Raw genomic sequence first — 57671 nt, 5'->3', positions numbered from 1 at the left:
ACCAGCTTTTTGATCGTAGTGGACATCGAGCCGTTTTAACCGAGGATGGAGAACGCTTATTAAGCATGGCAAGCAAAGTACTTGAAGCGGTCATAACACTACAAACTACATTTACAAATAAAAATGACCAAAAGGGGTTAAATGGCAGACTAAAGTTTGGTGTGGGAGAATTATCAGCACTGACATGGTTACCAAAATTTATTGCGATTGCTCAAAAAGAACATCCCCTATTACATTTAGAGCCCTATGTTGATGTTGGTGCAGTACTTGAACGAAAATTAGATGCAGGCGAACTCGATTTTGCAATCATGGCAGGCAGATCATCTAAAAGCAGCATTCTGTCTCAGTCTATTATGAAAGCTGATTTTGTATGGATGATCGCCGAACCATTACTCGATCAAACCTCACCTCAAGACTTAATGAGTCTATTAACTCAGCATACGCTCGTCACCCTACCTGCTGGAGCAGGAACAACCCGTATTTTAGATGATTGGCTTTTAACTCAAAATATTCATGAAATTAAGCGTATCACTTGTAATAATTGGAGCGCTGTTGCTGGCATGATTCGAGAAGGTGTCGGTATTGGTTTTTTACCCAAAGGCTGGATGGAAAATGGAGTCGGGACAACACTCATTCAACTTGAAAGTGATCCACCTTTACCATCACTACATTATGCTTTTCAGTGGAGACGTGGGGATATTCGCAATATTATCCCGACCATGCAAACCTTAGTACGTGAACACATCAATTTTTCACTTAGACCTAATGATATTTTATAAAATCTCACCCCCCCATTACGGATAAAAAAGGGATATCTACTACCAGTTGATTAATCTATAAAAATTAAAATTCTGCTTATATTTATGTAATTCTAAGGTTATATACGACACAAGAATTATCAATCTAGATAATGAAGGCTTTTTTCCCCTTTAGACTTTTACAGCGAGACAAACTTTACACACCCACCTTAATGTAATATTATAACATTACATCAAATACAGAGAATCAAAAATGAAAGTATGCTCATCCCTTAAAAGCGCCAAACGCCGTAGTGCTGACTGCCAAATTGTAAAACGTCGCGGCAAGCTATTTGTCATCTGCAAATCAAATCCCCGCTTCAAGGCAAGACAAGGTTAAACTTGTCTTGCTTTACCAAAGGTTAAACAACCCTTACATTCCCTTACTTCCATTTCTTTTTAAAATCTAATAACTTGGATATCAATACTTTCGAATAAGGTTATATCCAAGATGAAAAAATCAATTATTGCCATTTCTCTAGCGTCTATTTTCCTTGTGGCATGTAACAAGGCTGAAACACCAAAAACTGACGAGCAAACTCCGCCAGCAGCGACTACAACAGAAACAACGCATGAAGCTGTTGATAGCGCACACACAGCTGAAAACTCTCTCGACTGGAATGGTACCTACAAAGGCGTACTTCCATGCGCTGACTGTGAAGGCATTGAAACTGAACTTGAACTGAATCAAGACAAGACCTTTGAGTTAAAAGAAAAATATTTAGGTAAAGGCGATGGTAAAGCATTCGAAAGTAAAGGTAGCTTCGCCTTTGATACTAAAGATACATCAGTGATTACATTGGATAAAGCTGGCGATGGCCGTAAATATTTCGTTGCTGAAGGTTATCTAAAAGCTTTAGATACAGAAGGTAAAGAAATTACAGGTGAATTGGCAAGTAAATATGAGCTTAAAAAAGAAGCCGACTAAACCTTAAATAATTTAAAAAAGCCCATTTATGAAGTAGGCTTTTTTAAAACAATAAAAAAACCCAGTCATAATGACTGGGTTTTTTTAGAAGATACGAATTACTTCGCAGCAGCTTGAGCAGCAGCAACTTCTTCTGCAAAGCTCATTTCAGCTTTCTTCTCAATACCTTCACCCACTTCGAAACGAACGAATTGAGCTACAACAGTACCAGTCGCTTTCAATACGTCAGCAACTTTCTTGTCGTTGTCGATAACATACATTTGACGATCAAGAGCAACTTCGTTCAAGTATTTTTCAACTGAACCAGTTACCATTTTCTCAACGATGTTCGCTGGCTTACCAGATTCTAACGCTTTCGCTTCAGCAATTTCTTTCTCTTTAGCGATCAAGTCAGCTGGAACAGCTTCAGCATTTACTGCAACTGGGTTGAACGCAGCAACGTGCATTGCAATACCTTTACCAGTGTCAGCATCACCTGTGTAAGAAACAACAACACCGATTTTTAAACCGTGCTTGTAAATAGCCAAGTTTTCGCCTTCAACGATTTGAGCGCGACGAACTTGAATGTTTTCACCGATTTTTTGAACAAGCGCAACACGAGCTTCTTCTACAGTCGCACCGTCTTCAAGCTTAAGTTCAGCAATTTTCGCAGCATCAGTTTCGTTTGCAGCAAGTGCAGCAGTAGCAACTTTATCAGAGAAGTTTTTGAAGTTTTCGTCTTTAGCAACGAAGTCAGTTTGACAGTTAACTTCAACAAGGATTGCTTTGTTACCGTTTTGGATGATAGTGATCGCACCATCAGCAGCAATGTTACCTGCTTTTTTAGCAGCTTTTGCTTGACCTGATTTACGAAGGTTATCAATCGCAAGTTCGATGTCACCGTCTGCTTCTGTTAATGCTTTTTTGCATTCCATCATTGCAAGACCAGTACGGTCACGTAATTCTTTTACCATGCTCGCAGTAACTGCAGTCATGTTGATCTCCTAAAATCGGTAGAAAATAAATCTGTTCAACAAAAACGGCCCAAAGAATCTCTGGGCCGTTTGCAATCTCGACGCTTTAATCTGCCACCATTACATGTCGCAAAAATGACAAGCTTGCGTCAAAACGCATTAAGCCTCAGAAGCGTCTTTAGCAGCGTCGTCGCCTTTTGCTTGTGCATTTGCTTGTGATTGAGCATATTCTTTACCAGCAAGAATCGCATCAGCCATAGCAGAAGCATACAAAGTTACTGCACGGATCGCATCGTCGTTACCCGGAATAACGTAATCAACGTTGTCTGGGTTAGAGTTTGTATCAACGATACCGATTACAGGAATACCTAAGTTTTTCGCTTCTTTGATTGCAATCGCTTCGTGATCAACGTCGATTACAAATAATGCGTCAGGTAAACCACCCATGTTTTTAACGCCGCCTAAAGCACGTTCAAGTTTTTCCATCTCACGAGTACGCTCTAAAGCTTCACGTTTAGTAAGCTTAGCAAAAGTACCGTCTTGAGATTGAGTTTGAAGATCTTTTAAACGGTTGATAGATTGGCGAAGTGTTTTCCAGTTCGTCAACATACCACCTAACCAACGGTGATCTACATATGGTTGACCAGCGCGTTGAGCTTGTTCACGGATGATGTTAGAAGCAGCTCGTTTTGTACCAACGAATAATACTTTGTTCTTTTTGCTCGCTAGGTTGTTAACGAAGTTCAAAGCATCATTTAACGCAGGAACAGTGTGCTCAAGGTTAATGATGTGAATTTTGTTACGCGCGCCAAAAATGTATTGACGCATTTTTGGGTTCCAGAAACGAGTTTGGTGACCAAAGTGTGCGCCTGCTTGAAGAAGGTCGCGCATGCTTACGTTGTAATCTGCCATTTTCTTTACCTTAAAGTTTGGGTTAGGCCTCCATATATCCGCATTCTCCACCTATTGCTAGGCACCCAGAGTAATGTGTCGATATATGTGCGGATTTTTTTACGACTATTATTATCAGATAATTTCGTAAAATATATTCACGAAAAGCATTTGATAAAATAGGCGGCTATTTATACCATAGACGCTTGCAAATTACCAAAAGTTTTTAGAGATCATGAATACAACTTATACAGCCCCTCGTCGATTAATCAAAACACCTGAAGAAATTGAAAAGATGCGTGTTGCTGGCAAATTGGCGGCTGAAGTTCTAGACATGATTAAACCGCATATTAAAGCGGGTGTGAGCACACTAGAACTCGATACAATCTGTCGCAATCATATTGAAAATGTTCAACAAGCAATTCCTGCTTGTGTAGGTTACGGCGCAGCGCCAGGTCGTCCAGCTTTCCAACATTCTATTTGTACTTCGGTCAACCATGTAGTTTGTCATGGTATTCCTTCTGAAAATAAAATCTTAAAGAACGGTGATATTCTTAACATCGATGTAACAGTCATTAAAGATGGTTATCACGGTGACACCAACATGATGTATATCGTGGGTGGTGAAACCTCTATTCTTGCAAACCGTTTGTGTTCAGTCGCTCAAGAAGCGATGTATCGCGGTATGGCAACTGTAAAAGACGGCTCATACTTGGGTGATGTCGGTTATGCAATTCAACAATATGTTGAATCTGAGCGTTTCAGTGTCGTTCGTGAATATTGCGGGCATGGTATCGGTAATGTCTTCCATGATGAACCACAAGTTTTGCATTATGGGCAAAAAGGTACAGGTATGCGTCTGGAAGCAGGCATGACCTTTACAATTGAACCAATGGTTAACGCAGGTGTTTGGCAAACCAAGCTTTTAGGCGATAAATGGACAGTTGTCACTAAAGATCACAAATTATCTGCTCAATACGAGCATACGATTTTGGTAACAAAAACAGGCATCGAAGTTTTAACTGCACGTCCTGAAGAAGACTTGTCTCGTTTTATGTAATTTATTTTGTTTAATTTTTCAAAAAAAAGCTACTTCGGTAGCTTTTTTTATGTCTTCATAATTCCTTCATTAATTTATTTAAATTAAACAAAAAATTTCATAAGTATAACAATTATTTATTTTAACTAAACAAAGCAGATTTAAAAAAGAGTTATGGTGGGCGCAAGAAAAATCCTTACAAACTTTAGGACATGGAGTCCCGAGATGATGAAGAAGTCATTTGCTTGCCTGCTTACAGGTTTATGTGCCCTACCAACAATTACTTTCGCAAACTCACCTTATTTCAGTTTAAAAGATGGTGATGGGTTTAAGCGTTTTTCAGTTTCCGCTGGTTGGTTGCATGCCATGCCACAAGGAAATGGTAATCCAATTAATATCAATACTAGTGTAGCTGAAGGAACAAAATCTAAAGTTGGCGATATTACTGTGGACTCAGTTCTGGGTGCCATAGATCAATCCACTGCCGATGGTAAGACCAAACACGATAAGCTAGAGGGTTTAGTCAACAATATAATCACAAAACCGATTATCACCCATGAAGGTTCTGATGGAAAAAGATATTTAAACGGTGAGGTTGCTGGTGAAGCGACTATTAATGGCCTATCTAATTGGCAAGCCCAAGGAACGGGATTAACCGCCGATAATGTTGATACGCTAGGCATAATGGCAAATTATTTCTTTACCGATAATATTTCACTTGAAGTTAAAGCAGGCATCCCGCCAAAAGTTGATATCAAAGGCGAAGGACAAATTTACGCGCCTTTAACGGGTACAGATACACCAGGGAAAGTTGCGGGAATCATTGATGCTGGATTAATTATTGGAGGTGATTTACCTCTTAAAAAAGATATTCCTATTACCAATCTATCACAAAGTAAAAAAGCTGCTTCAGCAACTGCATGGTTACCCGCTGCAGAAATTCATTATCAATTTGGTAAATCAGGCGTTAATAAATTTAGACCTTACATTGGTGTAGGGGTTATGTATGCTCATTTCACCCATTTAAAACTCGATGGAAATGTGAGCAACGATCTAGTTGCTGCTGGTCATATGATCCAGAACGTACTCGACAACAAAGCAGGCGCTGCACTTGATGGCAAAACCTCCTCAGCCAATCCTAAAATTAAAGTTGAAGCAGATGATGCATGGGCACCAATGGCGACTCTAGGTGCGACTTATGATTTTAATCCAAACTGGTTTGCTGTAGGTTCTGTCACATATGCACCAATGAGTAGCGATGCAAAAATCACTATTTCAGACTCCAATACAGGTAAAGAGTTGATTCGTGCCAATACCAAAATTGATATCGATCCATTAATCACCTATGTCGGTGTCGGCTATCGCTTCTAAGCGTTTTAGCTCATAAAAAAGCAGCAGTTCAATCAGCTGCTTTTTTATTTCCTGATATTTTTAATGGGAAACAAGTTGTTCAAACAAATAGAACTCTAATCGCTTTTTAGAATCGAAATATAAACAGAAGTATTTTAAAATACTTTTCACTTATTCCATGATCATAACAACAATGTCAAACCAACAATTCTCGAAACAGTTGATTTATATGTTGATCGGAAGTGCACTGATCCTTGCACTTTCCCTCGGCGTACGTCATGGCTTTGGCTTATACCTTGTCCCAATGAGTGATGCATTTGGCTGGGGACATCATATTTTTAGTTTTGCCATCGCCTTACAAAATCTGATTTGGGGTGCAGCACAGCCCTTCACAGGTGCAATTGCAGATAAATATGGCACCAAAAAAGTAGTTGCAGCGGGTGGCTTACTCTATGCCATCGGCTTGATCATGATGGCATTTAGCTCGACAGGATTGTTGCTTAATCTCAGCTTGGGGCTTGTGATTGGATTAGCCTTATCGGCAACATCATTTACCGTGCTGCTTTCAGCCGTTGGTCGTGCGGCCCCGCCAGAAAAACGCAGTATGGTGATGGGGATTGCCAGTGCAGCGGGTTCATTCGGTCAATTTATCATGTTGCCATCAACCTTGCTGTTACTTAAAAGCATTGGCTGGTCCTCCGCACTCCTCGTCAGTGCATTCGCAATTGCATTCATTGTTCCTTTGGCATGGTTATTAAAATCCCCTACTTCGACAGCACCGAAAGCACTGAATCAACCCAGTCTCGGCTTTAAACAGGTTTTAGAAATTGCCAGCAAGCACAAACCTTTTTGGTGGTTATCCTTAGGTTTTCTGGTTTGTGGTTTCCAAGTGGTATTTCTAGGTGTGCATTTACCGGGTTATTTGATCGATCATGGCTTTGATGCCACCACAGGCACTATATTCTTGGCACTAGTGGGTCTATTTAATATTGTTGGGACCTATGGAGCTGGCTGGTTAGGCGATCGTTATTCAAAACCCAAACTGCTGATGTTACTGTACGGGCTACGTGGTATCGCGATCATTGCCTTCCTGTTATTACCGCTCAGTATATTTACAGTTTATAGCTTTGGGATCATCATGGGATTGTTATGGCTTTCAACCGTGCCATTAACCAATGGTATTGTTGCCAATATGTTTGGAGTAAAATATTTATCAATGTTGAGCGGCATTGTGTTTTTTACCCATCAAATTGGTTCATTCTTTGGTGGCTGGTTAGGTGGTGTTAATCATGATCTCGCAGGCAACTACAATATGATCTGGCTTGCCTGTTTGCTGTTAAGTGCTTTTGGTGTAGTGATTCATCTTTTCGTGAATGAAGAGGCTGTTATTCATGACTAATATTGAACGAAATTTTAAAATTTTACTGATTGGATGTGTGCTTTGTTTAATCAGTTTTTCAATCTTGATCTGGTTTCAAACACCTGATCTGTTTGAATATTTCAACCAAGCCTTTTGTGCACACTAAACAAGTATGTCAGTGTTTTACACTTGTCATCTAATGATCAAAAAATTGTCATAAAAAGATAAAAATTAAATGGTTTAATGAAAAATAAAAAACCTACAAAACGCAAAAAGCTTGCTGACCTCATCGTCAGCAAGCTTTTTTATTGTACCTACAAAAAGGGCCGCTTTAAGCGACCCTGATTGGATAGAAACCATTAATTTTATTACTGATGTTTCGGCAACGGAATATATTGAGATTGTGCATTTTGCTGGACTTTACGCTCGCCCACTTTCACCTGTAAGGTTTGCTGCTTCCCTTCACGCTCAACAACCACATCGATCAAGCTTCCTGGGTCTTGCAGAGCCACATAGTTGATTAAATGTGAAGCGGAAGAAATCTGCTCGTTATTGACTTGAATAATCTTGTCACCACGTTTAATTCCAGCTACGTCTGATGGTCCTTCACGCAATACATCAGCAACCGTGACACCAATCGGTTTAGCAGCCAAGACATCTTCATCGAGATTATTTGGAATTAAACTAATGCCTAACCAGCCACGCACTACACGACCATCTTTCAGGATTGAATTAAGGACTTGTTGACAAACCTTCGCAGGAATCGCAAAACCAATCCCCAATGAACCTCCAGACTGAGAGAAGATCGCTGTATTAACACCAATCAGATTCCCTGCCACATCAATCAATGCACCGCCAGAGTTACCTGGGTTAATTGCCGCATCGGTTTGAATAAAGTCTTCATAGGTATTGATTCCCAAGTCAGAACGGCCCGTCGCTGAGATGATCCCTTGAGTTACGGTTTGACCAACACCAAATGGATTACCAATCGCGAGCACTACATCACCCACTTCGTTACCACTCAATTTGAACGGTAAAACTGGCAATTTATCTAACTCGATCTTGATCACAGCCAAATCCGTATCAGGATCTGTACCAATCACTTTCGCTTCAGCACGGCGACCATCATGCAGCGCCACCACAATATGTTCAGCCTGAGCAATCACGTGATTATTTGTGAGGATATAACCATCAGCACGTACAATCACCCCAGAACCCAGACTGTTTTCATTTTGAGGCTGTTGCGGCACTTGATTGCCAAAGAACTCGCGAAATACAGGATCATTCAATAATGGATGATTCATCTGTTTTACTTTCTGCGTGGTAAAAATATTCACCACGGCAGGCGCAGCCACTTTGACCGCAGCACTATAGGAAACCACCCCACCTGCACGTGATGTATCAATGAGAGGCTCAACCTTTTCTGCTGGCATTTTTACCCCGTCAGCCGCAACAGTTGGTTTCGGTTGATGTGATTTCTGCCAAGCCAGAAAACTAAATATAACAAGAATGAGTAATACCCAAGGTAACCATGTAAATGCACGGCGCACGTCTATTATCCTCTAGGCGAAATTATGTTATGAACGTAATTTATTGAAGAACTGGAAGTTTCCACTATTGTAAAGTAAATTGCTTAAAATCAATGCAAAAGTTAAAAAAGTTTTGTCTAGCTTTAGTTACATTTAAAAATATGTTTTTATTGACGTCTATAAAAGCTGTTAATCATTTGAGGAATCGCATGGCAAATTTGCATGATATTGTGCACTGGTGTAATCAAACTTTAAAAGCAAATGAGTTTAAAGACTATGCACCAAATGGCTTACAAATTGAAGGCAAAGCCGAAGTCAATAAAATTTTATGTGCTGTGACCGCTTCTGAAGATGCAATTGATGCAACCATTGCTCAGCAGGCAGATGCCTTACTGGTTCATCACGGCTATTTTTGGAAAGGCGAACCCTACCCGATTACAGGCATGCGTGGCAATCGCATTAAAAAACTGATCCAAAATAATATTTCTTTGATTGCCTATCATCTGCCTTTAGACGCACATCCAAGTCTGGGCAATAACGCAGCGATTGCTGATTTAATCGGTTTGCAAAATCTTGAAGCATTGGATACATCGGAAAAACATCCGATTGGCAATATTGCTTATCTAGACAATGCATTGAGTCCTGAGCAATTCAAGGCAAAATTACAGGCTATTTTTGACTTTGACATTATTCATCTGCCAACTGATAAAACGACGATCCAAAAAGTAGGCTTTTGCACAGGCGCAGCTCAGGATTTTATTGGCAAAGCAGCGCAAGAAAATTGCGATGCCTATATTTCTGGTGAAGTCAGTGAGCGTACTTTCTATGAAGCCAAAGAGTTAGGTGTTCACTATTTCGCTTGTGGTCATCATGCGACTGAACGTTATGGTGTTCAGCGTTTAGCACAAGCAATTGCAACGCAGTTTGCCATTGAATCTGAGTATTTTGAACTCAACAATCCGATCTAAACTTTCTCAAGTTTATGCAATTGAGTGAGACTCTTTTCACTCAATTGTATTTCGCCAATCCTTAAGTAGCATGCAGATCAATTATCTGCTGATCCCAAGTATCTCTATTCAACCTACAGCCAGATTTTAAAGCGTAAATAAGTACGTGCTTTAGACCATTTACTCATCCCCCATCCAACCTATAAATAAAATTTATTTTTAATTCATTTTCACCCATAAAAAAGTAGCGAATAAATGTATTGATTATCATTTGCATTTAAACAAATAATAAAAGCGCTTTAATCCATCGTTATAAAACTACATTGATTACAAAAGGAATCAAACACATGGCCTATTCTTTACCTGCGCTTCCTTATGCTTATGATGCACTCGAGCCCAATATTGATACCAAGACAATGGAAATTCATCATAGTAAACACCATCAGACCTATATCAATAATATTAATGGCGCAATTGAAGGCACAGAATGGGAAAAACTTTCAGTGGAAGAACTGGTTGCTAAAGTCAATGAAGTTCCTGCTGAGCTTAAAAACATGGTCATCAACAATGCTGGCGGACATGCCAATCACTCACTGTTCTGGACGGTCATGAGCCCGCAAGGTGGCGGAACGCCTACAGGTGATATTGCGGAAGCAATTGATCAGCAACTCGGTGGCTTTGATGCATTCAAGGATGCTTTTACCAAAGCGGCGATTAGCCGTTTCGGAAGTGGTTGGGCGTGGTTGAGTGTGACACCTGTAGGTAAAATTGTAGTAGAAAGCAGCGCCAATCAGGACTCTCCACTGATGCATGGTCATACCCCTATTTTAGGACTGGACGTATGGGAACATGCTTATTATCTAAAATATCAAAACCGTCGCCCTGAATATATTGCTGCGTTTTATAATGTGGTGGATTGGGATGAGGTCAATCGCCGCTACCATGAGGCATTAAAAGCAATAAAAAATTGATTTTAAATAATAAAGTTAAAAATTTATTCTTGATCAAGGTAGATTAGAGTCATCAAAAAGATAAACTTAAAGATTCATTGGCTCTAATTCTATCTTGTGTATGGTATATGTCTCAGATGGAAATTTTTTGCATATTTTGTGTATTAAAAGACTGCCCTATTGCATGCAGAATCATTTACAATAAAAGCACTTAATGTAAAACCCAGCAAATTTGCAAGGAATGAAACATGACAACCATTACTTTACCTGCACTTCCATATGGCTATGACGATCTAGCGCCACATATCACTCGCGAAACTTTAGAATACCATCACGACAAACACCACAATACTTATGTTGTTAACTTAAACAACTTAATCAAAGGTACTGACCTTGAAGGCAAAACGTTAGAAGAAATCATCAAAGCTTCTGCTGGTGATGCATCTAAAGCAGGTATCTTCAACAACGCTGCTCAAGTATGGAACCACACGTTCTACTGGAACAGCATGAAGCCAAACGGTGGTGGTAAACCTACAGGTGCGATTGCAGCGAAAATCGACGAAGCTTTTGGTAGCTACGAAAAATTTGCAGAAGAATTCACTGCTGCTGCAACAACTCAATTCGGTTCAGGTTGGGCTTGGTTAGTTGCTGACGAAGTAAACGGTAAATTATCTATTACTAAAACTGCCAATGCAGACACCCCACTTGCTCACGGTCAAATCGCTGTATTGACAATCGACGTTTGGGAACATGCTTACTACATCGACTTCCGTAACTTACGTCCAAAATACATCGCGACTTTCTTAGAAAGCTTAGTAAACTGGGACTATGCAAATGCTAAACTTGCAGGTCAACCAGCAGGTGTTGAGAAATAAGTTTTTATTTCTTCATTAAAAAAACTGCTCTTGATGAGCAGTTTTTTTTATATCTATATTTTTCAACAGTTCACCCCTTTCAATCATTCTATGAGCATCCATTTATCTAATAAATAAAAAGCTCGCTCGCCTATCTTTATTCATCTTCTAAATACAACACTGCTGCTCATTTATAATTATAAAAAACTGTTTCTCACCCTTCCTAAATCAAAGATTTATTTTGAACCATGCATTCTTTAAACCTTTAAACAATAAAAAACCCTGCTTTCGCAGGGTCTTTTTGAATCAGTTCAGTGCTTAGTGAGCAGCGAATTGGTTCATTGTGTTTTTAGCATCATCATGTGCTTTAAGTGCGTTGTCACCAGAGAAGATTTCTTTGTGATCATCACCGATGTCAGAACCCGCCATTGCTTGGTGTTTAACACAAGCGATACCGCCACGGATTTCTTTACGTTGTACGCCAGCAACATAAGCCAACATACCTTCAGTACCGAAGTAACCTTGTGCAAGCTCATGCGTAGAAAGAGCAGCAGTGTGGTAAGTCGGAAGTGTGATCAAGTGATGGAACACACCCGCTTCACGAGAAGCGTCTGCTTGGAAAGTACGGATCTTAGCATCAGCATCAGCAGCTAATTCAGTATTGTCATACTCAGCGCTCATTAATTTAGCACGGTCGTATGCAGAAACGTCTTTACCTTCAGCAACCCAACGGTCGTAAGCTTGTTGACGGAAGTTTAAAGTCCAGTTGAATGATGGGCTGTTGTTATAAACAAGCTTCGCATTTGGAACTGTTTCACGTACACGGTTAACCATGTGAGCGATTTCTTCTACGTTTGGAGTCGCAGTTTCGATCCAAAGAAGATCAGCACCATTTTGAAGGCTAGATACACAGTCAAGTACAACACGGTCAATTTGAGTGTCAGGACGGAACTGATATAAACCAGAAGCTAAACGCTTAGGACGATGTAATTTACCATCACGCTTGATCAGGATTTCATCTTCTTGAGCATCAGCGATGTCAATTTCAGTTGTATCTAAGTAGCTGATATATTGAGAAGCGATGTCGCCTGGCTCTTTAACCACTGGGATTTTTTGAGTCAAGTCAGCGCCTTCAGAGTCAGTACGCGCAACGATGATACCGTCATCAAGACCCATTTCTAAGAATGCATAACGTAATGCATGGATTTTAGCGATGAAGTCTTCGTGTGGAACAGTTACTTTACCAGCTTGGTGACCACATTGTTTTGCGTCAGATACTTGGTTTTCGATTTGAAGTGCACATGCACCAGCTTCGATCATTTTCTTAGCAAGTAAGTAAGTCGCTTCTTCGTTACCGAAACCAGCGTCGATGTCAGCAATAATTGGCACAACGTGAGTTTCAAAGTTGTCGATTTGAGCAGTGATTTCAGCTGCTTTAGCAGTATCACCTGCTTCTTGTGCTTTTTTAAGTGCACGGAATAAATCGTTTAATTCTTTTGCATCAGCTTGACGTAAGAAAGTGTAGATTTCTTCGATCAAAGCAGGAACAGATGTTTTTTCATGCATTGATTGGTCTGGAAGTGGACCAAATTCTGAACGAAGTGCAGCAACCATCCAACCAGAAAGGTAGATATAGCGACGTTCAGTTGTACCGAAGTATTTTTTGTTCGCAATCATTTTTTGTTGTGCGATGAAACCGTGCCAGCAACCTAATGATTGAGTATATTTGCTAGAATCGGCATCATAAGCAGCCATATCACGACGCATAATCGCAGCTGTGTATTTAGCAATGTCTAAACCAGTTTTGAAACGGTTTTGTAGTTGCATACGAGCAGCATCTTCAGGACTAATATCTGCCCAAGTATTGCCAAATTTTGCTTTTAATTCGCGGATTGCATCAATCGCTGTTTGATATGTAGTCATGATCTATTCCTTTGAGGATTGGCATCGAACGGGGGCTAAAAATCCTGATTTTATTTAGTCTAGATTTCAAGCGCCTCATCAACATGAATCAAAGCTTAGTCTTTGGCAAGCGATTTATCCAATATTCTAGCTTAATCTTCGGTATTTTCTTAGAAAATGTATGTATAGGCTTTTATCAAAACCCTCAAAAATACAACATAAGCAATTGTTTTTAATTGATTTTAAAGATACAACAAAATATGTAAAAAGCCTATTTCAGGCCATTTTTCTAGACTGATCAGTTCAAAAAATGCGAAAAAACAGGCGCTCAAATCGTAAAAAGATATAAATTTCCACCCTATTTTATGCCTGCTCTAAAAAAGTAATTGAGCTAAAATTAACCGATCTGAATTTAATAAATTAACTCAATGTGCCAAGTTCCATGACACACCTTATGGCTGTTGCTTTTATGTAGGATTAAGTTACACAAAAGGCTTTAGATATGTCATAATTCAACACAATTTAAGGATTTTATTTTCGGTATTTTTTTTATGAATCTGGAGCGGGTCGATCTTAATTTATTAATTTATCTTGACGTACTTCTTCGTGAAAAAAATGTCACACGCGCCGCAGAGCAACTCGGTGTTACCCAGCCTGCGATGAGTAATATTTTACGTCGTTTACGTAACTTATTTAATGATCCCCTACTGATTCGCTCTTCTGAAGGTATGACGCCTACTGAGCGTGCATTGGAATTACAACCTCGTATTCGCGATGCGCTGTCAGATCTTTCCATGATTTTAGAACCGCGTACCGAATTCCGTCCTTATACCAGTACTCGTGTGTTTCGTATCATGACTTCGGATTATGCCGAAGCAACCTTAGTGCCTCGCCTTGTCAAGGCATTACGTTCGGAAGCGCCAAATGTTGTACTTGATTTCTTAACGCCAAGTGATGTGTCTTATCGAGACATGGAGCAAGGTAAAGTTGATCTCGCCATTAACCGCTTCAATGAAATTCCACAAAGTTTCCATCAGGTTCTGGTCTGGCGCGATAGCTTTAGCTGTATTTTAAATGACAAACACCCTGCTGTGACTCACTTAAACCTGAAAAGCTATTTAGATGCACAGCATATCTGGGTATCAAAAACAGGAATGGGTGTGGGCTTCGGTGTGAATCCGGATAAACAGGCAGGTCTTGGCTGGATTGATCAGGCTTTAGAACGTATTGGTCAACGCCGTAAAATTTCAGTGTTTACCCGTCATTATCAAATGCCAGCACTGTTAGCACAAAATGTAGATTTGATTGCGACCTTGCCAACACGTATGGCACGTTTGCAAACACAGAATCCCAAACTGGTTATAAAGGATCCTCCATTTTATATTCCTGAATTTGAATTAAAAATGGCTTGGTGTCCTTTACTGCATCATCATCCTGCACATCGTTGGTTAAGACAGCTTATCCTGTTTGTTGCACGACAGATGATCGAGGAAGAGAATCGTGAATTTCTCTTAAATAACTCACAGTTTTCACAATACTAGAATATTGCTCTATAATAATATTTAATTCCCTATGGATATGCTTGTTTCTTAAGCGAAATTGTTATAACGAGGTAATGATTTGATTACCTCTGTTCTTTTTTGTGTTACAACATATTCATAATAATATGCACCACAGGTGATGTGTGAGTCTCTTCCAAAATATTATTGTTATCGCCCTGCTTATTTCAGCAGCAGGCTTTTTATCACTCACAGAAATTGCTCTCGCTGGCGCTAGAAAAGTTAAATTAAAAATTTTGGCCGAATCTGGCGAAACCCGCGCACAAAAAGTTTTAGATCTACAAGAACAATCTGCTGACTTCTTCGCAGCCTCGCAAATTGGTTTAAATGCTGTTGCAATCTTAGGTGGTATTCTCGGTGAAGCAGCCTTCCGACCTTTCTTCGTTGACCTGATTGTACGGGTTTATTCAGGCCCTTGGTTAGAGACGATTGGTTTTGCCCTTTCCTTCACCATGGTCACTTCTCTATTCATTTTATTTGCCGATCTTATGCCAAAACGTTTGGCAATGATTGCGCCAGAAAAAATTGCCATTAGCGTGATCGAGCCGATTCAGATTTTTATTAAAATCTGCAAGCCGTTGGCATGGGGCATCAATGCGATTGCCAATCTGCTATTCCGCTTATTTAAGGTCAATACCATTCGTGATGACAATATTACCTTTGATGATATTTCAGCAGTCATGGATGCAGGTGCACAAGCTGGGGTTTTACAAAAGCAAGAACATCATTTTATTGAAAACGTGTTTGAACTCGAAGAACGTACTGTTCCTTCAAGTATGACCACACGTGAAAATGTGGTGTTTTTCACCCTAACAGAACCTGAAGATAGTATTCGTCAAAAACTGGGTGAATATCCTTATTCAAAATTTCTGGTTTGTAATGAACATATTGATCAGGTGATCGGCTATGTCGATGCCAAAGATATTCTGGTTCGCATTCTCAATAAACAGTCTTTTACACAACTGAATGAATCGACTATTCGTAATGTGTTAATGATTCCAGATACCTTAACCCTGTCAGAATTACTAGACCGCTTCCGCTCAACCAAAGAGAAATTTGCGGTCGTCATTAATGAATATGCCTTGGTTGTTGGAGTGATTACCCTGAGTGATATCATGATCACAGTCATGGGTGATTGGGTCACTCCAATGGATGAAGAACAGCAGATTATTAAACGCGACAATCATTCTTGGTTAATTGATGGCGGCACACCAATCGAAGACGTCAAACATGTTTTGGAAATTGAAGAGTTTCCTGAAAATGAGAATTACGAAACTATTGCTGGCTTTATTATGTATCGCCTACGTAAGATCCCGCGTCCTGCTGATGCCGTAGAATATGCTGGATTCAAGTTTGAAGTGGTCGATATTGACCATTATAAAATTGACCAATTACTTGTCACACAAGTTTTACCAAGTCAGGAAAATGAGCCTCTCACCCATTCCGAAGACTAAGCAAAGATGAAAAATAAAAGCCCGATTTACGGGCTTTATTTACTTCATTACAAACCAGATCAGAACAGCCAATATCACAATAATAAAGACAATAACCTTTATTCCACCACGACTTTTCTGCGCCAACTGCTCCTGCACATGGGCCTGTTCATGTGGATGTTCTTGCAAATACTGATCGATTAAATCTTTTGATTCCTTCAAACCCAATCCTGTTTGCTCACGTGTAATCTTGATGGCATCAATCAATTGCCCTTCACGTAACACATTTAATGCTTCAGGTGGAATACGAGGAAATGAACTCATAAACTAACAATCCTTGTTATGTTTGACGATGAGCAGAACGGGCTACTATCCCCGCTTAGTTTCCGCCGAGTTGTGCCAACAATGTATCCAAAGTCGCTTGATAATGGATGGTAATATCTTCTGCTAAAATCTTATACGCATTGTCGAATTGAACCATTGGCCAGCCTTCTTTCCAAAATGGAAAAATATTGTGCAAGTCATGGGTCACCATCGCATCTTCACGATCAATGGCCTGTGCAACCTGAGCAAGCACCTGTGCAGTTTCTGCACCATCAATGGCTAAATAATCAATTCCACGCGCTTTTAAAATGCGAATACGGTCTTTTTTATAACGGATTTTTTTAGCCTGACCAGAATTCAAGCCCAATGCCAATGTCACAGCTTCAACGAACTTGTCTTCAAAACTTGTATTCAGTGCAACCAAAGCTTGTTTATGTGCTTCTTGACGACCAGCTTTCCCCCCATTACGGATAATCTCATTTGCTTCCGTATCCAGCTTATCTTTTTTCATAGACTGTAAAATGTCTAAAACTTCGATATCGCTTAAAGATTCAGGAGATTGCTCAATCATGGGAGACCTTATACACATAAATAAAGAAACATTGTCTCATAAAAGCGTTATCAAAGCAGAATAAAAATGAAAATTGGCATTCTATCTGCATAATTTTTTATATCGGTTTCCAAAATTTACCTCAACGAGCTCAGGTTGCTTTTAGAAGATTGATGAATTAGTTTGCTAATTTACTTTTACCCTGATAATATTATTTTACCCGTATAAAACTATTTAAATAAAATGAATACTCAAAATACCTATACTGCTTTTTCAGGTCACACGCTGATTGCTCAAGCGCAACTTCCTGACATTGCATTAAAGCTCAAACATCTTTCTGAAACTGCCGAGAATATTTTGATTTTCAATGATCAAACTGGCCGACAAATTGATCTTGATCTTTCTGGCTCTGAACAAGAAATCCAACAACGTTATAGCGAGCCTGAGCCAGCAAAGAAAGTTGGGCGACCGAAGCTCGGCGTTATCTCTCGTGAAATTACTTTACAGAAAAAACATTGGGACTGGTTAGACCAACAGAGTGCCAGTGCATCAGCCGTGATTCGAAAGCTGATAGATAAGGAATTGAATGACCCAGCATCTGAAAGCAATATCATGCTTGCCAAGCAAGCCACTGATCGCTTTATGTCGGCGATGTTAGGCAACATGCCCAATTACGAAGAAGCAACTCGTGCTTTGTATCAGGGTGATCAGGCTGTTTTCTTAAAACTAATTAAAAACTATCCTTTAGATCCCCAACAATATATTTGTAGATTATCCATGCATGCCTTTTAAAAAGGCAGCTTTGATTTATTAAGAAGCCCCTATTGCAGGGGCTTTTTTCAGGCCAAGTTTTTCTTTTCTTTATACTCTTTTACCTTTCGATCACTCACATCCTCTGGATAACAATAAGGTGTGTATCCGCCTGCACGGTTATAGGCACTACGTTTTCCACAGCGACTGCCATTACGTGCAGTGTTATAGGGGCATGGGCAATTACCTGGATAGCTCTCGATAGATTCTTGAATAATTTTTCGTTTAATTGCCGCTGTGCTATTCCCTACCTGTTTGGCCTCAACATTAAAAGCCAGACATAAACCCATTAAAAATAATATTTTTTTCATAAATACCTCTCTAAGGCAGGCATTGTATAGAGAAATATTTTATGTGAAATATCATATATATTTTAAATGATTTATTATTAGACGGTTAAAGCCATAAGCATAAAAAAACCCGCTTACGCGGGTTTTTTTCAAATCAATTCAGTCTATTAAAGACGAACCAATTCCACTACTTTCTCAGCGGCTTCTTCAACTGTTTCAGCAGTAATATCTGTATCTGTACCGTCCACAGTCGTTGTAATAACCACCACACCTGTTTCACGTAACAATGCAATTTGCTCAGCCGTTAAATTAGCTTTTGCAATCGCAACCACACCCTGTTGGATCAATAAACTCTCTAAAGCTTGAGCTTTCTCAATCAACTGCGCAGAAACACCAATTACCGCAGGCTTTTGACCTAAACGGGCAGCACGATCTTCCGCAGTCACAGGATTGCTATGTGCAGTCCATTCAACTGCCGCTTCAACCATACCTGCACCAACAGTCACGTTGCTTAAACGGTCAATAAAGATAAATGAACCTGTATAACGGCTGTCTTGATATTGATCAAAGACCACTGGTGCATCAAACTCAACCACTACATCCGCAATTGCATTCAGTTCAAGCTCTTCAACTTGCGTATGCTCTAATGTATTTACATTGACACGGAAGTTAATTGCAGTGACTTTAGCCGGAACAGTTTGCGTACCAATTTTGACGTTGTAAAGCTTACCTTTCACCAATGGATGTTCATTCATCCAGACCACTGAAGCACGTACACTACGTGAAATCAAAGGCTGCTCGCCCGCACGGACTAAAACGTTACCACGAGAAATATCAATTTCATCATTTAAAGTTAAAGTCACGGCCTGACCTGCAACGGCCTGCTCAAGATTGCCATCAAAAGTGACAATCTCTTTCACCGTTGATTTCTTGCCTGATGGCAATGCAACAATCTCATCACCTACATTGATTGCACCTAATGCAATCGTTCCAGCAAAACCACGGAAATCAAGGTTTGGACGGTTTACATACTGAACTGGGAAACGGAATTCATGTTTATTTGATTCGCGCTTAATTTCCACAGACTCAAGAATGCTCATCAAGGTTTGACCCTTGTACCATGGCGTACTTGCAGATGGATTAACAACGTTATCGCCATTCAATGCCGAGATTGGCACGAATAAAATATTCTCAGGACGACGATCGCCGAGTTGGCTTACGAATGCATCATATTCAACCTGAATTTCGTTGAAACGTGCTTCAGAGAATTCAACCAAGTCCATTTTATTGATCGCAACAACGATATTTTTAATACCGAGTAAGCTAGCAATAAATGAATGACGGCGAGTTTGGGTTTGCACACCATAACGCGCATCAATCAGGATAATGGCAAGGTCGGCAGTGGATGCACCTGTTGCCATGTTACGCGTGTATTGTTCATGTCCAGGTGTATCTGCAATGATGAACTTACGCTTTTCAGTAGAAAAATAGCGATAAGCCACGTCAATAGTAATACCCTGCTCACGTTCAGCCTGTAAACCATCAACCAGCAAAGCAAGGTCAGGTGCATCACCTGTTGTTCCCACTTTCTTACTATCGCGTGTTACAGCTTGCAATTGATCTTCATAAATCAATTTTGAATCGTAAAGTAAACGACCAATTAAAGTACTTTTACCATCATCGACGTTACCGCAAGTCAAAAAGCGCAATAAGTCTTTTTGTTCATGTTGTTTTAAATAACCCAAGATATCTTGGCTAATAAGATCTGATTGATGAGACATTGCTCAAAACTCCACATATTCTTTAGAAATCGCTTTTAATCTCCCTAAATCCCTCTTTTAAAAAGAGGGACTTGCTTAAGGAAACTAGAAATAACCTTCTTGCTTTTTCTTTTCCATCGAGCCCGCTTCATCGTGGTCAATCATACGACCCTGACGCTCAGAACTGGTTGCTAAAAGCATTTCCTGAATAATTTCAGGCAAGGTATCTGCTTCAGACTCAACTGCCCCTGTTAACGGATAACAGCCAAGTGTACGGAAACGTACCGATTTCATTTGTGGAACTTCACCCTCTTTTAAGCGCATACGTTCATCATCCACCATGATCAACGTGCCACTGCGTTCAACCACAGGACGAACTGCAGAGAAATAAAGAGGAACAATCTGGATATTTTCCAGATAAATATATTGCCAGATATCCAACTCAGTCCAGTTCGATAATGGGAATACACGAATACTCTCACCCTTGTTCACTTTACCGTTGTAAAGATTCCAAAGTTCTGGACGCTGGTTCTTAGGATCCCAACGATGCTTATTATCACGGAACGAATACACACGTTCTTTGGCACGTGATTTTTCTTCATCACGACGAGCGCCACCAAATGCAGCATCAAACTGATACTTATCCAAGGCTTGCTTTAAACCTTGGGTTTTCATGATGTCGGTATATTTTGAACTACCGTGATCAAATGGATTGATCCCTGCATCACGACCTTCAACATTTTGATGAACGATCAAATCAAAGCCGTGTGTTTTTGCCATATTGTCACGGAAAGCGATCATGTCTTTAAACTTCCAGCCTGTATCTACATGCAGCAGCGGGAATGGAAGTTTTGCTGGATAGAACGCTTTGAGTGCAAGATGTAACATCACTGCTGAGTCTTTACCAATTGAGTAAAGCATCACAGGATTTTCAAATTCGGCTGCAACTTCACGAATAATATGAATACTTTCTGCCTCAAGTTGCTTGAGGTGCGTTAATCTATTTTCAGTCATGTACAATTTCCCCCTTATCCATGCTATCCATAAAATCTATAAGTGGTATCAAACCACCACTTTGAAGACTGTGTGGAGGAACGAGTGCCATAACAACTCCAATTTTTCATAATATCGAGATTCTTACTCGCGCTACTTTCACGATCGAGTAAAGGATATTCATTATAATAATTTAGATTCGATTCTTTAGCTTGTTTTTTCATATCAATATGCAAAATTATGATATGAAAATAAGTTTATGAAATATCAATACAACCACTTTCACATGAATAAATTAAAAAAAGAAGCCCATCTGGACTTCTTTTTTGTCGGCTCAACTTTGTTTAAAAGCGGAACATTTTTGTTTCTAATGGAATTTCAACACCTACAGAAACACCACCATCACTGCCATGTAGGTCAGAATCACTTACCCAACCATTCACTTTCAATGGAATTGTTGGTTTTAGATAATGTGTCCAGGTTACATCTAAACCTTTAATCTTATCTGCTTTAGGAAATGCATCATTATTCAATTCGACACGGCGTGTTTGACTGACATCTGCATAGAGCAAACGTCCACTCAGGCGGTTCATCACATCAAAACGAATATCACCACCAACCGAATACATTTGACCATCGCCACCCATTGCATGACCTAATGGGAACCCATGCTGGTAGTAACCATCTTTATATGTGGTATGGCTATATGAAATGCCTTTTGCTTCGCCGTTGGTACGTGTGTCCGCCCATTCAGCATAGAGTTGGTACGGCATATTTTTATAGCTTGATGAGAAATCAGCACCACCGAGGTACATATATTTTGCAGGTAGACCACCCGCTTCATCTTCACCTACAAATTGTGTATATAAACTGACTGGCACATTAAATAATGGTTGTAAGAATAAGCGACCATCAAAGCCCGCAATCTGGTTAGATGGATCTTCTTTACCTGTACCACCATTGTCTTTAGTGCCTGTCCAAGCATCCCACAATGAGCTAAAGCTTTCAGGCCGTCCTTCTCCACCCCACTGAATCGCACGTGAAGCACCGAGTTCTAAGGCTGGAAATGGTCGTGCAGTTAAGCGCAAACCAATTAATTTTGTGTCTGGAACAGCTTTATAGTCATCTAACTGACCAGCAAAAGCCTGATATTGCCACGGCCCAATCCAAGACAACCATTTGGTTTCAAATGCATCTTGAACTGCACGTTGCATTGTCACGCCATATACTGGACGGCTGGCATCACCACGAATCAAGCTACCATCATGTCCCGGCCCCCAATAAGTCGGAATTTGACCAGCGACAATCCATTGGTTCCAAAGTTTACCTGCGATATACGAACCTTCGACATTGACGTCGTTTCCATTATCAATCAATGGATCTTTCTCTCCATTGACACGCAGTTTGGCATCCCAATTCTCACCACCTGCATTAAACTCAACAGCTGCCTGATATTGAGATTTCTGGTTATCACCAAAAGCCTGAGGAACAGTTTTAAGATCAGTCCCTGCATGCAAACCGACTTTGACTGTTTCATTATCTGCCTGTAATGCATTCAATACAGAGTTAATGACTTTCTGCTGCGTATTATTGCTCACTTTTGCTTGTGACAATGCACGTTGAATTTCATCACCGCTCATTGGCCAAGTCGATGTACTGATTTGAATGACACCTTGCTGGTTTAACCAGTTTAAATCCGTTCTTAAATTTTCATCGTTGAGTACAAGACCCTGAGCAAATACTGGAGAAGAAAGAGCAGCAAATAATGCGATACAAAGCGATTTTTTTAAAAACATGTCCAGACTGTTCTCAAATTTATTTATGGACACATGATCGTTGGTTTATGAGCACATTTCAATCGTCAAACGAAACAATTACATTTTTTAACATGCAGGATAAAATTGACAATAATTGATGCCTGTCAGTAACATTTATTTCACCTATAACACGACTGAAATCAAATAATGAAAATTATTGCGACATTTATTATTGCGGTAGCAATCTCAATTCCTGCGTTTGCTCAGCCAGCGTCAAACCAATCTGTAAAAGAGTTATTAAAGATAACCAAGTCTGAACAATTTCTTGGTCAAATGAGTCAGCAGATGAATAGCATGATGCATTCAAATATGGATAAGATCACTCAAGGCAAAAAATTAACAACAAAACAAGAACTTGCCATGGTAAATTACTCTCAGGAACTTGGCAAAATTATGCAAGAGGAATTGACATGGGCAAAATTAGAACCAGAAATGATTAAAATCTATGCCGAAGAATTTACCCAAGAGGAAATTGATGGCATGATCCAATTCTATAAAACGCCTGTAGGGCAATCCATGATTGATAAAATGCCAATCGTGATGCAAAAAAGCATGCAAGTGGGCTATAAACGAATGGATAGCGTTACACCTAAAATTATGCAGGCCGCAGAAAAGTTAGCAAAAGAAATGCAAGCTGAATAACTCATTCAAGCATAAAAAAAGCCACGCTAAACGTGGCTTTTTTTAAGGTAAAGCGTATTAATCTTTACGGCGCATATGCGGAAATAAGAGTACATCACGAATACTTGGTGCGTTAGCAAATAACATCACCAAACGGTCAATACCAATACCCTGACCTGCTGTAGGCGGTAAACCATATTCTAATGCTTCAATAAAGTCAGCATCGTAATGCATTGCTTCATCATCACCTGCATCTTTTTCAGCAACCTGTGCTTGGAAGCGCTCAGCCTGATCAATCGGGTCATTTAACTCAGAGAAGCCATTGGCTAACTCACGACCACCGATAAAGAATTCGAAACGATCCGTAATATGCGGATTGTCGTCATTACGGCGCGCAAGCGGTGAAGTTTCAGCTGGATATTCAGTAATGAATGTTGGCTGGCGTAACTTGGTTTCTACCGTTTCTTCAAACACGATGGTTTGCAACTTACCTAAACCAAAACCAGGTTTAACTTGCTCTTTTAACACTTCTTGAGTGAATTTCGCCAAGAACTCACGATCATTGACATTTTCAGGAGTGAAATCTGGGTTATGTTCAAGAATCGCATCAAACATTGAGATTTTCTTGAATGGGCCTTTGAAGCTATAAACTTCGTCACCATACGGCACATCAGTAGTACCTAAAATATCAATTGCCAGCTTTTCAAGCATATTCTCAGTCAATACCATCAAGTCTTTATAGTCAGCATAAGCTTGATAGAATTCGATCATGGTGAATTCTGGGTTATGACGTGTTGAAACACCTTCGTTACGGAAGTTACGGTTAATTTCAAACACACGCTCGAAACCACCAACAACCAAACGTTTCAAATAAAGTTCTGGTGCGATACGGAGATAAAGCTCCATATCCAATGCATTATGATGCGTGACGAACGGTTTCGCAGATGCGCCACCTGGAATCACATGCATCATTGGCGTTTCAACTTCCATGAAACGTTCATTGGTTAAGAATGCACGGATACCCGCTACCACTTTGGCACGAATCTCAAAGGTCTTACGCGTTTCTTCGTTTACAATCAGGTCGAGATAACGTTTACGATATTTCGCTTCAGTATCAGTTAAACCATGGAATTTGTCTGGCAGTGGACGTAGTGATTTCGTCAGTAACTCAAAACCTTCAAGGTGTACATATAAGTCACCTTTACCAGAACGGCCGATATAGCCTTCAGCAGCAATAATATCGCCAAGATCCAGACTCTTGATCGTTTCTAAAATGTCTGCTGGTAAACCTTTACGATCGACATAAAGCTGGATACGACCTGTCATGTCCTGAATCACGATAAATGATCCACGGTTAAGCATCACACGACCAGCAACCTTGACATAAACTTTTTCAGCACCTTCGATTTGTGCTTTATCTTGATCTTTAAATTGTTCTTGCAAATCAGCTGTATAGTTTTCACGTTTAAACGTGTTTGGCCACGGGCTCTTACCCGTTTGTTTTGCAGTCTCTTGGATTTGCTTTAACTTGGCATGACGCTGTGCGATTAAATCGTTTTCGGAAAGTGTTTGTTCAGAAGTCGATTGAGCGTTTTGTTGCGTCATCTCTGCCTCGATTAAGTAAAAAATGAAGTGACATAGAATAGCAGATCACAACCCATTTTCGTATTATTTCAATCAGACAATTCAAAAAAATGAATATTTATCAATTTTGAATCGAGATTACGCAACAGTTGGCCTTGTTAAATCAACATTCTCAGGGCTTATTTTTCAGCCAGATGTTTCACCATGGCGAGTCCCTGATCAAAGCCTTTATTCATAAATTCTACATGCTCTGGCTGAATATCCACTTCAACATGCAGTTGCGTTTCGCCATTAAAATCGAACAACATATATTTTTCCAAGGCGCCTACCCAATCTTTGATTTCATCACTGTCCAGATCTTCCTGACCATTCTTGATCATTCCCAGATGTTTGAACACAACCTCTTTCGGTTCATCCAGACTTTCAATGGTAGAGACCATGCCATTGCCTTTACCATCACCAAAATAGGTTCTCCCCCCTATTTTCCAGTCTGTTTTCATGGTGGAGTCACAGGCAAAGAACTTAGTCCATTCTGGATAACTTTCAGGTGACCAAAGCACCTGCCAGACTTTTTCAGGGGTCGCATAAATTTTAATATTATAAGATAAGGTTTCCATGCGTTATTCTCCTTCTATCGTTGTTTTCTTCATCATAACTTGATTTTGAATGTTTGTTTTTTATACATACTATTTTTATACGATTGGCTTTTTTCATTACATAAGTCCTGAACTTTTGATAAAAATTTAGAGCAATTGCTCAAATAACAAGACTTTCAGATAGAATTGCCATATCGCTTTTTGAATAAATGATTAAACTCTTGCATTTACTTTACTTAAATGTCGTTCTGCGTAAAAATCTAATTCCCGATTAACATAAGTTAGTTCCTCTTGCAGCGATCATAGCGACATTACGGAATAGTTTTACTGAAAGGCAACTTGAGCATACCGATCAGTTTGGAGAGTCACATGAAAAAATATCAATGTATCGTTTGTGGTTGGATTTACGACGAAGCAGAAGGTTGGCCACAAGACGGCATTGCAGCAGGAACCAAATGGGAAGATATTCCTGATGACTGGACTTGCCCAGATTGCGGCGTTTCAAAAGCTGATTTTGAAATGGTTGAAATCTAAAGATTAAAGAAAAAAGACTATGAGAATCATGGTCTTTTTTTCTGAGTGTTCATTTTTAAATAAGAAAATACTGGAGAATATAATGCACCCTATCGTCATCATCGGATCAGGTATGGCTGGATATACCGTTGCACGAGAATTTCGCAAATTAAGCCCAGAACAAGAGCTGGTCATGATCTGTGCGGACGATGCGGTAAATTATGCAAAACCAACATTATCAAATGCCTTTGCAGGTAAAAAAGCACCCGAACAAATTGCGTTAGGCGATGCTGCAAAAATGGCGACCCAATTGAATATGCGCATCGAAGCAGAAACCTGGGTAAAAGAAATCCATGCCGAAAAACATGAAATTATTTTAGAAAAAAATGGCGAAAGTATTACCCAGCCTTATTCAAAATTGGTTCTTGCAGTCGGTGCAAATCCAATCCGTTTAGCAATTGCGGGTGACGGTAGCGAAGACATTCACGTGGTGAACTCACTGATTGACTATCGTACTTTCCGTGAAAATCTGTCGAAACGTAAAGACAAACGTGTTGTGATTCTTGGTGCAGGCCTCATTGGCTGTGAATTTGCCAATGATTTACTGCACAGTGATTATGAAGTAACGGTCATTGATCTTGCACCACAGCCTTTAGGTCGTTTATTGCCAAACCATGTGGCAGATGCATTTAGAACCAATTTAGAACAGGCAGGTATTAAATTTGCCCTGTCAACGACCGTTGAAAAAGTCACGAAAATTAATGATGGCGAAGACTATGCAGTCACTTTAGCCAATGGTCAAACCTTAGTTGCAGATATTGTCCTTTCTGCAATTGGTTTACAGCCAAATATTGCTTTAGCTAAGGCAGCAGACATCCAAACTAGTCGTGGCATCATTACCAATACTTTATTAGAAACCAATCAGGCTGATATTTATGCCGTGGGTGACTGTGCTGAAGTGAATGGTACTTTGCTTCCATTCGTCATGCCGATCATGCAACAAGCCCGTGCCTTAGCAAAAACCCTGAGTGGTCAAAGTACTGCTGTTCACTACCCTGCCATGCCAGTCGCAGTGAAAACCCCTGCCGCACCATTAACCGTATTACCAGCACCACTGGATGTTGAGGTGAACTGGGAAACTGAAGAATTTGAAGATGGGATGCTTGCGAAAGCCGCAGATGGCGAAGGTACCTTAAGAGGATTTGTCCTATTAGGTGCAACTGCGGGTAAACAACGTTTAACCTTAACCAAACTGGTTCCGGACTTGATTCCAGCACAGGTTTAGGTTTTAAATACGAGGGTTTGCTGAGAAAAGAATGTCCAGCACGCCCTTAAGCGATAAAAAGAATTCAATTCGGAACGAATATCATGAACAGTGCCCTCCAGTTTAATGTGTCGCCATACGCTTCCTTTATGCAAGAAACCAAAGTGACTTTGGGCAATGGCATTGAATTGCATGTTGAAATGGGCGGTAATCCTGAACACCCAACGATTTTACTGATCATGGGTTTAGGTGCACAAATGTTATTCTGGCCTGATTTTTTCTGTAAGGCGCTGATTGATCAAGGCTTTCGAGTCATCCGTTTTGATAACCGTGACATCGGTCTCTCTTCTAAAATCCGCAATAAAGGCAAACGGCTCAATACCATGAAATTGATGAGCCGCTTTATGTTTGGTCTGGGTAATGAAGGTGCACCCTACACACTTTATGATATGGCAGATGATGTTGCGATGCTGATTGATCAGCTTGGCCTAGAGAAAACCTATATTCTGGGTGCCTCTATGGGCGGCATGATTTCACAAATTGTTGCAGCAAAATATCCAGAAAAAGTAGAAAAGGTCGGCTTATTATTTACCAGCAATAATCAACCGCTTCTACCACCACCTTATCCGAAACAACTTTTTAGCCTACTCGGTAAGCCAGCTGCACATGATGAAGAAACCATTATCAATCACAGCCTGAATGTTTTCCGTATTATTGGTTCGCCAGGTTATGTCAATCCGGTTGAATCAATTCAAACCATTCGCAAATTATATCGTCGTAGTTTTTATCCAGCGGGTGTACTTCAACAGTTTTTAGCAATATTATGTACGGGTTCTCTGTTACCATTGAACAAAACGATGACTCAGCCGACACTGGTTGTACACGGATCAAAAGACCGACTGTTACCACCAAGTCACGGGAAAGCTGTTGCAAAAGCAATTTCTGGTGCTAAGTTTGAATTAATCCAAGGAATGGGGCATGATATTCCTGCACATTTCATTCCACAACTTAGTGGTTTGTTTGCTCACCACTTTAGATCATCACACTAGGACTCTATGGCTGCATTACCCTCATTAAGACAGCTATCATATTTAGTTACGTTGTCAGAAACTTTACATTTTACTGAAGCAGCGCGTCGTTCCTTTGTCACCCAGTCGACTTTGTCTGGCGGCATCATGGAATTAGAGCGCTTATTAGGTGGCGTCTTAGTTGAGCGTGATCGTCAAAACGTCCGTTTAACACCTTTGGGTGAACAGGTTGTGGCACGTGCCCGCGTACTACTTGCCGATGCTCAGGATTTGATGCGCTTAAGCCGTGAAATGAGCGAACCACTCACAGGTGATTTGCATCTTGGTATTATTCCAACGATTGCGCCATTTATCCTGACGCAATTGCTGGAAGAAGTGCATCAACAATTGCCAAAAATCCAGTTGCATCTACATGAAGCGCAAAGTGAGAAGATTGTAGAAAAGCTGGAACACGGCAATCTGGACATGATTGTACTGGCTCTTCCTTTCGACACACGCAGCCTTAAAGTTGCCGAAATTGCGAAAGAACATTTGTTCTTGGTGTACAACAAAAAAGATACCAATGCGGCAAATGCAAACTCTCTCGATGACCTCGATTTATCACGCCTGATGTTGCTTGAAGAAGGACACTGTTTACGTGACCATGCTTTAAGTGCCTGCCCTGTGGGTGAGCGTAAAAATGATCACCGTTTAAAAGCGAGCTCATTGCCAACACTGGTGGAAATGGTATCGTCTGATCTTGGCTTTACCCTGTTACCAGAGATTGCCTTGAAGAACAGCATGATTCACTTTAATGAAGATATTGACGTGAAATCGATTGAAGCTGCCCCAAGCCGTACTCTGGCCCTAGTCACACGTAAAAGTACGCCATTACAAAGTGAATTTGATGTGATTCTGCAAATTCTGCAAAAAATCACTGCTCACTTAGAATAATCAAATAAAAAGCCTGTAATTGATTACAGGCTTTTTTACATCAACAAGACTAATTATTTGATATCCAGCAAATTGACTTGCTCAGCCTGCACATCACTCATGCGCTGCCCTTGATCCAGTAATTGATCAAAGTAACTCTCAACGACTTTTGCCTGATCCGCAGTATTTTCCACTTTGTACATATTTTGACGGAATTCATTACTTGAACGTAATCCTTTGGTGTACCAAGCAATATGCTTACGCGCGATGCGACAGCCAGAATACTCACCGTAGAACTCATACAATTCAGCCAAATGTCCCAATAAAACTGCCTTAACTTCTGCAATATCTGGCGCGGCGAGATGTTCACCCGTTTTCAAATAGTGAGCAATTTCCCGAAAGATCCATGGTCGGCCTTGAGCAGCACGCCCAATCATAATGGCATCTGCGCCTGTATAATCCAGCACATATTTGGCTTTTTCAGGACTATCAATATCACCATTGGCAATCAATGGAATATCAATCAGCTGTTTCACCTGCTTGATTAGCTCATAACGTGCCGTATTTAAATACATATCTTCACGAGTACGACCATGTAAAGCTAAGGCAGCGATGCCTGATTCTTCGGCACGTTTGGCCACACGTAAAATATTTTCATGACCATTTAAAAAGCCCAAACGGGTTTTCAAGGTTACAGGCACATCAACGGCTGCGACCACGGCATCCAGAATACGGGCGACGAGATCTTCATCTTGTAATAACGCCGAACCTGCCAATTTATTGCAGACTTTTTTGGCTGGACAACCCATATTGATATCAACAATTTGTGCCCCATTTGCCACCTGATAACGTGCCGCTTCCGCCAGTTGTTCAGGATCAGAACCTGCGATTTGTGCAGAAATTGGCGCCAGCTCACCATCAAAATTGGCTCGATAAAGGCTCTTCTTGCTCATGCGCAAGGTCTTGTCTGCGGTCATCATTTCACTGACTGCATGTCCGGCACCAAAGTACTTACATAGTGTTCTAAATGGACGGTCTGTTACGCCGGCCATAGGGGCAACGATCAAATTATTTGACAGTTGATACGAACCAATATACATATATTTTCTTACAATTTCTGACCAACATAGTATACTTCATTCGCCCGTTCGGCTCATCTTTTTGTGCGGTGTTGTCTTCATTATGAACAAATCTGTTTCGACTCGTCCTCTACTCAAAACATTTAGCCTGTTGGCAATTAGCATAAGCTTAACTGCTTGTGGCGATAATGCTTGGTGGTCAAATAGTAAAGAACCTGAAATGAAGGCAGAACAGATCAAAAAAGTTCTTCCGCCGCGTGTAAATGATCGTGAATCATGGTCGCAAGATATTTTTGATATCATGCAACAATTGAGTATTCCAAAATCCAAGCAAAATGTGTGTAGTATTGTGGCGGTCGTGGATCAGGAATCTAACTTTGTTGCCGACCCTGCTGTTCCAGGCTTAGGTGAAAAAGCTGTTCAGGAAATCAATACCCGACTCAAGGAAAAGTTCGAAGCCAAGTTAGGTGAAACCATTGGCGGTACTGTTGCAGGTTATTTTGAAGATGTGTTGAAAAATCAGCCATCTCCAGAAAATAATTACATGAGTCAGATGCGCAAAGTAAAAACTGAACGCGAGCTGGATCTCCTCTATCGTGAAATCTTTGATTATATGTCAAAGCATTATCATGTAAGTGCTTTAACTGGTGCTGCTAAATTAATTGGCCAAGATATTGGCGAGAAAATGAATCCGATCACCACGCTGGGTTCGATGCAAGTACATATTAACTATGCCAAAGAGCATAAACGTCAAAGTGGCAATATTGCGGAATTGCGTGATGACCTCTATACCCAATATGGTGGGTTATATTATGGCATTCATCGCCTAATGGAATATTCGACCGATTATGACAAAGCCATTTATCGCTTTGCCGACTATAATTCGGGGATGTATTCAAGCCGTAATGCTGCTTTCCAAAAGATGCTTGAAGTGATACAAGATAAAGATCTTGATTTAGATGGCGATTTATTACTTTATAACAAAGATGGTAATCCACAATCCGCATTGAGCCAGTCAGAAAAAGAAGTTATTGCTGCATTTACCAGTAATAGGATTTTGGTGACGCCACGTCAAATTCGTGCGGATTTAAAGAAAGAAAAAGAGAGAAAATTTGAAGATACACAGACTTACCTAGCGGTTCAAAAACTATATCAAACTAAAACCAATAAAGAACCAATTTATGCAATTATGCCTGAGGTGATTATTTCAGGGCCTAAACTCAGCCGTGATTACAATACCAATTGGTTCGCAAGTCGTGTAAATGGACGATATGAAACATGCATGCAAAGAGCGAAACGTATAAAACTGTAAATCTTGCCTTATTTGATTTTGATGGAACACTTTATCCCAAAGACAGTTTCACGGGATTTATTTTCTTTGCGCTATCAAAACGCCACATTGTTAAAAGAGGTCTGAAAATCCTGCCTTGGATTCAGGCCTACTATTTACGCCTTTACCCTGCGCATGCAATGCGACCACGTCTATTTGAAACCATGTTTAAAGACACGCCAATCGATTTTGTGGAAAAATTAGCACAGGAATATACTCAAAAATTATTAAAAAAATTAGATCCAGATTTACTTAATCAGCTCCGACAACACCAACAACGCGGTGACCATGTAGTTCTGGTCTCGGCTTCGGTTGACCTTTATCTCGCTCCAATCTGTGATGTGCTCAAGATTGATTTAATCTGTACCCAGACCGAAACAAAAGATGGCCTGCTAACAGGAAAATATAGCTCTGAAGACTGTAGTTGCGAACAGAAGAAAGTACGTATTTTAGAAAAGTATCATTTAGACGATTATCATGCGGTTTATGCCTATGGCAATAGTGAAGAAGATTTAGAGATGCTTTCACTTGCAGACTACCCTTATATGATGGGTGAGCAAAAAGGATTACCAGTTCTGGATTCCAAATATGCAAAATCAGTAGACATAAAAAAGCCCGCTTAAAGCGAGCTTTTTTATGGATGACAATTTAATAAATTGCCATATGATCTCGATGAATCATTTCAAGCGAACGTGCTTCACCTAACACCTGATAGACTTTTTCTGATGATAAACCTTTGATCATTTCTGCGGAACGTGAACTAAAATTGACACGACCAACCGCAATACGACCACCGTTTTTATCAACACATTCCACCACATCACCACGATCAAAATGTCCTTCAATCGCTTTCACACCCACAGGTAAAAGACTACGGTGCTTGCGCTTAATCGCTTCAACGGCGCCATCATCAATCACTAAACGCCCTGCCGTTTGCAAATGCGCTGCAAGCCATTGTTGATGTGCTGTGACACGATCATTGTCTGTGGTAAATAACGTGCCCAACATCTCGCCCGCCATCAAACGCGCAAGTACATTGTCACTTTCACCACTGGCAATTAATGTCGGGCAACCTGATCTCGCTGCTAGACGCGCTGCACGAACCTTAGTCACCATACCGCCACGACCCAGCACACCACCGCCACCTGCCATCTCGAACAGGCTATCATCAAGTGCGCGAACGGCTGAAAACAGTTTCGCATCTGGATTGCTGCGTGGATCAGAATCAAACATCCCCTGCTGATCTGTCAGGATAATGAGTAATTCTGCATGCACCTGACCCGCAACCATGGCAGCCAAGGTGTCATTATCACCAAAACGGATTTCGTCAGTAGATACGGTGTCATTTTCATTAATGACTGGAATCACATGCCAATCAATCAGGTTCTGCAATGCATCACATGAGTTGAGGTAACGACGACGATCAGCAAGATCATCATGCGTGAGTAAAACCTGTGCGGTCTGGATGCCATGCTGATCAAGCACACTTGACCAAGTATGGATCAGGCCCATTTGGCCAATGGCCGCACAAGCTTGCAAACTGGGTAGATCGGTGGGTCGACTCGCAAGTTTCATGCGTACCATCCCTTCTGCAACTGCACCTGAAGACACCAGAATAATCTCATGTCCGGCATTGTGTAGATCTGCAATCTGTTTCGCCCAGTGCGAAATTGCATTTAAATCTAGACCTTGCCCATTTGCAGTGAGTAAAGATGATCCGATTTTAACAACGATTCGTTTACACGCATTGAGCTGACGTTGCCCATCGACCACTTCTATCATTTTTCCCTCGGTTTACTAGTCACGAATGTAGATACTTTCTACATCGCCTTCATCCTCATCGTCATCAAAGTCTTCGTCATCGTCCAGACCAGCTTCACGCTGAGCTTTACGCATAGCACGATAGGCTTCTTTAGCTGCGATGGTTTGTTCACGTGTTTCAGCTTCAAGCTGCTCACGGAATGCTTTAACTTCTGCTGCGTACTCTGGATCTTCAACTTCGCGTTCACGTTGTTGTTCGATCTGATCCATTAAATAGTACACAACCTCTTTGGTGCCTTCAGACATCAAACCAGAAGTTTTAAATACAGGCCCTTTCCATTGCAATTCATCAAGAATGTGCTGACACCACTCTTCTTTAGACTCTTCAGGAAGCTGGTCAAGTTTGTTTAGAACCAGTACCACTGGAAGTTTTGCTAAAGTTGGTGAGAATTTAACCAATTCACCCAAAATCGCTTTTGCATTATGCGCTGGATCTGAACCATCAATCGGTTGAACATCAACGATATGCAACAGGATACGCGTACGTGCCAAATGCTTAAGGAAGCGAATCCCTAGACCTGCACCTTCTGCTGCGCCTTCGATCAGTCCAGGAATATCCGCCATCACAAATGAACGGTGACGATCGGCATCGACCACACCTAAGTTAGGGACCATCGTCGTAAACGGATAATCAGCAACTTTTGGTTTTGCCGCACTGACTGCACGGATAAATGTCGATTTACCTGCATTCGGCATACCCAATAAGCCAACGTCTGCGAGTACTTTTAACTCTAGACGGACTTCACGATATTCGCCTTTAATCCCGTGTGTACATTTACGAGGTGAACGGTTGGTTGACGATTTAAAGTGAGTATTCCCTAAACCACCATCACCGCCTTGGGCAACTTTGACACGTTGACCATCAGCGACCAAGTCACCAATAATATCGCCCGACTCAGTATCAACAATCGTTGTACCGACTGGCACTTTTAAAATAACGTCTTCACCGCCACGGCCTGAACAGTTTGCACCCGAACCATTTTTACCGCGTTCTGCGCGATAACGACGGGTATAACGGTAATCTACAAGTGTGCTGGTATCATCATCCGCCTGGATGTAAATACTTCCGCCACGTCCCCCATCACCGCCATCCGGGCCACCAAAAGGGACAAATTTTTCACGGCGAAAACTGGCTACGCCATTGCCACCGTCGCCAGCCTCTACGGTAATGACTGCTTCATCAACAAAGCGCATGTGCCAATCCTCTGAATTCTTTAAAACGGGGTATTTTGCCACATTTTAAGAAAATTCTCGAATAGAAAAATCAGCAAATTGATTTTTTTAAATTTATTCTGGGTTGAATATTCAAATTAAACAATTCAACACCGAAAAATATCAATTTGGGCAGAATATTTGCCGTCTCATTTTTTAACAATTGGAAAATATCGATTACGGTTTTACATTTTTTAAAGGTAACGCCATTTGCATATCCAGATTGGCTTTGGTCTGCTGCACCGAGTTATACATGATTGCATCAAAAGACGAGATTTTGCTCATATTAATCGCATCATTCATATAAAAGCTGGGTTTAAACTGATGTTTTACAGGCAGATTAATCGACTCATCAAAGGCAAAATGCACTGGCCCATCAAATACGATTTTTACAGGAACGGTATAGGTTCGCTTCAATTGAAATGGGATATCCAGTTTCACTGGAATATTTAGGCTCAACGGAAATTTCGGCAATAATTTATTTTGATAGATCAGATCGGTATTGGTCTCAATCGGCACTACATCATCGACTTTAAGTACAGTTTCATAATTAATATCAACCGTAATCGGGGTTTCGACCTCAAAGCTTAGATCAGCCAGATATTTGCCTTTTAAAGGCAAGGCCAAACTACGGTCAATATCCAGTACAGTATTTAATTGACCTTCCGACTTAACGCGCAGATGCTCTCCGACCTGAATCTTGGTACCTAATGATTCAGGTAAACGAATATCTGCCTGCTGTGCAGAAACGATTAATGAGGCCTGAATATTCAGATAAAACCAAAATAAGATCGCAACCAGCGTTGTGACGATCACAAAACTGATCAACAGGCTTTTCAGTGATTTGGTTATATCCATCACTCACCTACTTTGACATCGGTTGGTGTTGCAGGTTCATCTACAGCCTGTGTTTTTACCCGTCCCAAATACATACTGGATAAAGGAATTTTGAGTTCACCCTGCGCAATTTTGACAGGTAAAGTATTCTTTACATCGACAGAAGCATTCAGTTCAGAGGTAATCGGCACATTTAAATTGCCTTGAATCGGAATATTGGCATTCAACTGTGCTTTCAACGGAATATTTAAGTTTTCCTTGAGGACGGTACGAACTGGCGCATCAAACTTCAAATGTACTTTTTGTTGTAATGGCACCTGAATATCAATCGGTACATCCAGTTGCAAAGGAACCGAGCCTTTTAAAGGCAGCGTCACATCCTTGCCTAAAATTTTAACCTGTACCTTGGTATCGATCGGGAGGCTTTGATTGACCTTAATGATTTCTTTGACAGGAATGGTGGTACTGATCGGAACCTGACTATCAAAGTACACGCGCGGCGTCAGGGTTTGCGTCAGAGGAACATTTAACTGCTCATTGATTGGAATCTTGGCATCAACACGTCCATTCACATCAACATTGAGCGCATCTTTTACTTTTACCCGCACCTGCAATGGCTCTTGCAAGTCAATCGCAACATCTTGATTCTTCAATGGGATATAAATATTAAAATGCTTAAACACCCACATTGCGATATACACACCACACAAGTTGGCCACAACAATTAAAGCAAATACCACGAATAAACGTCTGAACTGCAACAATGATCTATCCCTTGTTTAATTATTTCCCTTTTCCTGCATTCTCATCGATTTTTATGTTTTATTCAGCATATATTCTGTACAGTCATTAAAAAAGCCCAGTTTCAAACTGGGCTTTTTTTATTGCTCTGTGAACAAATTATGCATTTGTTTCAGCAGGAACTTTGGTATAGCTTACGCCACACATTTGTTCAGCAATACGTAATACCTGACAGCTATAACCAACTTCGTTATCGTACCAAACATAAGCAGTTAAACGTGTACCAGAAGCGATTGTTGCTTGTGCATCAAATACGCCTGCTGTACGTGAACCGATAAAGTCACTTGATACAACTTCAGTCGAGTTGGTATAACCGATTTGACCTTGTAACTTAGAGTTGATCGAGATTTGACGAATGTATTCGTTCACTTCTTCACGATCAATTTCTTTCTCTAAGTTTAAGTTCAAGATTGCAAGAGAAACGTTTGGTGTTGGAACGCGCACAGAGTTACCTGTTAACTTGCCTTTTAAGCCCGGTAAAGCTTTAGCAACAGCTTTCGCAGCACCAGTTTCAGTGATAACCATGTTCAACGTTGCAGCACGGCCACGACGGTCAGCTTTATGATAGTTATCAATTAAGTTCTGGTCGTTTGTGAAAGAGTGAACTGTTTCAACGTGACCATTCAATACTTTGTATTTGTCGTCTAAAACTTTTAATACAGGTGTAATTGCGTTGGTTGTGCAGCTTGCAGCAGAGATGATTTTGTCTTCATCTAAGATATCGCCGTTGTTCACACCAAATACAACGTTCTTCATTTCGCCTTTACTTGGTGCTGTTAATACAACACGCGCAACGCCTGCACATTTCAAGTGTTGGCTCAGGCCTTCAGCATCACGCCATTTACCTGTATTGTCGATCAAAAGTGCATTTTCGATACCGTACGCAGTGTAGTCCACTTCGCTTGGGCTTGATGCATAAATCACTTTGATGAACTGACCATTTGCAATGATTGCTTCGTTTTCTTCATCTACAGAAATTGTACCGTCAAAAGTACCGTGAATAGAGTCACGACGTAATAATGAAGCACGTTTCGCCAAGTCACCATCAGATGATTTACGTACAACGATTGCTTTAAGACTCAAACCACGGCCTAAACCAGACTGGCTGATGATTAAACGAGCCAAGATACGACCGATACGACCAAAACCGTAAAGTACAACATCTTTAGGCGCAGCAGCAGTTGTATTACCTTGAATTGAAGCAACAGCGTTTGCAACAAATGCGTCTACATCACCGCCTGCATTTTTATATTCAACAGCAAGTTTACCGATATCCACTTCAGCAGAACCGATGTTTTCAACTTTCATTAACGCTTCCAAAATCGGAAAGGTATTTACAACAGAAAGTTCAACATCAAGCATACGTGTACGACGATGTGTTTTTAAAATCTGAATCACTGAACGGTTAATTAAAGAACGACCGTAAACAGAAACAACAATATTTTTCTCACGGTATAATTGACCGATTAAGGTAATCATACGTTCCGCGATTTCTTCACGGTTTTTCCAACGACCTTGGTGTTCTGCGTGTAGGGCAACGATTGTTTCTTTGCTCACAGTTACGTCCTCTAATTTATATATACTGGGCGTGAATTTTTAAAACGCCATTATTGTAATAGAATTATCATCAAGATTGAATCAAAAGCTGCTAAACGAGCTAAGATTTTGTCCTAATTGACTATAAATTCATAAAATACCTATAATTATTTTTGTGAATTTAGGTAAAAATCTTTTTCAATCATCATAATAGCTGTGATGTGCGTCACAACCATAACAGTTTTCCTGATCATTACTGGCGGATTTTCAAGCGTTTCTAAGTTTTGTCCTCTAAATCGACACGTTTAGAATATTGTTGAAGGTTCAGGGCCAAGTGTTTTTTACGCTGGTTTTGCTGATAAAGATGTATCGCGCCTTCGATTACCAATACCAAAACAGCCAACCAGATTGGGATATAAGTTAGCCATTCTTCAGCGCCAATTTTCTCACCTAAGACCAAAGATGCCAGTGCCAGCAGAACAGGTTCCAGATAGCCCAATAAACCAAAAATAATCAGCGGCAAATAACGGCTGGCCAGAATATAACTGCCTAAACCAATCGCACTTAATAATCCCAGACCGATTACGACAAGAATCAGACTCGGCTGTTCGAGAAACTTGAGAAAAGGCATGTCGCCCGTTTGTGTAAAGAAAATGGCGACAGGAAGAATAATTAACATATCCCACCAAAAACCACCCAAATTGTCTGTCTGGATTTTTTTACGCAGGATGAAATAAGCCGCATAGCCCAATGCCACAAAAGCCGTTTCCCAAGCAATACTGCCTAAACGCCAAATTTCATGCCCTACTCCAAACACCGCGAGCAATACAGCGAGATATTGGAATTTAGAAAGTTTCTCTCCATACAGAAAACTTCCCGCAAGCACCAAAACCAAAGGCAAAAGGAAATAACCTAATGAAACCTGTAAACCACGACCATGCATTGGCCCCCACAGGAACAGCCACAATTGCGCTGAAGTCAGCACAGAAGTGGTCATTAAAAACAGTAATAATGTCGGTTTTGCTAAAATTCTTTTAAATATTGTTTTGATATGGACTAAATCACCACTAAACCACATAAATAGTGTCAAAACAGGCAAGGTCGCAATAATCCGCCAGCCAAAGGTTTGCTCACTGTCCAGCGCACCGAGGAGTTGAGTATAAAAATATAAAACCCCAAATGTGATAGAAGCCAAAACTGAATAAGCGATACCTTTAACCAATTTGAACCTCTACATGGGGAAATTAAAAAATACGTGATTTATCCACTATATAAAAATAAAAAAACCATGCATGCATGGTTTTTAAACAAGTATATCTTATTTTAACGATGTTCAGGATAAATCACATCACTAATATTATAGCCAAGTGATTTCGCATAATTTAAATATTCATGAATGGTTTCTTTATGCGGATTTGGTGTTCGCGACAATACCCATAAGTATTTACGGCGCGGCTCTCCTACCAGAACCGTTTGATAGTCATTATCCAGTTTCAAAATCCAGTAATCGCCACGTGCCATAGGTACCCAACGTACCACTTCAGGCAAAAAACTTACTCGTAATTTGGTATTAAAAGGCGCATTGGCAACAAAAGCCTCACCCACACTTTGCTGTAGATTTCCTTCACTGTCATAGCATTTGTTATCAACCACAATATTGCCATTTTCATTGACAGTATAAGTGGCAGTAATGTTATAGACACACTTACGCTCAAAGAACATCGGTTTTCGAGCGACTTCGTACCAGACACCTAAATATTTATCCAGTTCTACTTTTTCTACAGTTGGTAAAGGCTTTGCCTGAGCATAAGCAATGGTTCCAACAGCCAATCCAGTCAAAACCGCCCCACCCACTGCAATCTTTGCTAAACGCCAACTCGCTTTCGGGAAATTCTTAATAAATGGCATGAGAAATCCTCAAAACAAAAATTTGTTATCAATAGTCATATACTTAGCTATTCAAAATAGCCTATTTAATAAACAAAAACTGTTGCGATATGTATCACTTTTGAGGGTTTCTCTGCTCAATTAAGATTGCAACATGTGTGCTTTTAAACGCACAATTTCATCACGCAATCTTGCCGCCTGCTCAAACTGTAGTTCTTTAGAGGCTTTCAACATTTCCTTTTCCAGTTTACTGATGTGCTTCGCAAATAATTTCGGATCAGATAAAAGATGTTGTTCATCGGCACTGATGCTTTGTGCCTGTTCAAGCACTTTTTCATCAATCTCATCATCGCTCAACACTTCACCCGTATCGATTTCCTTAATCGCCTGACGGACAGCACTACGCGGCGTAATGCCATGCAGTTCATTAAACTCAATCTGTTTATTGCGACGGCGTTCTGTTTCATCCATCGCCTTACGCATGGAATCCGTAATACGATCCGCATATAAAATCGCTTTACCTTTCACATTACGTGCAGCACGACCAATGGTCTGGATCAATGAACGTTCTGAACGCAGGAAGCCTTCCTTATCGGCATCCAGAATCGCCACCAGAGAAACTTCTGGCATATCCAGACCTTCACGCAACAAGTTAATCCCGACCAGTACATCATGCACACCAGTACGTAATTCATGGATAATCTTGACCCGTTCAACCGTATCAATATCCGAATGCAGATAAGCCACTTTGACGCCATATTCTTTTAAATAAGACGTTAAATCTTCTGCCATACGCTTGGTTAAGGTGGTCACCAGCACACGTTCATTCAATTGTTTACGAATATTGATTTCAGATAGAACATCATCGACCTGTGTCAATACTGGACGTACTTCAATCTCAGGATCAATCAGACCCGTTGGACGAACCACCTGCTCAACGATTTGTTCAGATTTTTCCAGCTCATAATGCGCTGGCGTGGCACTCACAAAAACCGTGGTCGGAACAATTCGCTCCCACTCTTCAAATTTCATTGGACGGTTATCTAAAGCGCTTGGTAAACGGAAACCATAATTCACCAGATTTTCTTTACGTGAACGGTCACCTTTATACATTGCGCCAATCTGAGGTACCGTCACATGCGACTCATCAATAATCAGCAATGCATCTTCTGGTACATAATCAAATAAGGTTGGCGGTGCTTCGCCGGCTGTACGACCTGACAAATGACGTGAATAGTTCTCGATCCCGTTTGTATAACCGAGCTGTTGCATCATTTCCAGATCATAACGGGTACGCTGTTCGATACGTTGCGCTTCCAGTAATTTGTCGTGATCCTTGAAAAATTTGAGCTGATCTTTCAATTCATCTTTAATGGTATCAATGGCACGGGTTAAATGGTCTTTTGGCGTAACATAGTGACTTTTTGGATAAATCGTTACTCGCGGAACTTTACGTACCAGTTTTCCTGTCAATGGATCAAACCAGCGAATTGAATCAACTTCGTCATCAAACAATTCAACCCGAATCGCATCCTTATCCGATTCCGCAGGGAAAATATCAATAATTTCACCGCGAATACGATAAGTACCACGCAAGAACTCCAGTTCATTACGGGTATATTGCATTTCCACCAGACGACGAATAATGTCATCACGACTGACCCGATCGCCTTGTACGATATGCAAGAGCATTTGCATATAGGCATTTGGATCACCCAAACCATAAATCGCAGAAACCGAAGCCACGATAATGGCATCACGACGCTCTAACAAAGCACGCGTCGCAGACAAACGCATCTGGTCAATGTGATCATTAATCGCCGAATCTTTTTCAATAAACGTATCTGAAGATGGCACGTAGGCTTCTGGCTGGTAGTAATCGTAATAACTGACGAAATACTCCACCGCATTATTTGGAAAGAATGCTTTGAACTCACCATAAAGCTGAGCCGCAAGGGTTTTGTTATGCGCCATCACAATGGTTGGACGTTGGGTTTGGGCAATCACATTGGCCATGGTATAGGTTTTACCTGAACCGGTTACGCCGAGCAGCAACTGATTACGAAAACCCTGGTCAATACCACTGACCAATTTCTCAATGGCCTGAGGCTGATCACCCGCAGGTTGATAATTGGTGACTAACTCAAAAGGCTGGTTTTCGCTCACAAGCTCATTCCTACACTAAAACTTAATCCCTATTTATGGGGGAAAATGTGATTGATTTAAAGTGCTGCATCAATGATTTTATGAAATCTTTTGTGCCATGTAATTTCTTAGATTTTACTTGACCATCTGCCCAATCGACTGCAACATGAAGTTATACTCGATTTCAATGGTAAAAATATGTCTTACCAATACCACGACGAAACAATAGTAACGGAACTCCCAGAAGATACAGTTTTTGTTTTTGGCAGTAATCTGGCGGGTATACACGACAGCGGTGCAGCACGTGTCGCAGCTCAACACTTTGCAGCAGTCAAAGGTGTTGGTCGAGGTTGGGCAGGACAAAGCTTTGCAATTCCGACCCTAAATGAACATTTACAACAAATGCCACTCGCCCAGATCGAGCATTATGTCGATGATTTCAAGATCTATGCAAAAAACCATGCCAAAATGAAATACTTTTTGACGGCGCTAGGTTGTGGTATTGCAGGTTATAAAGTCTCTGAAATTGCGCCATTATTTAAAGGCATCCATTCCAATGTGATTTTCCCCGAATCTTTCCGTCCTTATATTGAAGAAGATGCGGTTTCACAGTTCCCCAACCTCACCGCAGCCACTGTGCAGGCCTTTATTAACGATGAAGTGATTTTCTACTTCAATCATGGTTATGAATCTTTCGAAGAAGCACTGGATAAAACCAGTTTAACAGCAGCTGAAAAAGCCATTGCACTGGTGGTTTTAAATGAAGAGCTTTATCCACGTGACCGTTATGGACGTGGCCGTGAACATGAAATCAGCGATATTCTCGGTAAGCTTAACGGCAAGATTTTTAATTTCCATGGCAAATCGGAAGGTGCAATGATTTATGTCAGTGTGATTATTGCCTTGATGGAGCTTTACGATATTGATGAATATGATTTTATCAAGCTATGGCGTGGTGAACTAGAAATACAACATCCATTAAATCGCCATTAAAAAACAAAAAAGCCAATCAGATTGATTGGCTTTTCTCTTAACGCTTCCCCATCGAACGGCGTGTGCCGCGTGGTGGCATCCAAGTACGATCTGCATATTGCTCAGGTTTTGGACGAACCTGATTATGCACTGCATCATCAGAATCATCCTGAGCAGATGGCATAGGGAATGGTAATTTCACTAAAGCCTTTTTTGCTTTAGGTTGCTGGGTACTCATTGAAATTCTCTCGAAATCTAGATTTCTAGCCGCTATTGTAATGGATTTTTAGGCTTTTGATAAAAATAAAATATGTAAAAAAATAGAATGCGTTCGAGAATTAAAATTTGGTAACTTTTTATGCGATTAAGGCAAGTTTCGACCACAATGAAGTCTAATTAGGCTAAGATAACCTGCTTTTTATTTTTTAATCCCATAAGAAGGAATAATGCCGTGGACGTACGTCTCTCTGATCGTGTCAATGCTATCAAACCGTCCCCTACACTTGCAGTAACCAACAAGGCTGCTGAGCTTAAAGCTGCAGGTAAAAACGTGATTGGTTTAGGCGCAGGCGAACCAGACTTCGATACACCTCAACACATCAAAGATGCTGCAATTGAAGCCATTAATAAAGGCTTTACCAAATATACAGCGGTAGACGGTACTCCAAGCTTAAAAAAAGCAATTATTGCGAAACTTAAACGCGATAATAATCTCGATTATCAAGCAAACCAGATTCTGGTGTCTTGTGGCGGTAAACAAAGCTTCTTTAACCTTGCACTCGCTTTGTTAAACAAAGGCGATGAAGTGATTATTCCTGCGCCATTCTGGGTTAGCTATCCAGATATGGTAATCATTGCAGAAGGTACTCCTGTTATCGTGAAATGTGGTGAAGAACAACGTTTCAAAATCACACCAGAACAACTGGAAGCTGCAATTACGCCAAATACACGTTTAGTGGTTTTAAACAGCCCATCTAACCCGACAGGCATGATCTACACCAAAGCTGAACTTGAAGCTTTGGCTGAAGTATTACGTCGTCACCCACAGGTTTTTGTTGCATCTGATGACATGTATGAACCAATTCGCTGGGAAGATGAGTTCTATAACATCGCAACTGTTGCACCAGACCTATATGACCGCACGATTGTGTTAAATGGTGTGTCTAAAGCCTATGCAATGACAGGCTGGCGTATTGGTTACGCAGCGGGCCCTGCGAAAATCATTGGTGCAATGAAAAAAATCCAGTCTCAATCGACTTCTAACCCAACTTCAATTTCACAAGTTGCGGCTGAAGCGGCATTGAATGGTCCACAAGACGTTTTACAACCAATGATTGAAGCATTCAAACGCCGTCATGACCTCGTTGTGAATGGCTTAAATGACATCAAAGGTATCTCTTGCTTACCTGCTGATGGTGCTTTCTATGCCTATGCCAATATCCGTCCATTGATTCGTGCCAAAGGCTTAAAATCTTGCACAGAATTCTCTGAATGGTTACTTGAAGAAACTGGCGTTGCGGTTGTTCCTGGTGATGCATTCGGTTTAGGCGGTTTTATGCGTATCTCTTACGCAACTGCTGACGAAGTACTGGTTGATGCTTTAGCGCGTATCAAAAAAGCGGCTGATTCAATTGAAGGCGTAGACGCTGCAATTGCATCAATCGAAGCAGAAAAAGCGGCTAAATAAGTCATAAAAGCCATAAAAAAAACTCATCATTTATGATGAGTTTTTTTTATGCGAACTGGAAAAGATAACCAATAAAATCCCAATCAGAACAATCACTGTCGCAACAATCATTCGAAGATTCGGTATTTCTCCAATAAATAAACTCCCACCCAAAATCGCCAGACAAGGTACAGAAAGTTGTACTGTACTCGCTGTAATTCGGTCAATTTTCTGCACAATTGAAGACCAGAGAATATAAGCACCGCTAGATGCCAGACCACCAGAAAGTAGCGCGAGTACAATCCCCTGCGGCAAGATCAGAACATCCTTTGCAAATAATACAAACCCAAGACTGACCACTGGCACTGCCAAGACAAAATTAGCCAGAGTGCTGGATAAAGGACTTCGCATGGTCTTCCCCGCAATACTATATGCTGCCCAAGCCAGACCAGAAATCATCATGATAAGTGAATAAAATAAGTTAGGCATATTTGCACCCGGTAACAATAAAAATAGAATCCCCAATACAGCAACAACCAGACCAATTCCACACATGAGATTAATTTTCTCGCCATGAAAAAGGCCATAAGCCACCATACTCAATTGCACTGTTCCAAATAACAAGAGTGCACCGAAACCCGCATTTATTTTTAGATAAGCTATCGAGAAGGCAACAATATACACAGCGAGGTAAATTGCATTTTTAAGATTCCATTCAATTTTTAAAGGGTTTTCACTACCTCGACGATGAGCAAAATATAAAAACATCAACACCACGGCGCCACTGAGTACGCGCAGCAAACTAAAACTCATGGGATCAATTTGCTGCCCAGCCAAAGCCAGGCGACACAGTACCGAATTTGCTGCAAAGGCCAGCATCGCAATAATAATTTTGAATAACATGCTTGTACGCATTCCTTGCGCCCTATTCACTCTAAAATTGAAAAGCACATTTGCTTGATTATGCTTTCAAAACCTATATTTAAATGACTAGCAATGATGGTCTTATAAAAATTACAGCAATAAATAAATCCTATTCATTCGGGTTAAACAAGGCAATCACCTCAGCTTCGGTCATTTTCTTGGTCGAATTTTCAAAAGCATAAAAGTCAGGTTTACAATCAATATAAATTTCTAAATCCAAATTTAGATCTTCAGGGGGTTCATTCAAAGAAAATGCATTGATATTGCAATAGTTCTGATCTTTAGTGCGCCAAAACAAAGTTGTTCCACACGCATTACAGAAACCGCGCTCTCCCCATGCAGATGAGTTGTAAATTGCTAAATGATCCTGCTTCAAAAATTTTAAACTACCTTGTTCGACATCAAGGGTCATAATCACGCCACTGGTCTGCCTACGACAGATAGAACAATGGCAGGCATGTACATCATGATTACTTAATTCAACTTCAAAAGTGGTCTCACCACATACACATTGTCCGTTCATTATAAATTTACCTTTTGTTCAAAATTGTTATAAAGACATTTATAAACATCATAAAACAAAGCAATTAGCGAGTAACTTAGAATTTACAAAATACTCAGCGAATGAATGAGGAATATTGACAGCCTGATCTCTCGCGGCTATTTTATCAGCAGGTTCTATTTTAGAACTACAAAAGGAAATATAAGATGAAGCATCCAAAAGAAATGAATGGACTTGAATTTTTAACTGCCATGTGTGAAGGGAAAATTCCACCCGCTAGTATTAGCCAGACCATTCCCATGCAACCAGTTGAAGTTGCGGAAGGTTATATCAAATTTGAAGTACAGGCGGATGAACGACACCTGAATCCTCTCGGAGGTGTGCATGGAGGTTTTGCTGCAACGGTACTGGACTCGGTGACAGGTTGTGCTGTGCATACCCTTTTAGAGGCTGGCGTAGGCTACGGCACCATTGATCTTAATATTAAAATGTGCCGCCCTGTTCCAAGAAATCAGAAGCTCATTGCCACTGGAAATATAATTAATATCAGTAAAAATTTAGGCATTTCTGAAGGTAAAATTGTCGATGCCGATGGCAAGCTGTACGCTCATGCTACTGCGACCTGCATGATCATCCGAGCTTAATTCAAAAGCGCACTAGGGCTAGGTATAGCCCTATGCAATCGCTTTATTTTGTTTGAATAGTTTTGGTCGAATGCACAAATGACTAAACACCGCATATTGCCAGATACTTTTAACCTGTACTGTGACCACCTTCTGCTCTGCAACAGACCATGCCAATGCAGTATTTGCGCCTAAAAAGAGTTCACCACCTAACTGAAATAAATACAACGGCGCATGCTCATCAAGCGTTGAGATATTTTTTTGCGCTAATAGATTATGAACGTTTTGGATTTTCCATTTATTTCCAAACCACAATTGCAATAAATCACCTAAAAACAAGGCTTGTTGCTTAAATGGAAAGGTATTTAAGAATGCATTTTCGACTGGCGTATAATACTGTGCCGAATCCTGAATGATTTCGAGATAATGTTCTTGATAAAAAGAAAAATTTGAAAAAATAGTTTTAATACTAAGAGTCGTCATTTCGACCTCCGGTTTAGCCATTTTAGTGCTGGCAAGTAGGGTTAAATCCACACTGTTTAGATGAATATCTAAACGTTCTTTCTAATTCGAATCTAGCAATAGCCTGATCAAAGTTCAAGTTATTTTTCCTACTTTCTCATAATTGTGCAAATAAAAAGCATACGACACAAAAATGAAGGAAACATGACATTTTTAGCTTGACCGATTTAAAAAGCTGCCTATAATGGCACTCAGATTCTCCCATAGCTCAGTCGGTAGAGCGACGGACTGTTAATCCGCAGGTCCCTGGTTCGAGCCCAGGTGGGAGAGCCAAGATTCTAAAAAGCCCATATCATTGATATGGGCTTTTTATTTTATAAGTATAAAATTCTGTTCTATTCTTAACATTACGATGTATTTGTTCTTTTCATTTTAGATAATCGTATATATTTTATCCACCACGCTATTTTTAATATAAAATCAAATTGAATAACAATGTTAGGGAAAGCACATAATGAAAAAATTTATATTCTGTTTAATATTCCTATCCAGCCCAGTCATGGCTGCCCAAACCACTTGGTATGCAGGTTCTTCTTATAAAGGAACCGTGACTGTGCCAATTGAAAATGGCCCCAATGTGGTCTGGAAGTGTAATGGAAAAGTGTGTAGCATGTCTGGCCCTTGGGGAAATGCCTTATCCCTAGACTCTTGTCAAAGCCTCGTGTTACGTGTTGGTAAGATTAGTTATTATAAAAACTCTGCGGGTGCAATCTGGAATGCCAAATCGTCTGAATTGGCACAATGTAACCAAGTTGCACGTTAATAGCCAATATTTTAGTTAAGCGATTATTATTCATACTCATTTTACTTGACGGGCTTGCATTTACCCCCTAAAATTCGTTCCAGATTCTCCCATAGCTCAGTCGGTAGAGCGACGGACTGTTAATCCGCAGGTCCCTGGTTCGAGCCCAGGTGGGAGAGCCAAGATTCTAAAAAACCCACTCTTATTGAGTGGGTTTTTTATTTGCACCCTGTTAAATATATGTTTGAATCAAATCATCTCATCTTTCTGGTTATCGGCTTTCTAAGCACAGCTATACTTCTTTTTAGCTGCCTGCGCCCTTTCTTTAGCAAACAAGAATTTTTTGCTCGTCCTGTGATTACTTCTTTTGAATCTCGAATGTTTATCCGTTTGCAGCAAGCCTTTCCCCAACACCATGTACTGGCACAAGTGGCGTTTAGCGCACTCATTACAAGTCATCACTACAAAATTCGCAGTAAGTTCAATCGCAAGGTCACAGACTTTGTAGTTTTGGATAAAGAGATGAAGGTACTCGCGATTATCGAGTTAGATGACCCTAGTCACATTGGTAAAGAATTGGACGATCAGAAACGCGATCAAATGCTGCAAGAAGCAGGCTATCAAGTGCAACGTTATACTCAGATTCCATCGATAAAACAGTTACAGATGGATATTCGATAACGTAGCACTGCTAAGGAGATTATTCAGTTTTTTCTGCTTGATCAGCACTTTTTTGCTGTTCAAATTTTTTGGCAATTTCAGCATGTTGCTGATCATATTTTTTCTTGGTTTGCGCATCACTTTTAGCTGCCAGAAAAGCCATCCCTACAATAAAAATTGGAATTAATAATCCCAAACCCATTAATAACCAAGGAACTGATTTTTTTTCAACAGGCTGCTGGCTCATAAGCGATTTAAACTCAAACGACATCAATTTTAACAAGTGCAACAATATAACAAAAAAGAGCCTCGATAAAGAGACTCTTTTTTGAAATTTAGATCGAAATAAAAACTAAATTTAGAACTTACCTGTACAGTGAGGACTTTGGCTGGCATCTTTCTGGGCATCAGTCAAAACAACACCCGTACCCGCTGACATATTGGCTTGAATAAAGTCTACTGCGTTTGCATTTTCACATACAATTGCTTGTGTATGTGTCGCATTAGGTACAATCGTTAATTGATAGCCTTTATCGTAAGCTGCTTGCGGGAAAAACTTCAAAGCATTGGCTTTCATATTTGCCCATAAGCCTTGTGTAACCACTGGCAATACGGCCTTATCCTTCTCACCTTGAATCATCAGTACAGGTGTTTTAATTACTTTCGCTGCTGTCGCATTTGTCGCTGGTTGAGTTGATTCTAAAAAGTTTTGAACAACAGGGTCACTTTTAAATTTATTTAGATCTATACCATACTGCGCAATTTGATGCGTAGGATCTACTAAGAACTCTAAAATCCCTGCTTTAAATTTCTCTTGTAATCCATTTGCACTATTAGGATCAGGATAACTTAAACATGCACCATCATCCCCTGTACGACCATGAGCCAATTCTGCAATGTCAGCCGCTCCCGAGGTAAAAATCGTCTTCAAATCATAGTTAGGAGATTGTGCCTTAATACCCGCACTTGCTAATGCAGCATATGCTAGCAACTCTGCATAACCATCTGCAATTTCCTCAATTTTTGCCTGACCTTGTTCTGGAGTTAATAACTTATTAGCTACCGCATAACGCACTTGCTGCAAGTTTTCATCTAATTTGTTCACCCCTTTAGGTTTTCCATTGGCATCCAGATTGAATTGAGGGTCAATATAAATCTGAATAATTGTTCCTAAGCTAGAGGCTGGCGCGCCCGCTACAGCACCTTTATAACTTGTATCGGTATTAGCAAACTCAGCAGTACCTAATGAAGCATGACCACCTTGAGATTGACCAATCGACATCCAATCTCCCTTCAATTGCGAACCGTAATGGTCTTTTGCAGCTCGTACCGCAGCAATCGCAGATTTAGCTTCACTGGCTAAGTTTAGATAAGGATGAACTCCTGGTGTACCTAAACCTTCATAGTCAGGTGCAACAATGACATAACCTGCCGCTAATAAAGTATCAGCAAGGATTTTAAAACGTGGATTAATTAGATTTTTACTTGGCGCACAATCATCCCCCACACCAACTGTTCCATGCTCCCAAACCACGACGCGATAACCATCTTTAGGTTGAGCTACTTTCGGAAATAACACCATTGCTGTCGCAGTAGCGGTTTTACCTTGTACATTCGCCATGTTATAGGTCATGACTTTAATAGATGAAGCATTATTTACTGTATCAATGGCATAATTGCTTTCGAATAGGTAAGTTTTATTTGAATCACTACCCGTATAACGATCATCATTGTCATTACACGCAGTTAAAAATAATGCAGAAATTGAGAACGTCATTGCCAATGCGATCTTAGACCGTTTCATAAAATATCCTTTTAATGCTTGTGTTATTTTTGTGCATGAAACTACATGCCACCTTATTAAGGCATAAAAAAAGTGCCCTGCATAGGACACTTTTCAACTAGATAGTCAGATTAAGCTATTAATTCTAAAAAAATTCCGATAAAAATAATCATCCCTACCCAGCGATTGTGACGGAATGCCCAAAAACAGATTTGTGGATCCCGATCTTTGGTTTTTATGGCCTGATAAATAAAATCACCCGCGACCACGCACAATGCAATCAAGCCAAAGGGCAATAAAAGATTTTCCAAATACAAGGCACTGCCGATCAAGATCAGGCTCATTACCTGAAGCAGACCAATTATCTGGATATCATAACGACCAAATAAAATAGCAGTCGATTTCACCCCAATTTTTAGATCATATTCACGATCGGTTATTGCATATTGAGTATCGTAAGCCACTGTCCACGCCAAATTACCAAAATAAAGCAGCCAGCAGGTTAAATCAGGCGTTTGCCCAACAGCTGTATACGCCATTGGAATTGACCATGAGAATGCTGCACCTAAAAATACTTGCGGTAAATTGGTATAGCGCTTCATAAAAGGATAAATAAACGCTAAGAATAATGCCCCAAAAGACCAGTAAAATGATTCAATCGGCAGAAAAAATAACAAGGCAGCACTTGCCAGCACCAAGGCCAGAAACACAAAAACAGCTTCTCTAGCACGAATAACTCCTGTTGCTAAAGGACGTGTTTTGGTTCGCTCAACATGCGCATCTACTTTACGGTCAGCAAAATCATTAATCGCACAACCAGCGGCACGCATAAAAATAACACCCAAAATCATAATAAACAGGATTTTGAGATCTGGAATTCCTTTGGATGCAATCCATAACGCCCACATGGTTGGCCAAAATACTAATTCTGTGCCAATCGGCTTATCAAAACGACAAAGGTAATAATAGGCTTCTAAACGTTGTCGCCAAGTCGTGTGTTGCACTGTTTCCATGATAATCCTTAGGCGTCAATGCTGTTGAATAAACTGTTCAAATGCGGGTAAAAATGTTTCCTGCACAATAAACTTACAACCATGCCAAGTATAGCAACTCTGACGTGTCCATCCCTCTTCAAGATAAATGACGCGTCTCTCGCAAGCTGGACTGGTTCTCTGAAACAGAAACCAGCCAATCGGTTTATTACCAATATGCTGAAATAGTCTCGCCTTTTTTTGCAAGCTTAAAATTGGAAAAATACTTTTTGCTTTTACCCAAGCCTGCTCTTCGTTGCCATAAAGATTGGTTTCTCTCACCCATGCCACATGCTGCGCTGGCATTTTCATCCACTGACTGTCATTCAAAGTCAGGCGCTGATAATGTTCTTTAATGCGTTCAACATGAAACTGACCTTGACCTAAATCAGTCAATTGTTGGGTCAATGATCCTGATGCGTACAACCATTTTTTTAATACTGCAGGAAGCTCTTTTCCTTTTATTCTGTTTGGTCGTAAATTTCGCATGCTTGGCTCACTAAAAACATCGCGATTAGTGTACATGATTTTTTTTCAAAAAAGAGTATGACTTTCAACCGAATCAAAAACATAAAAAAAGCTCGCCGAAGCGAGCTTTTCTGAATCAGGGATGTATTACAGGCTGTAGTACATATCAAATTCAACTGGGTGAGTCGTTGTGTTAAGACGACGAACTTCTTCAGTTTTAAGTTCGATATATGCATCAAGCATTTCTTTAGTGAACACGCCACCTTTTAACAGGAACTCATGGTCATTTTGAAGTGCTTCAAGTGCCATATCCAAGCTGTGAGCAACTGTTGGGATTTTTGCTTCTTCTTCTGGAGGAAGATCATATAAGTTTTTATCAGCAGCTTCACCTGGGTGGATCTTGTTTTGGATACCATCAAGACCAGCCATCAACAATGCCGCGAAACCTAAGTACGGGTTCATCATTGGATCTGGGAAACGTGCTTCAATACGCTTGCCTTTCGGGCTAGAAACATAAGGAATACGAATCGAAGCAGAACGGTTACGTGCTGAGTAAGCAAGCATAATTGGCGCTTCAAAATGTGGAACCAAACGCTTATACGAGTTTGTAGAAGGGTTTGTAATCGCATTCAATGCACGAGCATGCTTGATCACACCACCAATGAAGAACAATGCCATTTCTGATAAACCAGCATATTCATCACCAGCAAACAAGTTCTTGCCATCTTTAGAGATTGACATGTGAACGTGCATACCCGAACCGTTATCGCCTACCATTGGTTTAGGCATAAAGGTTGCTGTTTTTGCATATTGGTGAGCAACGTTCCAAACTGCATATTTGAACTGTTGTACTTCGTCCGCTTTACGAACTAAAGTGTTGAAGCTTACACCAATTTCTAACTGGCAAGATGCAACTTCGTGGTGATGTACTTCTACACGACCTGGGCCCATGATGTCTTCGATTTTTGCACACATGTCAGCACGCATATCTTGTGAAGAATCAACAGGAGGAACTGGGAAGTAACCACCTTTCACACGTGGACGGTGACCAGAGTTACCAGCTTCATAGTCTTTACCAGTCGACCAAGCTGCTTCTTCAGCGATCAATGTGTGGCGCGCGCCAGACATGTCGATGTCCCATTTCACTTCGTCGAAAACAAAGAATTCTGGTTCTGGACCAAAGAATGCAGTATCACCGATACCTGTAGATTTTAAGTATTCTTCAGCACGACGAGCAATTGAACGTGGGTCACGCTCGTAACCTTGACCAGTTGATGGCTCGATAACGTCACAAGTCACAACAACAGTCGGTTCAGCAAAGAACGGGTCAAGGAAACCAGTTTCAGCATCTGGACGTAAGATCATGTCAGACGCTTCAATGCCTTTCCAGCCAGCAATTGAAGAACCATCAAACATTTTACCGTCTTCGAATGTATCTTCATCAATGGTATCAGCTGGGTAAGTTACGTGCTGTTCTTTACCCTTAGTATCAGTAAAGCGAAAATCGACCCATTTTGCGCCACTTTCTTTGATGAGTTGAAGGACCTTGTTCGCCATGCTCATTTGCTCCAATGAAATTTTTATGCACTTGTTAAGTGCGTGTTAGGTGTTGATGTATAATTAGCAATTATCATACCAACAATTTTAAAGCATACCTAAAACATTGAATTACTTATAAGTAATCATGATTTAGGCTCCTTGTCTTGAACTCATTATACTGTTTGCTTGTGTAAATGCACCATATTCACACATTTTCAAATTATGGCATATTTAAATAGCTCACTATCGCCCCAATTTGGTGCAAAATTGTTGCACTGATATAACACACTGCATCAATTTCAAACAATCGTTCATGATCATAATACTTTCTTATATAGAATGCTGAGATTCTTATCGGATAACACGAAAAATAATCGCATCTTTTACAGCCTCTTGTTCAATGAATGTTTTGGTTTATTTCAACAAATAAAATTTCTTGCTTAACCTATTCATCCATAGGCGATATTCTTTATTTAAAATCCAATTAATATTTTTTCATTTTATGAATTTTTCTTATTAGGTGCACGATTTAACAGTTGTTTAAGCAGCAACTCAAACCCGTTCGCGTAGAGCTGTTATTATCAGACGGAAAATAAATTTTACTATTCATGTTCTTTTTCATTCACTTTTTTTATACAGGCCAAACTTGATTTTACAATTAAAAAAAACTAAAAATCGTATACATAAATTTTTATTATTAATAAACAAACTCAAAGTTATGTTTATAAAAACTTAAAATCATTCAAGGATTTGATTAATGAAATATGACTTTGAACGTTCGGATAAAGCTTTTTTTGGCCATCCTAAGCCTTTACAAACGCTTTTTTTCACCGAGCTTTGGGAAAGATTTTCCTATTATGGTATCCGGCCTTTACTGATCCTTTATATGATTGCCATGGTCAATGACGGTGGTCTAGGACTTGATCGACCTACTGCCGCAGCGATTGTGGGATTGTTTGCAGGTTCCATGTATTTAATGACCGTTTTCGGTGGATGGATTGCAGATAATTGGTTAGGTCAAGCACGTGCTGTCTGGTATGGCTCTCTTATTATTGCCTTAGGTCATCTCTCAATTGCGCTTACGCCTGTTTTTGATCAGTCTTTCTTTTATTTTGGTTTAGTACTTATTGTTTTAGGTTCTGGACTATTTAAAACATGTATTTCGGTGATTGTTGGAACTTTATATAAAGCTCAAGATGCAAGACGTGATGCAGGCTTTTCCATTTTCTATATGGGAATTAATATGGGGTCATTTATTGCCCCGCTTATTACAGGGCTATTGGTAAAAGATCATGGCTGGCATTTAGGCTTTGGTATTGGTGGCCTTGGGATGCTCATTGCTTTATTAATTTTCCGTTTTATGGCAATTCCCCAACTCGAAAATTTTAACAAGTTACGTCAAGAAACCAACAGCTGTAGCAAACCTGTCGTAGAAAATAAAAATGCACCTAAAATTGTATTTAGCTTTTTATTCGCAGTTGCGGTTGTTATTGCATTAACGTTCTTTGGCATCATTCACATCAACCCTGTTGCTGTCGCGACCTATTTAACTGTAGGGATTGGTATTGGAATTATTGCCTATTTTGCGTATTTACTGCTTTTCCTCAATTTAGATCAAAATGACAAATTTAAAATTATCATTTGTTTTGTTCTATTGATCACTTCTGCCCTTTTTTGGTCCGCTTTTGAGCAAAAGCCAACCTCATTTAATTTATTTGCTCAGGATTATACCAACCGCAATGTTTTAGGTTTTGAGATTCCAACCGTATGGTTCCAGTCGATTAATGCCCTCTTTATTATTATTTTTGCTCCAATTGCTGCATGGCTGTGGGCAAGACTAGGCAAATCGAACAAAGACCCTAGTTATATCTCTAAATTTATTATTGCACTTTTACTGGCAGCAAGCGGATTTTTACTGATGTCTCTGGCTAGCCATTTTGCCATTAGCGATGGTCTGGTTTCACCCTTGTGGTTAGTCGGTGCTTTATTGCTGCTCACTTTAGGAGAGCTGTGCCTAAGCCCGATTGGTTTATCGACCATGACCAAACTTGCTCCAGATGTCATTCGTGGACAAATTATGGGACTATGGTTCACGGGTTCAGCTTTAGGCAACCTCATGGCAGGTTTGATTGGTGGACAAGTCGCAGCAGATGCTATCGAAAATTTACCCACCCTATTTATGCGTTGCGTATTGGCCTTAGTTATTGGCGCAATCGTGTTATTTTTATTAAAGAAACCAATGAACAAATTAATGGGCAAAAGCACCAGCAAAGTTCAACCTGATTTGGAAACGATATGAACGACTTAACTGTTCCAGAAAAACTAGCGAAACTTCGTGAACTCATGATCCATCAACACGTTGATGCTCTGGTTGTCATGAGTGCAGATCCACATATGTCAGAGTATTTACCAGACTATTGGAAAGCAAGGCAGTGGTTAAGCGGTTTTAGTGGCTCTGTCGGCACATTAGTTGTGACCCAAAACTTTGCAGGACTCTGGGCTGATGGGCGTTATTGGGTACAAGCCGAACAACAACTCGCTGGAACTGGCTTCCAATTACAAAAATTGACCAGTGATGAATCGTCGACACATCTCGCCTGGATGGAGAAAAATCTACAGTCTGGTTCGGTCATTTCTGTTAATGGGCAAACGCTTTCAATCCAGCAGTTTAAGGCTTTGGAAAATACGGCTAAACAACACGACTTAAAACTTGAAACACGACAAGATTTAATCGGCTTGATCTGGTCTAATCGTCCAGAACTTCCTTCAAAGAATATCCATTTAATGCCGGAAGGTTTAAATGCTCTATCTCGTAAAGAAAAAATTCAGGCAATACGGGAAACGTTAAACAGTAAGGCGATTGAAGGCCATTTCATTTCATCTTTAGATGATATTGCATGGGTGTTAAATGCACGAGGACAAGATGTAGAGTACAACCCTGTATTCCTTTCACACCTATATATCAGTTCTCAACAGGCTGTTTTATTTGTTGATCGCAATAAGGTAGATCTCACCACACAAGAAGCGTTCAAAGCTGATGGTATTGAGATTTATAACTATCAAGATACCGCTAGATTTTTAGCGAATATTTCTGATGCGTCTGTACTGTTAGATCCAGCCAAAGTATCGATTGATCACCAACAAGCTATCGCAAATGATATTCAGGTTGTATACGACATCAACCCAAGTACACTTTTTAAATCACGCAAGCATGAAAGTGAAATTGCGCATATCCGTCGTGCCATGCTTAAAGATGGTGTTGCCCTTTGCCATTTCTTCCACTGGCTAGAACAAGCACTTCATCATCAAGAGAATATTTCAGAACTGACCATTGATGAGAAAATTACTGCCTTTCGAGCTCAACAAGATGGATTTATAGGCCCAAGTTTTTCAACGATTGCTGGCTTTAATGCCAATGGTGCATTACCCCACTACCGTGCTACTCAAGAATACTATTCATTGATCGAAGGTGATGGTTTATTACTGATTGACTCTGGCGGACAGTACATAGATGGAACAACGGATATTACCCGTGTTGTTCCCGTTGGGACACCGACAGAACAACAAAAACGTGACTATACACTGGTTTTAAAATGTCATATTGCTTTGGCAAAAACCATTTACCCAGAAGGTTTAGCTGCACCTTTACTCGATTCAATTTGTCGTCATACTTTATGGCAACAGGGTTTAGATTACCGTCATGGAACAGGTCACGGCGTAGGTTTTGCGCTTAACGTTCACGAAGGGCCACAAGTACTTTCTTATTACGCGCCGATACATGCCTATAGCAAATTGCGTGAGGGAATGATTATCTCCAATGAACCGGGGCTATATCATGAAGGTAAATACGGCATTCGCATAGAGAATCTGGTTGCAAACCAGTTCCACGCTGGTTTTGAAAAAACCTACGGTGAATTTCTAGAGTTTGAAACACTTACACTTTGCCCAATCCATTTAGATTGCATCGTTGTTGATATGCTAAGCAATGAAGAGAAAGACTGGTTAAATCACTACCATCAAACCGTTCAAGAAAGATT

56 protein-coding genes and 2 tRNA genes (2 of these 58 cut by a window edge) are annotated in these 57671 nt (G+C 40.3%); 28 read left to right on the top strand and 30 right to left on the bottom strand.

From position 1 onward, the window contains the following. From EC846_RS06735 to EC846_RS06725, 3 genes are all read left to right on the top strand, one after another. Positions 1–779 carry the 3' portion of a LysR family transcriptional regulator gene (locus EC846_RS06735; RefSeq protein ID WP_123774629.1) on the top strand. It extends 142 nt beyond the left edge of the window, so only the last 779 of its 921 coding nucleotides appear in the window; its start codon lies off the left edge, out of view; the stop codon is at positions 777–779. A gap of 232 nt (positions 780–1011) precedes the next feature. Continuing rightward, positions 1012–1137 carry a type B 50S ribosomal protein L36 gene (ykgO, locus tag EC846_RS06730; RefSeq protein WP_005231541.1) on the top strand — a complete coding sequence of 42 codons (126 nt, stop codon included), beginning with the start codon at positions 1012–1014 and terminating at the stop codon, positions 1135–1137. A gap of 111 nt (positions 1138–1248) precedes the next feature. Beyond that, positions 1249–1725 carry a copper resistance protein NlpE gene (locus EC846_RS06725; protein WP_123774628.1) on the top strand — a complete coding sequence of 159 codons (477 nt, stop codon included), beginning with the start codon at positions 1249–1251 and terminating at the stop codon, positions 1723–1725. 98 nt (positions 1726–1823) lie between these two features. On the opposite strand, the gene tsf is transcribed toward EC846_RS06725, so the two are convergent. After that, on the bottom strand, positions 1824–2699 hold the full coding sequence (gene tsf, locus EC846_RS06720; RefSeq protein ID WP_004773622.1) for a translation elongation factor Ts: 876 nt from the start codon (positions 2697–2699) through the stop codon (positions 1824–1826). A 138-nt stretch (positions 2700–2837) separates the two neighbouring features. Beyond that, positions 2838–3590 carry a 30S ribosomal protein S2 gene (gene rpsB / locus EC846_RS06715; RefSeq protein WP_004652723.1) on the bottom strand — a complete coding sequence of 251 codons (753 nt, stop codon included), beginning with the start codon at positions 3588–3590 and terminating at the stop codon, positions 2838–2840. A 214-nt stretch (positions 3591–3804) separates the two neighbouring features. On the opposite strand from rpsB, the gene map reads away from it, so the two are divergent. The 3 genes from map (at position 3805) to EC846_RS06700 (ending at position 7357) form a co-directional block, all read left to right on the top strand. Then, a complete protein-coding gene (map, locus tag EC846_RS06710; RefSeq protein ID WP_004773623.1) occupies positions 3805–4629 on the top strand; it encodes a type I methionyl aminopeptidase in 825 nt (274 codons plus the stop codon). A gap of 204 nt (positions 4630–4833) precedes the next feature. Next, on the top strand, positions 4834–5979 hold the full coding sequence (locus tag EC846_RS06705; protein ID WP_062847213.1) for an OmpW/AlkL family protein: 1146 nt from the start codon (positions 4834–4836) through the stop codon (positions 5977–5979). Positions 5980–6136: 157 nt separating this feature from the next. Further along, positions 6137–7357, top strand: coding sequence for an MFS transporter (locus EC846_RS06700; protein WP_373869382.1), 1221 nt, complete (start codon positions 6137–6139; stop codon positions 7355–7357). 329 nt (positions 7358–7686) lie between these two features. Here the strand turns inward: EC846_RS06700 and EC846_RS06695 are convergent, their stop codons facing one another. Further along, complete coding sequence (locus tag EC846_RS06695) at positions 7687–8868, bottom strand: trypsin-like peptidase domain-containing protein (protein WP_004773630.1); 1182 nt, start codon at positions 8866–8868, stop codon at positions 7687–7689. 188 nt (positions 8869–9056) lie between these two features. On the opposite strand from EC846_RS06695, the gene EC846_RS06690 reads away from it, so the two are divergent. From EC846_RS06690 to EC846_RS06680, 3 genes are all read left to right on the top strand, one after another. Beyond that, a complete protein-coding gene (locus tag EC846_RS06690) occupies positions 9057–9815 on the top strand; it encodes a Nif3-like dinuclear metal center hexameric protein (RefSeq protein WP_123774627.1) in 759 nt (252 codons plus the stop codon). Positions 9816–10141: 326 nt separating this feature from the next. Further along, positions 10142–10765 (top strand): superoxide dismutase, encoded by a 624-nt coding sequence (locus EC846_RS06685; RefSeq protein WP_123774626.1) that lies wholly within the window; start codon positions 10142–10144, stop codon positions 10763–10765. A 227-nt stretch (positions 10766–10992) separates the two neighbouring features. Next, the gene (locus tag EC846_RS06680; RefSeq protein WP_004638474.1) at positions 10993–11619 is read left to right on the top strand and encodes a superoxide dismutase; all 627 of its coding nucleotides are present in this window, start codon (positions 10993–10995) and stop codon (positions 11617–11619) included. Between the two features lie 297 nt (positions 11620–11916). Here the strand turns inward: EC846_RS06680 and EC846_RS06675 are convergent, their stop codons facing one another. Next, positions 11917–13521: an isocitrate lyase gene (locus EC846_RS06675; RefSeq protein WP_004773636.1), complete on the bottom strand. Its 1605-nt coding sequence runs from the start codon at positions 13519–13521 to the stop codon at positions 11917–11919. 530 nt (positions 13522–14051) lie between these two features. Here EC846_RS06675 and EC846_RS06670 point away from each other — a divergent pair. Together EC846_RS06670 and EC846_RS06665 are read left to right on the top strand one after the other, a co-directional pair. Continuing rightward, positions 14052–15041 (top strand): LysR family transcriptional regulator, encoded by a 990-nt coding sequence (locus EC846_RS06670; protein WP_004773639.1) that lies wholly within the window; start codon positions 14052–14054, stop codon positions 15039–15041. A gap of 143 nt (positions 15042–15184) precedes the next feature. Further along, the gene (locus EC846_RS06665) at positions 15185–16513 is read left to right on the top strand and encodes a hemolysin family protein (RefSeq protein WP_123774625.1); all 1329 of its coding nucleotides are present in this window, start codon (positions 15185–15187) and stop codon (positions 16511–16513) included. 39 nt (positions 16514–16552) lie between these two features. Here the strand turns inward: EC846_RS06665 and EC846_RS06660 are convergent, their stop codons facing one another. Further along, positions 16553–16816, bottom strand: coding sequence for a ribosomal protein L7/L12 (locus EC846_RS06660; RefSeq protein ID WP_123774624.1), 264 nt, complete (start codon positions 16814–16816; stop codon positions 16553–16555). Positions 16817–16871: 55 nt separating this feature from the next. Beyond that, complete coding sequence (locus EC846_RS06655; RefSeq protein ID WP_123774623.1) at positions 16872–17387, bottom strand: hypothetical protein; 516 nt, start codon at positions 17385–17387, stop codon at positions 16872–16874. A 222-nt stretch (positions 17388–17609) separates the two neighbouring features. Here EC846_RS06655 and EC846_RS06650 point away from each other — a divergent pair, with 222 nt between their 5' ends. Beyond that, positions 17610–18158, top strand: a complete 549-nt coding sequence (locus tag EC846_RS06650) for a DUF2239 family protein (RefSeq protein ID WP_005258754.1) — start codon at positions 17610–17612, stop codon at positions 18156–18158. A gap of 47 nt (positions 18159–18205) precedes the next feature. Here EC846_RS06650 and EC846_RS06645 read toward each other — a convergent pair whose 3' ends face one another. From EC846_RS06645 to EC846_RS06630, 4 genes are all read right to left on the bottom strand, one after another. Beyond that, positions 18206–18487 carry a hypothetical protein gene (locus tag EC846_RS06645; protein ID WP_047429000.1) on the bottom strand — a complete coding sequence of 94 codons (282 nt, stop codon included), beginning with the start codon at positions 18485–18487 and terminating at the stop codon, positions 18206–18208. A 146-nt stretch (positions 18488–18633) separates the two neighbouring features. Beyond that, entirely contained in the window at positions 18634–20247 is a 1614-nt protein-coding gene (gene cysN / locus EC846_RS06640) for a sulfate adenylyltransferase subunit CysN (protein WP_123774622.1), read from the bottom strand. Between the two features lie 84 nt (positions 20248–20331). Next, complete coding sequence (gene cysD, locus EC846_RS06635; RefSeq protein ID WP_004652700.1) at positions 20332–21240, bottom strand: sulfate adenylyltransferase subunit CysD; 909 nt, start codon at positions 21238–21240, stop codon at positions 20332–20334. Between the two features lie 323 nt (positions 21241–21563). Continuing rightward, positions 21564–23015, bottom strand: coding sequence for a capsule assembly Wzi family protein (locus tag EC846_RS06630; RefSeq protein WP_005258759.1), 1452 nt, complete (start codon positions 23013–23015; stop codon positions 21564–21566). 168 nt (positions 23016–23183) lie between these two features. Between EC846_RS06630 and EC846_RS06625 the strand changes: the two genes are divergently transcribed. Next, entirely contained in the window at positions 23184–23678 is a 495-nt protein-coding gene (locus tag EC846_RS06625) for a DUF2059 domain-containing protein (protein WP_005258760.1), read from the top strand. 57 nt (positions 23679–23735) lie between these two features. On the opposite strand, the gene lysS is transcribed toward EC846_RS06625, so the two are convergent. Both lysS and EC846_RS06615 read right to left on the bottom strand, forming a co-directional pair. Then, positions 23736–25262, bottom strand: coding sequence for a lysine--tRNA ligase (gene lysS, locus EC846_RS06620; protein ID WP_123774621.1), 1527 nt, complete (start codon positions 25260–25262; stop codon positions 23736–23738). Between the two features lie 158 nt (positions 25263–25420). Then, positions 25421–25858 carry an SRPBCC family protein gene (locus EC846_RS06615; protein WP_123774620.1) on the bottom strand — a complete coding sequence of 146 codons (438 nt, stop codon included), beginning with the start codon at positions 25856–25858 and terminating at the stop codon, positions 25421–25423. Between the two features lie 348 nt (positions 25859–26206). Between EC846_RS06615 and rubA the strand changes: the two genes are divergently transcribed. The 4 genes from rubA (at position 26207) to oxyR (ending at position 29575) form a co-directional block, all read left to right on the top strand. Then, complete coding sequence (gene rubA / locus EC846_RS06610) at positions 26207–26371, top strand: rubredoxin RubA (RefSeq protein WP_004678010.1); 165 nt, start codon at positions 26207–26209, stop codon at positions 26369–26371. Between the two features lie 82 nt (positions 26372–26453). After that, positions 26454–27635 carry a rubredoxin reductase RubB gene (gene rubB, locus EC846_RS06605; RefSeq protein WP_047429021.1) on the top strand — a complete coding sequence of 394 codons (1182 nt, stop codon included), beginning with the start codon at positions 26454–26456 and terminating at the stop codon, positions 27633–27635. 83 nt (positions 27636–27718) lie between these two features. Further along, a complete protein-coding gene (gene estB, locus EC846_RS06600) occupies positions 27719–28663 on the top strand; it encodes an esterase EstB (RefSeq protein WP_005258769.1) in 945 nt (314 codons plus the stop codon). Positions 28664–28669: 6 nt separating this feature from the next. After that, complete coding sequence (gene oxyR / locus EC846_RS06595) at positions 28670–29575, top strand: LysR family transcriptional regulator OxyR (RefSeq protein WP_004773664.1); 906 nt, start codon at positions 28670–28672, stop codon at positions 29573–29575. 53 nt (positions 29576–29628) lie between these two features. Here oxyR and dusB read toward each other — a convergent pair whose 3' ends face one another. After that, positions 29629–30654, bottom strand: a complete 1026-nt coding sequence (dusB, locus tag EC846_RS06590; protein WP_069579873.1) for a tRNA dihydrouridine synthase DusB — start codon at positions 30652–30654, stop codon at positions 29629–29631. A gap of 82 nt (positions 30655–30736) precedes the next feature. On the opposite strand from dusB, the gene EC846_RS06585 reads away from it, so the two are divergent. Both EC846_RS06585 and EC846_RS06580 read left to right on the top strand, forming a co-directional pair. Then, complete coding sequence (locus tag EC846_RS06585) at positions 30737–31945, top strand: DUF1615 family protein (RefSeq protein WP_123774619.1); 1209 nt, start codon at positions 30737–30739, stop codon at positions 31943–31945. Further along, entirely contained in the window at positions 31912–32586 is a 675-nt protein-coding gene (locus tag EC846_RS06580; RefSeq protein WP_123774618.1) for an HAD-IB family hydrolase, read from the top strand. Before EC846_RS06585 ends, EC846_RS06580 begins: the two co-directional genes overlap by 34 nt. A gap of 25 nt (positions 32587–32611) precedes the next feature. Here the strand turns inward: EC846_RS06580 and proB are convergent, their stop codons facing one another. The 8 genes from proB to uvrB form a co-directional block, all read right to left on the bottom strand. Further along, positions 32612–33745, bottom strand: coding sequence for a glutamate 5-kinase (gene proB / locus EC846_RS06575; protein WP_004773675.1), 1134 nt, complete (start codon positions 33743–33745; stop codon positions 32612–32614). Between the two features lie 15 nt (positions 33746–33760). Continuing rightward, on the bottom strand, positions 33761–34978 hold the full coding sequence (gene cgtA / locus EC846_RS06570) for an Obg family GTPase CgtA (RefSeq protein ID WP_005258776.1): 1218 nt from the start codon (positions 34976–34978) through the stop codon (positions 33761–33763). Between the two features lie 195 nt (positions 34979–35173). Continuing rightward, positions 35174–35854 (bottom strand): hypothetical protein, encoded by a 681-nt coding sequence (locus EC846_RS06565; RefSeq protein WP_069579871.1) that lies wholly within the window; start codon positions 35852–35854, stop codon positions 35174–35176. Then, positions 35854–36597, bottom strand: a complete 744-nt coding sequence (locus EC846_RS06560; RefSeq protein ID WP_123774617.1) for an MFS transporter — start codon at positions 36595–36597, stop codon at positions 35854–35856. The genes EC846_RS06565 and EC846_RS06560 overlap by 1 nt, the downstream gene beginning before the upstream one ends. A 136-nt stretch (positions 36598–36733) precedes the next feature. Further along, entirely contained in the window at positions 36734–38191 is a 1458-nt protein-coding gene (locus EC846_RS06555) for a glyceraldehyde-3-phosphate dehydrogenase (RefSeq protein ID WP_123774616.1), read from the bottom strand. A 256-nt stretch (positions 38192–38447) separates the two neighbouring features. Continuing rightward, complete coding sequence (rarD, locus tag EC846_RS06550) at positions 38448–39392, bottom strand: EamA family transporter RarD (protein ID WP_123774615.1); 945 nt, start codon at positions 39390–39392, stop codon at positions 38448–38450. Between the two features lie 101 nt (positions 39393–39493). Then, entirely contained in the window at positions 39494–40078 is a 585-nt protein-coding gene (locus EC846_RS06545; protein WP_004773684.1) for a lipocalin family protein, read from the bottom strand. 120 nt (positions 40079–40198) lie between these two features. Then, on the bottom strand, positions 40199–42223 hold the full coding sequence (gene uvrB, locus EC846_RS06540; RefSeq protein WP_047429030.1) for an excinuclease ABC subunit UvrB: 2025 nt from the start codon (positions 42221–42223) through the stop codon (positions 40199–40201). A gap of 177 nt (positions 42224–42400) precedes the next feature. Between uvrB and EC846_RS06535 the strand changes: the two genes are divergently transcribed. After that, positions 42401–43195 (top strand): hypothetical protein, encoded by a 795-nt coding sequence (locus EC846_RS06535; RefSeq protein ID WP_123774614.1) that lies wholly within the window; start codon positions 42401–42403, stop codon positions 43193–43195. Between the two features lie 37 nt (positions 43196–43232). On the opposite strand, the gene EC846_RS06530 is transcribed toward EC846_RS06535, so the two are convergent. Further along, a complete protein-coding gene (locus EC846_RS06530) occupies positions 43233–43412 on the bottom strand; it encodes a hypothetical protein (RefSeq protein ID WP_123774613.1) in 180 nt (59 codons plus the stop codon). A gap of 213 nt (positions 43413–43625) precedes the next feature. Here EC846_RS06530 and EC846_RS06525 point away from each other — a divergent pair, with 213 nt between their 5' ends. Further along, positions 43626–44861, top strand: a complete 1236-nt coding sequence (locus EC846_RS06525) for a pyridoxal phosphate-dependent aminotransferase (RefSeq protein ID WP_004773691.1) — start codon at positions 43626–43628, stop codon at positions 44859–44861. 30 nt (positions 44862–44891) lie between these two features. Here EC846_RS06525 and EC846_RS06520 read toward each other — a convergent pair whose 3' ends face one another. After that, positions 44892–45743, bottom strand: coding sequence for a DMT family transporter (locus EC846_RS06520; RefSeq protein WP_123774929.1), 852 nt, complete (start codon positions 45741–45743; stop codon positions 44892–44894). Positions 45744–45873: 130 nt separating this feature from the next. After that, on the bottom strand, positions 45874–46287 hold the full coding sequence (locus tag EC846_RS06515; RefSeq protein WP_123774612.1) for a GFA family protein: 414 nt from the start codon (positions 46285–46287) through the stop codon (positions 45874–45876). Positions 46288–46472: 185 nt separating this feature from the next. On the opposite strand from EC846_RS06515, the gene EC846_RS06510 reads away from it, so the two are divergent. Next, a complete protein-coding gene (locus EC846_RS06510) occupies positions 46473–46910 on the top strand; it encodes a PaaI family thioesterase (RefSeq protein ID WP_004773695.1) in 438 nt (145 codons plus the stop codon). 30 nt (positions 46911–46940) lie between these two features. Here the strand turns inward: EC846_RS06510 and EC846_RS06505 are convergent, their stop codons facing one another. Beyond that, entirely contained in the window at positions 46941–47372 is a 432-nt protein-coding gene (locus EC846_RS06505; RefSeq protein ID WP_062847214.1) for a hypothetical protein, read from the bottom strand. Between the two features lie 236 nt (positions 47373–47608). On the opposite strand from EC846_RS06505, the gene EC846_RS06500 reads away from it, so the two are divergent. The 4 genes from EC846_RS06500 to EC846_RS06485 all read left to right on the top strand — a co-directional run bounded on the left by EC846_RS06500 (position 47609) and on the right by EC846_RS06485 (position 48834). Then, a tRNA-Asn gene (locus EC846_RS06500) sits at positions 47609–47684 on the top strand. A gap of 181 nt (positions 47685–47865) precedes the next feature. After that, a complete protein-coding gene (locus EC846_RS06495; protein WP_123774611.1) occupies positions 47866–48174 on the top strand; it encodes a hypothetical protein in 309 nt (102 codons plus the stop codon). Positions 48175–48259: 85 nt separating this feature from the next. Beyond that, positions 48260–48335: transfer RNA gene (locus tag EC846_RS06490), tRNA-Asn, on the top strand. A gap of 58 nt (positions 48336–48393) precedes the next feature. Continuing rightward, positions 48394–48834, top strand: a complete 441-nt coding sequence (locus EC846_RS06485) for a DUF2726 domain-containing protein (protein ID WP_123774610.1) — start codon at positions 48394–48396, stop codon at positions 48832–48834. A gap of 19 nt (positions 48835–48853) precedes the next feature. Here EC846_RS06485 and EC846_RS06480 read toward each other — a convergent pair whose 3' ends face one another. From EC846_RS06480 to glnA, 5 genes are all read right to left on the bottom strand, one after another. Continuing rightward, a complete protein-coding gene (locus EC846_RS06480; RefSeq protein WP_004773701.1) occupies positions 48854–49060 on the bottom strand; it encodes a hypothetical protein in 207 nt (68 codons plus the stop codon). A gap of 111 nt (positions 49061–49171) precedes the next feature. Further along, the gene (locus EC846_RS06475; RefSeq protein WP_123774609.1) at positions 49172–50617 is read right to left on the bottom strand and encodes a lipase family protein; all 1446 of its coding nucleotides are present in this window, start codon (positions 50615–50617) and stop codon (positions 49172–49174) included. Between the two features lie 110 nt (positions 50618–50727). Continuing rightward, positions 50728–51609 carry a 4-hydroxybenzoate octaprenyltransferase gene (ubiA, locus tag EC846_RS06470; protein WP_123774608.1) on the bottom strand — a complete coding sequence of 294 codons (882 nt, stop codon included), beginning with the start codon at positions 51607–51609 and terminating at the stop codon, positions 50728–50730. Positions 51610–51624: 15 nt separating this feature from the next. Next, the gene (locus tag EC846_RS06465) at positions 51625–52116 is read right to left on the bottom strand and encodes a chorismate--pyruvate lyase family protein (RefSeq protein WP_123774607.1); all 492 of its coding nucleotides are present in this window, start codon (positions 52114–52116) and stop codon (positions 51625–51627) included. Between the two features lie 126 nt (positions 52117–52242). Continuing rightward, a complete protein-coding gene (gene glnA / locus EC846_RS06460) occupies positions 52243–53658 on the bottom strand; it encodes a type I glutamate--ammonia ligase (RefSeq protein ID WP_171067042.1) in 1416 nt (471 codons plus the stop codon). A gap of 733 nt (positions 53659–54391) precedes the next feature. Between glnA and EC846_RS06455 the strand changes: the two genes are divergently transcribed. Together EC846_RS06455 and EC846_RS06450 are read left to right on the top strand one after the other, a co-directional pair. Further along, positions 54392–55933 (top strand): peptide MFS transporter, encoded by a 1542-nt coding sequence (locus EC846_RS06455; RefSeq protein WP_123774606.1) that lies wholly within the window; start codon positions 54392–54394, stop codon positions 55931–55933. Continuing rightward, a protein-coding gene (locus EC846_RS06450) for an aminopeptidase P family protein (RefSeq protein WP_123774605.1) crosses the window boundary here: on the top strand, positions 55930–57671 show its 5' portion. 61 nt of this gene lie beyond the right edge of the window; only the first 1742 of its 1803 coding nucleotides appear in the window; its start codon is at positions 55930–55932; its stop codon lies off the right edge, out of view. Before EC846_RS06455 ends, EC846_RS06450 begins: the two co-directional genes overlap by 4 nt.

Origin of the sequence: Acinetobacter sp. BIGb0102, from assembly GCF_003815055.1 — a bacterium.
Taxonomy (GTDB): domain Bacteria; phylum Pseudomonadota; class Gammaproteobacteria; order Pseudomonadales; family Moraxellaceae; genus Acinetobacter; species Acinetobacter vivianii.
The sequence above is the reverse complement of the archived record's forward strand: the minus strand, read 5'-3'. Positions and strand labels throughout refer to the sequence as shown.

What these genes read in the sequence shown, in the direction of transcription:
- EC846_RS06685 (WP_123774626.1), top strand. Translation starts at nt 10,142, where the DNA reads ATGGCCTATTCTTTACCTGCGCTTCCTTATGCTTATGATGCACTCGAG.
- EC846_RS06625 (WP_005258760.1), top strand. Translation starts at nt 23,184, where the DNA reads ATGAAAATTATTGCGACATTTATTATTGCGGTAGCAATCTCAATTCCT.
- EC846_RS06645 (WP_047429000.1), bottom strand. Translation starts at nt 18,487, where the DNA reads ATGAAAAAAATATTATTTTTAATGGGTTTATGTCTGGCTTTTAATGTT.
- EC846_RS06510 (WP_004773695.1), top strand. Translation starts at nt 46,473, where the DNA reads ATGAAGCATCCAAAAGAAATGAATGGACTTGAATTTTTAACTGCCATG.
- rubA (WP_004678010.1), top strand. Translation starts at nt 26,207, where the DNA reads ATGAAAAAATATCAATGTATCGTTTGTGGTTGGATTTACGACGAAGCA.
- EC846_RS06480 (WP_004773701.1), bottom strand. Translation starts at nt 49,060, where the DNA reads ATGAGCCAGCAGCCTGTTGAAAAAAAATCAGTTCCTTGGTTATTAATG.
- EC846_RS06675 (WP_004773636.1), bottom strand. Translation starts at nt 13,521, where the DNA reads ATGACTACATATCAAACAGCGATTGATGCAATCCGCGAATTAAAAGCA.
- ubiA (WP_123774608.1), bottom strand. Translation starts at nt 51,609, where the DNA reads ATGGAAACAGTGCAACACACGACTTGGCGACAACGTTTAGAAGCCTAT.
- EC846_RS06520 (WP_123774929.1), bottom strand. Translation starts at nt 45,743, where the DNA reads ATGTTATTCAAAATTATTATTGCGATGCTGGCCTTTGCAGCAAATTCG.
- cysD (WP_004652700.1), bottom strand. Translation starts at nt 21,240, where the DNA reads ATGACTGAAAATAGATTAACGCACCTCAAGCAACTTGAGGCAGAAAGT.
- glnA (WP_171067042.1), bottom strand. Translation starts at nt 53,658, where the DNA reads ATGAGCATGGCGAACAAGGTCCTTCAACTCATCAAAGAAAGTGGCGCA.
- ykgO (WP_005231541.1), top strand. Translation starts at nt 1,012, where the DNA reads ATGAAAGTATGCTCATCCCTTAAAAGCGCCAAACGCCGTAGTGCTGAC.
- rpsB (WP_004652723.1), bottom strand. Translation starts at nt 3,590, where the DNA reads ATGGCAGATTACAACGTAAGCATGCGCGACCTTCTTCAAGCAGGCGCA.
- cysN (WP_123774622.1), bottom strand. Translation starts at nt 20,247, where the DNA reads ATGTCTCATCAATCAGATCTTATTAGCCAAGATATCTTGGGTTATTTA.
- EC846_RS06700 (WP_373869382.1), top strand. Translation starts at nt 6,137, where the DNA reads ATGATCATAACAACAATGTCAAACCAACAATTCTCGAAACAGTTGATT.
- EC846_RS06680 (WP_004638474.1), top strand. Translation starts at nt 10,993, where the DNA reads ATGACAACCATTACTTTACCTGCACTTCCATATGGCTATGACGATCTA.
- EC846_RS06650 (WP_005258754.1), top strand. Translation starts at nt 17,610, where the DNA reads ATGAATACTCAAAATACCTATACTGCTTTTTCAGGTCACACGCTGATT.
- lysS (WP_123774621.1), bottom strand. Translation starts at nt 25,262, where the DNA reads ATGACGCAACAAAACGCTCAATCGACTTCTGAACAAACACTTTCCGAA.
- EC846_RS06585 (WP_123774619.1), top strand. Translation starts at nt 30,737, where the DNA reads ATGAACAAATCTGTTTCGACTCGTCCTCTACTCAAAACATTTAGCCTG.
- rubB (WP_047429021.1), top strand. Translation starts at nt 26,454, where the DNA reads ATGCACCCTATCGTCATCATCGGATCAGGTATGGCTGGATATACCGTT.
- estB (WP_005258769.1), top strand. Translation starts at nt 27,719, where the DNA reads ATGAACAGTGCCCTCCAGTTTAATGTGTCGCCATACGCTTCCTTTATG.
- EC846_RS06485 (WP_123774610.1), top strand. Translation starts at nt 48,394, where the DNA reads ATGTTTGAATCAAATCATCTCATCTTTCTGGTTATCGGCTTTCTAAGC.
- EC846_RS06670 (WP_004773639.1), top strand. Translation starts at nt 14,052, where the DNA reads ATGAATCTGGAGCGGGTCGATCTTAATTTATTAATTTATCTTGACGTA.
- EC846_RS06705 (WP_062847213.1), top strand. Translation starts at nt 4,834, where the DNA reads ATGATGAAGAAGTCATTTGCTTGCCTGCTTACAGGTTTATGTGCCCTA.
- EC846_RS06530 (WP_123774613.1), bottom strand. Translation starts at nt 43,412, where the DNA reads ATGAGTACCCAGCAACCTAAAGCAAAAAAGGCTTTAGTGAAATTACCA.
- EC846_RS06545 (WP_004773684.1), bottom strand. Translation starts at nt 40,078, where the DNA reads ATGCCATTTATTAAGAATTTCCCGAAAGCGAGTTGGCGTTTAGCAAAG.
- EC846_RS06580 (WP_123774618.1), top strand. Translation starts at nt 31,912, where the DNA reads ATGCATGCAAAGAGCGAAACGTATAAAACTGTAAATCTTGCCTTATTT.
- cgtA (WP_005258776.1), bottom strand. Translation starts at nt 34,978, where the DNA reads ATGCGCTTTGTTGATGAAGCAGTCATTACCGTAGAGGCTGGCGACGGT.
- EC846_RS06565 (WP_069579871.1), bottom strand. Translation starts at nt 35,854, where the DNA reads ATGGATATAACCAAATCACTGAAAAGCCTGTTGATCAGTTTTGTGATC.
- proB (WP_004773675.1), bottom strand. Translation starts at nt 33,745, where the DNA reads ATGATAGAAGTGGTCGATGGGCAACGTCAGCTCAATGCGTGTAAACGA.
- EC846_RS06455 (WP_123774606.1), top strand. Translation starts at nt 54,392, where the DNA reads ATGAAATATGACTTTGAACGTTCGGATAAAGCTTTTTTTGGCCATCCT.
- EC846_RS06535 (WP_123774614.1), top strand. Translation starts at nt 42,401, where the DNA reads ATGTCTTACCAATACCACGACGAAACAATAGTAACGGAACTCCCAGAA.
- EC846_RS06515 (WP_123774612.1), bottom strand. Translation starts at nt 46,287, where the DNA reads ATGAACGGACAATGTGTATGTGGTGAGACCACTTTTGAAGTTGAATTA.
- EC846_RS06660 (WP_123774624.1), bottom strand. Translation starts at nt 16,816, where the DNA reads ATGAGTTCATTTCCTCGTATTCCACCTGAAGCATTAAATGTGTTACGT.
- map (WP_004773623.1), top strand. Translation starts at nt 3,805, where the DNA reads ATGAATACAACTTATACAGCCCCTCGTCGATTAATCAAAACACCTGAA.
- EC846_RS06690 (WP_123774627.1), top strand. Translation starts at nt 9,057, where the DNA reads ATGGCAAATTTGCATGATATTGTGCACTGGTGTAATCAAACTTTAAAA.
- EC846_RS06630 (WP_005258759.1), bottom strand. Translation starts at nt 23,015, where the DNA reads ATGTTTTTAAAAAAATCGCTTTGTATCGCATTATTTGCTGCTCTTTCT.
- tsf (WP_004773622.1), bottom strand. Translation starts at nt 2,699, where the DNA reads ATGACTGCAGTTACTGCGAGCATGGTAAAAGAATTACGTGACCGTACT.
- EC846_RS06615 (WP_123774620.1), bottom strand. Translation starts at nt 25,858, where the DNA reads ATGGAAACCTTATCTTATAATATTAAAATTTATGCGACCCCTGAAAAA.
- dusB (WP_069579873.1), bottom strand. Translation starts at nt 30,654, where the DNA reads ATGTATATTGGTTCGTATCAACTGTCAAATAATTTGATCGTTGCCCCT.
- oxyR (WP_004773664.1), top strand. Translation starts at nt 28,670, where the DNA reads ATGGCTGCATTACCCTCATTAAGACAGCTATCATATTTAGTTACGTTG.
- EC846_RS06495 (WP_123774611.1), top strand. Translation starts at nt 47,866, where the DNA reads ATGAAAAAATTTATATTCTGTTTAATATTCCTATCCAGCCCAGTCATG.
- EC846_RS06475 (WP_123774609.1), bottom strand. Translation starts at nt 50,617, where the DNA reads ATGAAACGGTCTAAGATCGCATTGGCAATGACGTTCTCAATTTCTGCA.
- EC846_RS06725 (WP_123774628.1), top strand. Translation starts at nt 1,249, where the DNA reads ATGAAAAAATCAATTATTGCCATTTCTCTAGCGTCTATTTTCCTTGTG.
- EC846_RS06465 (WP_123774607.1), bottom strand. Translation starts at nt 52,116, where the DNA reads ATGCGAAATTTACGACCAAACAGAATAAAAGGAAAAGAGCTTCCTGCA.
- EC846_RS06655 (WP_123774623.1), bottom strand. Translation starts at nt 17,387, where the DNA reads ATGATTGAGCAATCTCCTGAATCTTTAAGCGATATCGAAGTTTTAGAC.
- EC846_RS06505 (WP_062847214.1), bottom strand. Translation starts at nt 47,372, where the DNA reads ATGACGACTCTTAGTATTAAAACTATTTTTTCAAATTTTTCTTTTTAT.